Origin of the sequence: Blautia sp. NSJ-140, assembly GCF_022868965.1 — a bacterium.
In the GTDB taxonomy this organism is placed as follows: domain Bacteria; phylum Bacillota; class Clostridia; order Lachnospirales; family Lachnospiraceae; genus Blautia_A.
On record NZ_JALIFS010000011.1, the window covers coordinates 1 to 57,671 of the forward strand.

The following is a 57,671-nucleotide window of genomic DNA, read 5'->3' on the forward strand; positions in this document are numbered from 1 at the left end:
AAGTGTGGCAACACATGGAGCTGACTGTTACTAATCGGGTGAGGGCTTGACCAAGAAACGCAGGTTAAGAATTGATTCAAAGAGTTTGATTAACGATCAACAAGCATGTATGTAGTTTTTAAGGTACAAACCTTAAAATGGCCCAGTGGCTCAGTTGGTTAGAGCGCCGCCCTGTCACGGCGGAGGTCGAGAGTTCGAGTCTCTTCTGGGTCGTTACAGCTTAGCTGTAATGAATTAAATATGGGATCTTAGCTCAGCTGGGAGAGCATCTGCCTTACAAGCAGAGGGTCATAGGTTCGAGCCCTATAGGTCCCATAGATTATGGATGGATTCCCGAGTGGCCAAAGGGGGCAGACTGTAAATCTGTTGGCACCGCCTTCGAAGGTTCGAATCCTTCTCCATCCACTTAAATGCCGATGTGGCTCAATTGGCAGAGCAGCTGATTTGTAATCAGCAGGTTATCGGTTCGAGTCCGATCATCGGCTTTTAACATTTAATAACGCGGGGTGGAGCAGTCTGGAAGCTCGTCGGGCTCATAACCCGAAGGTCATAGGTTCAAATCCTGTCCCCGCTACTTATGCCCAGATAGCTCAGTTGGTAGAGCAGAGGACTGAAAATCCTCGTGTCGCTGGTTCGATTCCGGCTCTGGGCATGTTTTAATGTAAAACATACGAACGGCTGGTTAGAAAAAGCCTGAGCGTGTTTTAATGCAAAACATACGAATGGCTGGTTAGAAAAAGCCTGAGCGTGTTTTAATGTAAAACACACGAATGGTTGGTTAGAAAAAGCCTGAGCGTGTTTTGATGCAAAACATACGAATGGCTAGTTGGAAAAAGCCTGAGCGTGTTTTAGTATAAAATATGGGGTATTAGCTCAGTCGGTAGAGCACTTGACTTTTAATCAAGTTGTCCGGGGTTCGAATCCCCGATGCCTCACTTTTTAATTGGATCAGATAAATTCCCGTTTGTTGCTCAAGGCAGCAGGCGGGAATTTTGTTTTATATCTGTGCGAATGTAGCATAGAGGATAGTGAGAGTACGGAGAAACTGCCGGTGGAAGATATTTATGAGGGATCAGAGGAATTAGGTCTGGCAGGATAAAAATGTACTGTGATCGAGCAGATCTCACTGTTTGTGGCAGTACGCATATTCGGGCCCCATATGCCGGCGCCGGAAGTAACGATGTTGTGCATAGTCCCTTTTTTCAGGTAACCGCAGGAATTTTCCCAGATCAGGCCGGTGATGATGTTCAGAGGGAACAGCTGACCGTCATGAGTATGACCGCAGAGATCAAGATCTGCGCCTGCGGCTGCCACTTCATCCAGCTGACCGGGCTGATGATCCATAAAAATAATCGGGAGTGTTTTGTCAAGGCAGGCTGTAAGCTCGTCAGGATCCTTACGGGTGTCGGACATTTTTCGGCAGCGTGAAGGATCCTTACGGCCTGTCAGAGAAAACCGTTTATCTATGAGGACGGTTTCGTCATCGAGAAGCCGAATGTTGGCAGATTCCAGAAAATTCCGCATTCTGGGATCATCATAATCTTTTTTTGCATTGCGGAAGGTAAAACCGGCCAGAATCGGTTCGCTGAGATCATGGTTGCCCCAGCAGGCATAAACGCCGTATCTGGATTTCAGTGAACGGAGAATGGCCGCTGTTTTTTTGGGGTTTTTGATCCCCTCATATTCGTTATCAAAAATATCGCCGGCAATACAGATCAGATCCGGATCTTCGGCATTGATCTTTTTTACAAGAAGCCCGGCATGTTTTTCTCCGATGCTGTAACCGAAATGAATGTCTGCGAGCAGGACGATCTTTAGAGAGTCCATTCCCTTCACCTGCTTGTCTATTTTCACATCATAAGTTTTTGTCTTAATATTCCACTGGTTAAAAATCCCATAGAGACTGACACCGATGATCAGAAGGGTGCAGACAGCGCCTGTGACTACGAAGGCTTTCCGGGAATACATCCAGGCCGGATGAAGCGTATGCTTCAGGATCAGTCTGCAGAGATCTGTAGTTACGATTACGATCAGGATGTAAAGAAATGTTCCCTGAAAATAATTTGCCGTATTTTTCAGGAAGCGATGGAGCGCAGGGGGCTTCCGGATGAGAAAACAGGTCAGAAGAGAAGTGGACAGAAAAATATAAACACCTGCAAAGCATGCCCGGAACGCAAAGATCTGGAAAAAATGAGTGCAGGCACCCATCCACAAAATCATCCAACGGACGATATAAATATTAATGAGAATATATAATGGTGCGAGAAAGATGGCAAGCATGGTGTGTGATACCTCCATTCGTGGAAAGCAATAAGCTGTGAGCAGGATTGATCACTGCAGATACTTTTTGAATTGATATATAGTATTTCCATAAATTACTGCAGCATGTTCGGAATAACTTTTTTTGATGCATTGATTCATGGAACTGCTATAGTATACAGCAAATAATAATTTTTGGCAAAAGAACATATATTAGGAAAAAGAACGCTTATGGTGTTTTTATGAAAAAATATGCGCTTCTTCGATATTGTCTGGTGTTTCTGGCAATTGTTCTTCCTTATTTTTCGGCGGCAGCCATTAATGGACCTGAGATGGTTCTGGCAGAGAGAGTGCCGGATATGGAAGAATATCTCCCGGTCATTGTTTTTTCGCAGATTTCCCCGGAAATGAAAAAAGAAACCATAAAAGCGCAGACTGTGATCGCACGGTCGAATATTCAAAGGTGGCTGGGCGAGGGGAAAAATCTCGCAGAGATCCTGAGGGAAAACGGAAATACAGAGGAAGTCTGGAGATATTTTTTTGCAGAAAAAAGGCAGATCTATGAGCAGACAGCAAAAGAGACGGGTGGGCAGGTACTTACATATGAAGGAAAAGTGAGACTGACTCCCTGGCATAAGAGAAGTGCCGGGAAAACCCGCAGCGGGGAAGAAGTTTTTCATGATGAGGCGTATACATATCTGAAATCGGCAGATAGCAGTGAGGACAAAAAATCTCCGGATCATATAAAAATCGTGGAAATTCCTGCGGGGCAGCTTTCCGGGGAGCTGAAGATCAAAAAGCGGGACAGTGCCGGTTATGTGACAGAGCTTACGATTGGGGAAACACTTTTGGAGGGAGAAAGCTTTGCAGCGGGAATGGGACTGGAATCAGCGAATTTCAGTTTGAAGAAAAAGGATGATATTTATTATCTGAGAGTGCGTGGCAGCGGTCATGGTGTGGGATTTTCCCAATTTGGTGGAAATGAGATGGCAAAAAACGGAAGCAGTGCAGAGGAGATCCTGAAAAGATATTTTCCGGAGATGGAGTTGAAAGCTGAGGATTAAAGAAGGTCAGGCATCAGAAGCAACGTCTGATAAAAAAAATATTCAGAAAATGAATAGACAGCCATATTCTGGACACTCTATAGATATAGAAATGGTGACCGAAACGGCAGCAGCGGGAAAAAAAGATGTCCGTTTTACTGTTTTTTCTGTTACTGAAAATGAACATATCAGACAGAGGTGGAAAGAATATGAAAAGTAAAATCGTGAGAGGTATTATCAACGGAGGAGTTTTGGCAGCAGTAGCGGCACTTGGAATTACTGTTTATCAGTTTGGAACAAAGCCCATCGCAGAAAATCCCCAGGAGGAAAATTCTGCACAGGCAGAAGAGACCGGGCTGGAGGAGGAGCTTTCGGACGGAGAAAACGCAGAAGATGCTGCAGCTGCGGGAGATGGCTGGCAGGATGCAGTACAGGATGAGATTTCTGATGGAGAAAACGGAGATGAAGCAGGTTTGTCAGGAGCTTCAGAAGCCGGAGCAGATGCAGACGGAGTGACCGGAAGCATCCGTGAGACTGCAGGAAGTGGTACAGCCGAAAATGCAGCGGCATATGCAGATAATGGAAGTGGTACGGAGGATAGGAGCGTGTCTGCGGCAGCAGGTGCAGAAGGTGCTGGAAATACAGCAGATAATGCCGGAAATGCAGCGGCAGAGGGAGCGGTGAATAACGGAGCTGGAGCTTCCACAGATACCGCGGAGACCTCAGCTGTCGGAATTGCGGCACAGGCCTTGGATTTTACGGAGGATTCCATTATGGAATGGCCGGTCAGAGGAACGGTTCTTGTGGATTACAATATGGATGAAACCGTATATTATCCGACTTTGGATCAGTATCGTGTAAGCCCTGCCATTGCTTTGCAGGCAGTGGAGGATGCGCCGGTGTATGCAGCGGCAGATGGTCAGGTGCTTTCTATTGTACAGGATGCCTGTACGGGAACGACTGTGACTATGGAGCTGGGAAATGGTTATCAGGCAGTATATGGGCAGCTGAAGGACCTTACTGTGGCAGAAGGTGATACAGTAAAGGAGGGTGAAGTGATCGGAAATATCAGTGCACCTACAAAATATTATTCTGTAGAAGGCCCGAATCTTTATTTTGCAATGAAAAAGGATGGCGTACCGGTAGATCCGTTTGAATATCTGGAATGACAGGGAAAACCGAAAAACAGATCTATCGGGGAAATTTCTGGAAACAGAGGATACGGGATGGGAGGTATATGCATCCCGTATCCTCTGCCTTGTGAATCATGCTGCCGGTTACTGAGAACGGAGTGAGCAGTAACCAAAAATTTCCATTTATGTAGGAAAAGAATCTTTTTTACCGGAAAGAAACCGTGTATAATCTATATTATAAATATGCATACAAGGACAGATATAACAGGATAAAAGAAGAGGTACATAAGTTATGAACATTAATGAAATAGCCAGGCTTGCCGGAGTTTCCAGAGCTACGGTATCCAGATATCTGAATAATGGATATGTCAGCAGTGAAAAAAAAGAAGTCATCCGCAGGGTGATCCAGGAGACAGGATATCAGCCATCCTCCCAGGCACAGACACTGCGGACTAAAAAAACCAGTCTCATCGGTGTCATCCTTCCAAAGATCAATTCAGATACTATAAGCCGTGAGGTGGAAGGGATCAGTGATATTCTTACACGGAGAGGATATCAGCTTATCCTTGCTAATACCAATAATGATGTGGAAGAAGAACTGAAATACCTTTCTCTGTTTAAAGAACGCCAGGTGGACGGAGTGGTTCTTATTGCTACCATGTTTACTAGAAAGCATAAACAGATGCTGAAGGATTACAAGGTGCCGATCGTGATCCTGGGACAGCATCTGGACGGATATCCTTGTATTTATCAGGACGATCATAAAGCAGCTTTTCAGGTCACGGAGAAGCTGTCAGAGAAGGGAAAAAAGTTTGCCTATATCGGCGTTACAGATAAGGACGAGGCAGTTGGTGCCTGCCGGAAAAAAGGTTTTATGGATGCTATCCATAAAGCTAAGCTGGAGGTCGTGCCGGAGAGGATGAAGATAGGAAATTTCACCATGGATTCCGGTTATGAGATGGCGAAGGAGCTTTTTGAAGAGGAGCCTTCCATAGATTCTCTTGTGTGTGCTACGGATACTATGGCGGTGGGAGCCATGACTTATTTGAAGGAGATCGGGCTTCGCATTCCCGAGGATGTTCAGATCGCAGGGATTGGGGATGGAGTTCCGGGTAAGATCGTGGAACCGAAGCTGACAACGGTACATTTTTATTATAAGACCAGCGGAATGGAGGCAGCAGCCATGCTGGCTGATCTCATTGAGAACGATACCGGGATCAGCAAGGAAATAAAAATGGGATGTGAGCTTGTGGAACGGGAATCTCACAGGTAACAGAGAATATCCTCGCAGACAGGGGGAAGAAATTATAAGTTATTGTGGAACAGGAGCAGATCTTTTGGGAGAAAAAGACCTGCTTCTTTTTGTGTGCTCATGTGTTATGGCTAGGCAAACACAAAAAAATGCCAGATTTTTTCTGTGATGTCCTGACTGGTTTGTCTGTCTTGCATCTGTTCTTATAGAATATTTACAATTTTGAACGAAGAAATTTGTGAGATGTTGCGGATTTACAAATAAGAATGCAGTGGTTATAATACAAGCAAGATATGAGAACGATTCCATATAAGAACGCAAGCAACAACATAAAACAAACCATTGAAAAGTGTTAAAATCATCAAAAAACTTAAAAAAATGGAAAAATCATCGTTCTTTGTATGAATATGTATATGAAATCAATCTCATAAATAAATGAAAAATAATGGATCAGAGATAATAGATCCCGGGAAGCTGAAGAAAGAACAGACAGATCTGATCCGAAGAAAGAGATGACTGTCCGGGAACAGTAGCAGAAAAGGAGGAAGGACATGGATTACAGAAAGACAGCACAGGAAATCTATGATCATGTAGGAAAGAAAGAAAACATCATTTCCGCGGCGCACTGTGCAACAAGGCTTCGTCTGGTCATTGCGGATAATGACAAGGCGGATAAGGAATATGTGGAGAATATCGACGGTGTGAAGGGTGTGTTTTTCGCACAGGGACAGATGCAGATCATCCTGGGAACAGGAGTTGTAAACAAGGTTTATGATGAATTTATCCAGATCGCCGGAATATCAGAGAGCAGTAAGGATGAACTTAAGAAGGTGGCAGCATCCAAGGCCAATCCGGTACAGAGGCTGATCAAGACACTGGGAGATATTTTTGTCCCGATCATCCCGGCTATCGTAGCCAGCGGATTCCTGATGGGAATCATGGAAGCCCTGAACTTCATGGTAAACAACGGCTTTCTGAATATTAACACAAATGGTTCCATTTATGTATTTGCACAGCTTTTCAGCAACACAGCGTATACATTTCTGCCGATCCTTATCGCTTACAGTGGTGCGAAGGTATTCGGTGCCAACCCTTATCTGGGTGCGGTTATCGGTATGATCATGATCCATCCAAATCTGCAGAATGCCTGGACTGTTGCAACAGAGGGTGTGCAGGCAACGCAGAAGGTATGGTTTGGACTTTATTCCATTGACATGGTGGGATATCAGGGACATGTGATCCCGGTTATCATTGCAGTATGGGTACTGGCACAGATCGAGAAAAGACTTCATAAGGTCGTACCTGCAATGTTCGATCTTTTTGTAACACCACTTGTCAGTGTTTTTGTAACCGGTTATCTTACACTTTCCATTATCGGACCGATTTTCGTAGCTGTTGAGAACGGACTTCTGGATGGGATTCAGTGGCTGATCGCACTGCCATTTGGAATCGGAAGCTTTATCATGGGTGCCTTTTATGCACCGACTGTTGTTGCTGGTGTTCATCACATGTACACCATCATTGACCTTGGACAGCTGGCCAAATTCGGCGTTACCTACTGGCTGCCACTTGCATCTGCAGCTAACGTTGCACAGGGTGGTGCAGCTCTTGCTGTAGGCCTGAAATCCAGAAATCAGAAGATCAAATCCATGGCTGTTCCTTCTGCTTTAAGCGCATGCATGGGAATCACAGAGCCGGCAATCTTCGGTGTAAACCTCCGCTTCGGAAAGCCGTTTATCATGGGCTGCCTGGGTGGTGCATGCGGAGCACTTTTTGCCTCCATCACCAGTCTTGGTGCCACAGGAACAGGTGTTACCGGTATCTTTGGAATACTGCTGTGCCTGAATAATCCAGTTGGTTATATCCTGATGTTTGTCATCGCATTCGGTGTGGCTTTTGTGCTTACCTGGATGTTCGGATATAAGGATGAGGTACAGGAAACAGCTGAAAAAAATATTGAAGCAGAGAAAAAATCAGATGCTCCGGCAGAAATTGCCCGGAAGGAAACTTCAGAGACAGGCGTACAGACCCTCTACAGCCCGCTTGAGGGAATTGCGATCCCGCTTTCAGAAGTAAAGGATGCAACCTTTGCATCCGAAGTCCTTGGAAAGGGTGTGGCAGTGATTCCGTCCAAAGGTGAAGTAAAAGCACCCTGTGATGCTACGGTTTCTACAATTTTTGACACAAAGCATGCCATCGGGCTTGCAACAGAAAGTGGTCTGGAGCTGCTGATCCATATCGGAGTTGACACCGTTGAGCTTGGCGGTAAATTCTACACCGCTCATGTAAAGGACGGTGACGTGGTCAAAAAAGGCCAGACACTGATCACCTTTGATATGGATGCTATTAAGGCAGCCGGCTATGATGTGACCACACCGCTGATCGTAACTAATACCGATGATTATGAAGAAGTAAAAATGCTTGCAGAAGGAACAGTAAATAATGGTTCTGAAGTACTGGAGGTTAAATAAATGAGTTCTTTGACCAAGGTCCTTGCGGAGGAAGTTCGAAAAACCGAGGAAACGGCAGCAGTTGCCAGGACGATGCAGACAAACCGTCTGACACATCATCTGATGCCGCCTGTGGGATGGCTCAATGACCCGAACGGTTTATGCTGGTACAAGGGAAGATATCACGTGTTTTTCCAGTATTCTCCGTTTGAGGCCAACGGTGGACTGAAATTCTGGGGACATTACTCCAGTGAAGATATGATCAGCTGGAGATATGAAGGGGTTCCGCTTCTGCCGGACAGCATTTATGACTGTCATGGTGTTTACTCAGGCTCTGCCATTGCGGAGAAAGATAAGCTTCATCTTTTCTACACAGGAAATATCAAGATGGATGGAGATTATGATTATATTAATAACGGAAGGCAGTCCAGCACTCTTCATGTGGAGAGTGCGGACGGCCTTCATTTCGGAACAAAGGAAGTTGCGGTTTCCTGTGAGGATTATCCGGAGAATTACACCTGCCATATTCGTGACCCGAAGGTCTGGAAGGAAGGTGAAGAGTACCGGATGATCCTTGGCGGCCGTCAGAAAAGCGACCAGGGTGCCGTACTTTTTTACAACTCCGAAGATCTGAAAAACTGGAAATTTGACTGTGAGCTTACTACGGAGAAGGCATTCGGATACATGTGGGAGTGCCCTGATTTTTTTACTCTTGAGGGACAGGAAGTGCTTTCGGTATCTCCCCAGGGACTGACCAGAGAAGAATTCCGTTTTCAGAACATCTATCAGTCGGGATACTTTATCCTGAAAGATGGAAAGCCGGAGGAAAAAGCTTTCCGGGAATGGGATCACGGCTTTGATTTCTATGCACCCCAGACATTCCAGGATGGAAAGGGCAGACGGATCCTGATCGGCTGGATGGGAATGCCGGATGCAGATGAGGAATATGTGAATCCTACAGCAGAGAGCGAAGGCTGGCAGCATTGCCTGACTGTTCCGCGAGAAGTTACGTATAAAAACGGAATGCTTTATCAGTATCCGGTGGAAGAACTGAACGGGCTGAGAAAGGCTGGCGTTTCTATCAGCGGTTCCGACGTGGAGATTCCGGTAAATGGACCGTTTGATCTGGATGTTCAGGTAAGGGGGGATCAGGGCAAGGTAAGCCTTGGGGAAAACCTCTTCTTGGAGTATCAGGACGGAGATGTGAGCTTAACTCTCTCCGAGAAGGCCGGTGCCGGACGAAAAGTACGTAAGGCGCATGTTCCGTCCGGTAGGCTCGAAAGCATCAGAGCTCTTGTTGATACTACAGCTGTGGAAATCTATGTGAATGGCGGAGAGGTTGTTTTCTCTTCCAGATATTATCCGGAAACGCAGGAGCAGGCTGTGAAGGTGGAGACTGCGGAGGCTGATGGAAGGCTTTATGCGTTGAAGAATTATGTGATGGAGTAGGCTGGGCTCATTGATCGGGAAATACAGCAAAATCAGAATACGGATACCTATAGAGCAGCTATTAAGTGAATTCCATATTCACAGAAATAAGAAATAACCGTATAATAAAGCAGGTGGGAAAATCCGCAGCCGGAATCCCGACCTGCTTTATTTTTTGATGTAAGTGAAATACATGAATTGTGCCGGCTGCTTGAGGATAGAAGGACGGCTGCTGAAGAAATGCCGGTGGCTGTCTTTACATAGAAGGAAGGATATCAGTCTTACAGGACGACAACGATCTGTGTGGATACTGCCGGAAATATACTGGTGTACTGGTATTACATTGCCGAAATTTTTTACAGAAGAGGAAACGGACATGAACTATACATACATCGTACAGTGTGCGGACGGCACGCTCTACACCGGCTGGACAAACTGCCTTGCCAGGCGGATGAAAGCCCATAATGAAGGCAAAGCAGGCGCCAAATATACCCGGGCCAAAAGGCCGGTGAAGCTGGTGTATTACGAAGGCTTTGCCACAAAGGAGGAGGCCATGAGCCGGGAGTACCGGATCAAGCAGCTGACCAGGGAGAAGAAGCTGGAGCTGATGAGGTTTTGAATGACGATAAAGGTCATAACCGGAAACTGATGGAAACCTGCAGGATCCTTGAAGACTATGCGGAATACACCTTCCGTGTGAGAGAATATGCAGCAGAGATGCCACTGGATGAAGCGGTAGAGCGGGCGATCACAGAATGCATCAGCGAAGGAATCCTGGCAGATTTTTTGAGAAAAAACCGAGCGGAGGCGAAGAAAGTGAGTATATATGAGTATGATGAAGAACGGCATATGAGACAGACTCGTGAGGAAGGCATGGAAGAGGGGTATGCCAATGGGCTTAGTCAGGGAATTATCCAAACCGCAGTTAATATGCTGAAGCTCAAAGAATTTACGGATACTCAAATTCGAGAAGTTACAGGACTTGCTCAGGAGCAGTTGGATGAACTGAAGAAAAATATAAATAAAAATCAGATCGGCTAAAAGTTTATAGAGTAGTTCAATAAGAGCGAAAAGTTCTGCACGATACCAATACCAGAGCTTTTTGCTCTTTTTTTGTATATAAGGCAGATGAACAGCTGCAACAGAGGCAGAAAATGACGCTTTATGATAATAAAAATCAAATGTTTGGAATTGTGCGAATATTGTGAATATGGTAGAATGAACACAAAAATCAAAGAACTCAGTCAGCTGAGAAGAGGAAAGGAAAGAGGATGAAAAAGACAAAAGATTTTTGTCTCCGGCTTATGTGCTGTTTTTTGTTTTTGGGGTTATTTTGCGGAACAGATGTTTTTGCAGCAGTTCAGGAGGGGAAGCCAGGAGAAACATTTTCCGGGGAATATGCAGTTATCATTAACACAGATACCACAAATCCCGGAAATACGGGAACCTTGCAGTTTGACGAGACATCGGCACAGGCGGCAGACTCTGAAGCAGAAGATTATGCAGTCGTGCAGAGTGGAAGCGATGCATCGGCGCAGGCGGCAGCTGCAGAGGAAACTGCGGGAGAGGCAGCAGATGTGGGACAGGTACAGATCCTGGAGGATGAGCAGCTGCAGGCATACATGCAGGATGACCAGCCAATGCTGACTGCTGTACAGGCTGCGGCGACCACCTATCAGGTAGGTGAAAAAAAGTACATTTATAGAACTAACGGCCATGATACATATGGAAAAACATATGTCTGCATCGGGGTTGGTGAACACTGCTATGTGTGGATGGATGAGAACATGAAGGCAGATTACGATACTGCAAGGAAAACATCTCTGATCGCCGCGGATATGGCAGCTGTCTACGATGGTCAGCCTTACCGTATCCTTAACCAGCTCTGTGCAGGTGATTTTCCGGCACAGGATGGCTCCGGCAAGCTGTCGATCCTGCTGGAGTCTTTAAGCAGTGCCAGCGGTATGTATATGTATGATGAGGGGATCACAGCGATCCATATCAACACACCGTCAGCATCCTCTTATGTTTCGGGGGAAATGTCAAAGAGAAACGGCCTTCTTGTTCATGAGGGACAGCATGCAATCCTCTGGCTGAAAACCGGATTTATGAGTACCGGCAGATATTCGTGGCTGAATGAGGGTCTTGCAGTGGCTGTCATGGACTATCTCTGGGGAGGAACGGACAGCAGCGGCTGGCTGAATGGTATTGGAAGTAATACGACCATCCGCTCAGGAGCTTCGCTGATCTATGAGAATTACCGGGATGACAATGCACAAGACTATGGAATGCCGTATCTTTTTGTAAGATATGTTATCGACCGGATGGCAGGAAGCTATCAGCCTATGAAGGTGCTTCCAAAGTTTTATACGATCAATGCTTCTTCACTCAGCTGTGAGCAATATCTGGAGAAAGTAACCGGAGTTTCGTTTAAGGAGCTTATGGCGGATTTTTATACGGCAGTTGCAGCCGGTGAGAGTTCCGGTAAATACAGCTTTTACGGGGATACCATTGCTGCAGCAAAGGCTGCGACATTCCCGGTTTATGCAGGAGACAGTAATGAAAATCATACATTGCCGGCAGCATCGGCAATCCTGGTGAAGCTGTCGAATGGCAAGTTTACCGTTCCGACGGATGGCTCAGCAGGGATTGTTTATCGTATCATTGGAAGCAGAAGCTCTTCCCTTGCACCGGCAGAGGGAGATGGTACGTCTGCAAATCCATATAAGATATCTTCAGTCGATGATCTTAATCTGATCCAGGCGAACCAGGGAGCATGCTATCGTCTGACAAAAAATATCAGTACAGACGGAAGGACAAATTTTTCGGCATCGTATTTCAGTGGAACGCTGGACGGAGCAGGTTTCACAATAACCGGTCTCCAAAAGCCTCTGATCCAGCAGAATGCAGGAACGATAAAGGATTTGAATATTGTTGCGGATTTTGATTATGACAGTCATGACATCCATGGTGTTGTGGCACAGTATAATACCGGTAAGATCCAGGATTGCAAGGTGACCGGAACAATAACAGGACATATGGGTTCTACCAGTTCCATGAGCCACCCGGCTTTTGGCGGGATTGTCGGAGAGAACGAGGTGGCCGGTACTATCAGCGGCTGTTCGTCCGGAGTAGATATTTCCATATCCATGACAGCTACAGACAGCTATGTTGGTGGTATCGCAGGAGTAAACATTGGTACTATTGAAAAATGTGTTGCAGGAGGAAATCTTTCTGTCACACAGGCCAATGGAAATTCTTATCAGGTTTACCTTGGCGGCATTGCCGGCCGGATCGAACAGTTTGGAAAAATGGGCGGATATGTGAAACAGTGTGCTTTTACAGGTACGCTTCGCGTGACTGGCGGAACAGCAGTTACAGGTCAGATCTGTGCACAGGTAAATGCAAATGTACTCAATTCTGCTAGCGGTCTGAATGGACATGTTTCTAACTGTTATGGTAAAAACGGCCAGGGAGCGCTTATTGGGACAAACACGGAACAGACACTTACAACAGGCGGTGTTCTTACAGCAGAGCAGATGAAGGATCCGAACTCATATAAAGGCTGGAGCTTCGACGGAGACTGGCAGATTTCCCAGGATGGATTGCCGGAACGTGCAGATGCATCGGCGATCAGATCGCTTTCTGTTTCCGGTGTACCGAAAGAATGTTACGTGGGAGAAGTTCCGGCGTACTGGGGAAAGCTTATTGTTAATAATTCTACATCAGTAACGATCACGAAGGATATGATCACCGGATTTGAAAATTCGGAAACGGGGACAAGGGAACTGACGATCAATTATAAGGGAAAACAGACCGGCTGGTCGATGACAGTCAAAGAACCATCTGCCAGTGATATTACAAAGATTGAGCTTTCCGGGCGTCCGAAGACGACATACAGTGAAAATCAGAAGTTTGATCCTTCAGGCGCCAGCTTTTTTGCCACGATAGGTGGACGTTATGTATATATTTACAGTGGTTTCTCCTATGATAAAACAGGTCCGCTGAAGTCTGAGGATACCTCTGTGATATTCAATTATTTTGGAAAAGAAATTCCGGTAAGTATTACGGTAACAGCCAGAAAAGCAACGAGGCTTTCCGTGCTTACAGCACCGGCAAAAACTCAGTTTACAGTTGGGAATACGCTGGATCTGTCCGGTGTGAAACTGCAGATCACATATAATGATGGGACGCAGACTCCGATATTTAAAGCGAATGAGCTGGAGAAATATGGCGTTCATGTTGCTTTTGGAAAGAATGGATCTTTTACAACGGTTGCAGCAGATAAGGTTCTGGAAAGTGATGACAGCGGAAGTATGATCGTATTTTATGCGACGGATAAACTGCCGTCAGAGTATGGCTCGGTAGTTGCGGCATCATCGATGATCACGGTGCGGAGTCCGCTGACTGTACCGGCGTTGGATTTGTATGTCAGTGCAGGAAAAAGTGCGGCGCAGTATCCGTGCACAGATAATGTGACTGGTGGAAGTGGAACGTATGCGACTACAGTGATTGAGGAAAAGCTGCCGGCAGGATTGAAACGCACGAATCTGCCTGGAGAAAAATATAATGCTTTTGGCTACACAGGTGTTGTTACGGCGTCAGCCGGAGATTACAGTTCGCAGTATAAGATCAGCGACACAGAGACACAGGAGAGTATTCAGGTGACTGTGACGATCCATGTGGTTCCTTCTGATCAGGCAGCATTTTACAGCTTTGTGCTTAAGAAGGTGGAAAATCCTGGACTGAAGCAGGATGTTATCGGTGTGATCGGGGAGGATACGATCGTTCTTCGGGTGCCGAATGGGACGAATGTTACGGCGCTGCAGCCTTCGGTCGAGTTTGGCATGGGCATGGGAACTGAACTTCCCCAAGAATTCTGGAATAATACGAAGCATGATTTTACCAACCCGGTTGTATATACGCTTACAGCACCGGATGGGGTTACAAAGAAGTCTTATACGGTAAGTGTGGAATTTTATGATGATACTTCGGAGGAAGTACAGTCTGGTGATGAGATCCTTTCACCGGCTGATAATACGAAGATCAGCTGTAAGGACAGTGATGCGGTTATCCTTAAAGGATGGGCCGGAGACAGTTCAAAAGAGATTTCACTTTTTAAATATGTGGTAAATGGAATCAGTTATACTACATCCGCGAATGCCACTACACAGACTATCCCGAATGCCAGGGCATATGAAGTGAAGATTTCCGGAAGCAGCTTGAAGGAAGGAAATAATACTCTGGAAATATGGGTGATGTATGCTGATAATTCGGGCACCGGAAGCGGTGGTACTTTAAAGAAACTCGGCACAAGAACCGTTGTTAAGGAAGGCCACAAAGCAGTAAAAGATGCGGCGGTAGCAGCAACTTGCGAAACAGCAGGAAAAACCGAAGGAAGCCACTGCAGCGTCTGCAACACAGTAATAAAAGCCCAGACCATAACAGCAGCACTAGGCCACAGCTGGGATAACGGAAAAGTAACAAAAGCAGCAACCTGCACCACAGCCGGAACGAAGACCTACACCTGCACCCACTGCAAGAAAACACGCACAGAAACGATCGCAGCCACAGGCCATAAAGCAGTAAAAGACGCAGCAGTAGCAGCAACCTGTGAAACCACAGGAAAGACCGAAGGAAGCCACTGCAGTGTCTGCAACACGGTAATTAAGGCCCAGACCACAGTGGCGGCATTAGGTCACAGCTGGGATGGCGGAAAAGTAACAAAAGTAGCAACCTGCACCACAGCCGGAACGAAGACTTACACCTGCACCCGCTGCAAGAAAACACGCACAGAAACGATCGCAGCCACAGGCCATAAAGCAGTAAAAGACGCAGCGGTAGCAGCCACCTGTGAAACCGCAGGAAAGACCGAAGGAAGCCATTGTAGCGTCTGCGGAACCGTGATCAAAGCCCAGACCACAACAGCAGCGCTTGGACACAGTTGGGATAACGGAAAAGTAACAAAAGCAGCGACCTGCACCACAGCCGGAACGAAGACCTACACCTGTACCCGCTGCAAGAAAACACGCACAGAAACAATCGCAGCCACAGGCCACAAAGCAGTAAAAGACGCAGCGGTAGCAGCCACCTGTGAGACCGCAGGAAAGACAGAAGGAAGCCATTGCAGCGTCTGCGGAACCGTGCTCAAGGCCCAGACCACAACAGCAGCACTTGGACACAGCTGGGATAACGGAAAAGTAACAAAAGCAGCGACCTGCACCACAGCCGGAACGAAGACCTACACCTGTACCCGCTGCAAGAAAACACGTACAGAGACAATCGCAGCCACAGGCCACAAAGCAGTGAAAGACGCGGCGGTAGCAGCCACCTGTGAGACCGCAGGAAAGACCGAAGGAAGTCACTGCAGCGTCTGCGGAACCGTACTCAAAGCTCAGACCACAACAGCAGCGCTTGGTCACAGCTGGGACGGCGGAAAGGTGACAAAAGCAGCAACCTGCACCACAGCCGGAACGAAGACCTACACCTGCACCCACTGCAAGAAAACACGCACAGAAACGATCGCAGCCACAGGCCATAAAGCAGTAAAAGACGCAGCAGTAGCAGCAACCTGTGAAACCACAGGAAAGACCGAAGGAAGCCACTGCAGTGTCTGCAACACGGTAATTAAGGCCCAGACCACAACAGCAGCACTAGGTCACAATTGGGACGGCGGAAAAGTAACAACAGCAGCGACCTGCACCACAGCCGGAACGAAGACCTACACCTGTACTCGCTGCAAAAAGACACGCACAGAGACAATCGCAGCCACAGGTCACAAGGCAGTAAAAGACGCAGCGGTAGCAGCTACCTGTGAGACTGCAGGAAAGACAGAAGGAAGTCATTGCAGCGTCTGCGGAACCGTACTCAAAGCCCAGACCACAGTGGCAGCATTAGGTCACAGCTGGGATGGCGGAAAAGTAACAAAAGCAACAACCTGCACCACAGCCGGAACGAAGACCTACACCTGTACCCGCTGCAAGAAAACACGCACAGAAACAATCGCAGCCACAGGCCATAAAGCAGTAAAAGACGCGGCGGTAGCAGCCACCTGCGAAACAGCGGGAAAGACAGAAGGAAGCCATTGCAGCGTCTGCGGAACCGTACTCAAAGCCCAGACCACAACAGCAGCGTTAGGTCATGATTACGGAGAGTGGAAAACAATAAAGGCTGCAACTTATACAGAACCGGGACAGGCAGAAAGAGTTTGCAGAAGAAATGCATCACACAAAGAATACCGCCAGCTTCCGATATTGGAAAAAGCGAAGATCGCTCTGTCAGCCTGCAGCATTCAGCTGTCAGAACAGACCTATGTATACGATGGAACTGAAAAAGCACCAACAGTAACCATCACTTACAACGAAAAAACATTGACAGAAGGAAAAGACTATCAGGTATATTTTGCAGATAATGTAAATCCGGGAACAGCAAAGATCACCGTGATCGCCAAAACCGACAGCGATTATACAGGAACAGCAACAAAAACCTTTGAGATCCGAAAAGCACTTCAGGAAAATGCAACGGTGATCGAACCGGGCGCATTCAGCAACTGTACAAACCTGGTGAATCTGAATATCAAAGAAAACGTAACAGAAATAGGCGACAACGCATTTGCAGACAGCAAAAATCTGCAGAATATCTATTTCTACGGCAACAGCCCGAAACTCGGAAATAACATCTTCAAAAATGTAACTGCAACCGTATACTATCCATACACAGACAAAACCTGGTCCCTGGATATCCTCCGGGATTACGGTGGAAATATTACCTGGGTACCATGGGATCCAAAAACAGGCAGTCCGGCAAAACGAAGCCTTGCATTGTGTGATATCAGGATCGCAGAGCAGAAATACACCTATGACGGAACCGAAAAAACACCGGAAATGATCATCATGGATGGAAACCATACACTGCGGAAAAACACAGATTACACTGTAAAATGCAGCAATAACATCAATGCGGGAAATGCAGAGCTGGAGATCACAGGAGCCGGAAATTACAGCGGAACCTACAAAGCAGGATTTCTTATCGAACAGACAGAGCCGAGCCTGAAATTTGACAGAAAAACAATAACTGTAAAATACGGCACAAAACCATTCCTCTGTGCACTGTCTGAAAAAACAACAGACGGAACCATAACCTACAGCTCCAGTAACCCCAAAGCTGCCGTTGTAGATCCAGCCACCGGTAAAGTAACCATCAAAGGCGGAGGAACCGCGGCGATCATGGCATACGCTGCAAAGGGAACCAATTATACCTCCGGCTCCACCTTCTGCACCATCAAAGTAACAAAACGCAGCAATACCATCAAAGCCTCCAATATCCGGCGGACCTGGTATGTAAAAGCCCGGAATATCAGCATCAATGCAAAAGTTTATGGGAAAGCTCCGCTGAAATATTCTTCCAGCAGTAAATCTGTAAAGGTAGACAAACAAGGAAGGATCACGATTGCGGCAAAATTCACCGGCAGTGCAAGGATCACGATCCGTTCTTCCGCCACAGCAGGATATAATGCCGCCACAAAGCACATTACAGTCACAGTCAACCCGGCAGGAACTACTCTGACGACGGCAAAGAACCTGTCAGGCAGAAAAGCGCAGATCACATGGAAGAAAAACGGATATGTGACCGGATATGAGATCCAGTATTCCGTAAACAAAAATTTCAGATCCGGAAGCAAAAAAACAGTGTCCGGAGCATCCAAAACGAAATACACGCTGACAAAGCTTCAGAAAAACAAAACGTATTACGTAAGGATCCGCACATACAAAAAATCAGGAACAAAGAAATATTATTCTTCCTGGAGCAAGGTAAAAGCAGTAAGGATCAGAAAGTAGAGGCATGGAAATGAGGATAAATAAAAAAATACTCGCAGGGCTTACAGCTGTCAGTATGCTGACCTGCGGGATATGGATGGAAAGTGTTTTTGCAGCGGATACATTCAGTGCGGAGGAGACAGAAGAAGCTGTATCGGATACTGTGACGGATCTGTCGGCAGAATCCATTACAGGGACTGAAACGGAAGATGTCCCGGTAATGGACACAGCAGAACCGGAAAATAAATCTGAGATTTCAGAAACTCCAGAGATGTCAGATGAGCCGGCAGAACCGGATAATCCAGAGACACAAGATACATCAGAAACACCGGAAGAAACAGAGCTTCCGGAAAATGAAGAAGCGGATATTCCGCAGGAAATGCTCCCGGATGATCAGGGAGATCAGCCGGAAGCAGCATTTGAGGAGAACGCAGCATCGGAAGATATGGAAACAGAAACCGATCAGGCAGAAGAAAAGAGCGGTTTTTGCGGAGCGGAGGAGAATACCATATCCTGGAGCCTTGATGAAAGCGGAGTTCTCGAGATCGCAGGACAGGGAGCCATGAATGAATGGCAAAATGAGGAAGAAGTTCCCTGGAACGGATACCGTGACCAGATAACAGAGGTCCGGATCAAGGAGGGCATTACCAGCATCGGAGCCTATGCATTTGCAGACTGCGAAAAGCTTGTAAAGCTTGACATTGCGGACAGTGTTCAGACTATAGGAGCATTTGCATATTTTAACTGCAGTGGTCTTTCCACACTGACCATCGGCTGAGATCATCGGGATTACAGGCTGGATCAGACATAATAAGAAGCCCCGGAACATGAGGAAGCTTCAGAGAAGTCATAACTTCGACTTCCTGAGGTCTGTCCGTGTTCTGGGGCTTTAAGTTTTTTTGGTATCCAAAAGGTGAGATTGTTATCTATCTGATTACAGAGCAACTCAGTGGATCGCCATACCGGCTACAAAGAAATACATTACAACAAAATGGCACACACTTCCCAGCATCACAAAAACATGAAATACTTCGTGGGAGCCGAAATTCTTATGCTTCGCATTGAAGATCGGAAGTTTCAGGGCATAGATCACACCGCCGATGGTATAGATGATGCCGCCGGCAAGGAGCCATCCGAAGCCTGCGCGGGGCAGACTATGGAAGATCGGAACAAAAGCAAGTACACACAGCCAGCCCATTCCAATGTAGATCACAGAGGAAAGCCATTTCGGGCAGTTGATCCAGCAGCCCTTGAGGATCATTCCGATGATGGCAACAGTCCATACGAGGGCACAGAGGATATAGCCGGTGCGTCCGTGGAGAACGATCAGGCATACAGGAGTGTAGCTGCCGGCAATCATCACGAAGATCATCATGTGATCCATTTTTTTCAGACGGCGGTTCACCTTGGCTGTGGAGTTTACGGAATGGTAAAGTGTGCTTGCCAGGTAAAGAAGAATCATGGTAAGGATAAAAACACTTACCGCAAAAACATGAAGAACATCTGCGCTTCTGGCCGCCTTCACGATCAGCGGAGTGGCTCCGGCCACGGCAAGAAGCATGCCGATTCCGTGGGTTATGGCGCTTCCCGGATCTTTTAATTTAAATTTCATATAAAAACACCTCCTGCAAAAAATCTGCTGTTTATATCATATGGACAACTTCATGATCGGTTCATCAATGATGGATCATTGTGACAGTTTATGACACAACAATGTAGAAATTGATAAAATAACATGTAGTATTCAAAACTACATATCAAGTATACGAATACTATACCACTATTATTCAAAAATGCAACCCCTATTTTCAAAAAAACTTTATCGGGATTTATTTCTGCAGCAGGCATACGACAATGCGGCTCCTGCGACGGATAAATAAGAGATTTTTATGCATATTTCTCCCAGTTTTTCGCATAATAACCATATGAAAAACAAATAGTTGACATAACATTGACGTACGATAAACAGAAAATACAGGAGGAATTCAGGAAGATGAAAGCAACGGGAATTGTTCGCAGGATTGATGATCTGGGCAGGGTTGTGATTCCAAAAGAGATACGAAAGACACTGCGGATCAAAGAAGGAACGCCACTGGAGATTTTTACAGACAGGGAAGGACAGATCATTCTGAAAAAATATTCGCCCATTGGAGAGCTGAATACGTTTGCTGCGGAATATGCGGAAGCATTGGTACAGACCACCGGACTGACTGCCTGTATTACAGATCGTGATCAGGTCGTGGCGGCATGTGGCAGCGGAAGCCGGGAACTGGAAGGCAAAGAGATCAGTTCTGATCTGGATGCAGTCATTGCCGGCAGAGAATGCAGACTGGTCAGTCGGAGCAGCAGGGAAAATATTCCGATCATTGTTGATGACAGTGATTCTTTTGAACGAAAAATGATACAGCCTGTCCTGTGTGCCAGCGATGCGATCGGGGCTGTGATCCTTCTGGCCAGAAGTGAAAAAGCGGAAATGGGTGACACGGAGCGTGCACTTGTCCGCACAGCAGCCGGTTTTCTTGGCAGACAGATGGAGCAGTAGGGCGTGCATAGAAAGTAGGAAAAATATCCGCAGAGCTGTATATAAATATCAGATACCGGAAGCAGCAGATCAGGGAGGGTGCGGACACCGTGAAGGAAAGCAGTGGTATTCTTCCAGAGTCAGATTTGTGATAGTGAGCCAGGAAGCCAGAGGTTTGGTCACATAGCGGATGTGCCATGGCTCGTAAGGGATGCCGGTGATCTCCTCTTTGTTTTTGGGGTACCGGAGGATAAAACCATAGAGCGGAGCGTTCTTTTTCAGCCAGCGGCCTTCACCTGTTGCGGAAAACCTTTCGGAGAGCTCCATATGGATGGAAGGGCAGGAGACATCCAGAGCAAGTCCGCTCTGGTGCTCACTTGTTCCAGGCTCTGCAACGAAAGGACTTCCCGTAAAAAGCTCCTTCTGTCGCTGGTAGGAACGATATCCGGAAACTGCCCACAGGTTCAGACCGCATCTGTGACAGGCATGGAAAAGCTGGGAAGCGGCTTTTGCAGCCTGATACTCCAGAAGCCGCTTCGGATCTCCCGGCGCTGCTTCAAATGGAAGTCCGATATCGATGAGATGTTCCGGCACAAAGGCTTCCGGCAGAGGATGCTCCCTGCTGATCAGCCGGGTATAAAATTCTCTGTGCAATAAAAACCCCCCTTTCCTTATCCATAAGCTTATGATAAGAAAGGAGGGTTTATGAATGCTTATTTCTGTTTATCAGAGCTCTTTTTCACTCATTTCTTCCAGGAGAGCCTTCTTCATGTCATAGAGTGACTGGGAGAGATCTACATAAACCTTCTGCGGATTTACAAAACGTCTGGATTCATCCCACAGTGTGTTTTGCTCCTGTTTGCAGTAGTCGCGGAGTTCCATGACAGATGGAGACTGGTAAACGCTCTTACCACCTTTAATTACCGGAACAAGGAGCTCACGGAGTTCGTAGGTTCCGCCAAGAACCTTGGTCTTTTTCCAGGTGTCAACCGGGTCGAAGATCACCATAGTTTCTTCCAGATCGAATTTCTCATCTGCAAGGCAGATCAGATCGGCCTTGATCTTGCCGGTCTTTTTGCTGTAGATACGGTATACAGTCTTGTTGCCCGGGTTGGTAACCTTTTCTGTGTTTTCGGAAAGCTTGATCTTCGGCTGGAAGGTATCGCTGTCAGCGTCCTTTACAGCGGCAAGTTTGTATACGCCGCCGAATGCCGGATTGTTATCGGCTGTGATCAGTTTGGTTCCGACGCCCCAGGAATTGATCTTGGCATCCTGGGCCTTCAGGCTTTCGATAAGATATTCATCAAGATCGCTGGAGGCAGAGATGGTAGCATCATCGAAACCGGCAGCAGCCAGCATCTTGTAAGCTTTTTTGGAAAGATATGCAAGATCACCGCTGTCGATACGGATTCCATAGTTCTTCAGCTGGATACCTTCCTCACGCATCTCCTCAAATACACGGATCGCATTGGGAACACCGGATTTCAGGACATCGTAGGTGTCAACCAGAAGAGTACAGGAATTCGGGTAAAGTCTCGCATAGGTCTTAAAGGCAGTGTACTCATCCGGGAAACTCATGATCCAGGAATGAGCATGTGTTCCGAGAACCGGAACGTTAAACATCTGGCCGGTCAGTACGTTGGAAGTACCTGCACATCCGCCGATCACTGCCGCTCTGGCACCAAAGATTCCGGCGTCCGGACCCTGGGCACGGCGAAGACCGAATTCCATGATTGGATCGCCCTTGGCTGCGTGGCATACACGTGCTGCCTTAGTGGCAATAAGACTCTGATGGTTCATAATGTTCAGGATGGCGGTCTCTACAAGCTGAGCTTCCATGATCGGTGCGATAACCTTGACCATCGGCTCTCGTGGGAAGATCACGGTCCCCTCCGGAATTGCGTAGATATCACCGGTGAATCTGAAGTTGCTCAAATACTCAAGGAAATCATCCTCAAAGATGCCAAGACTTCTCAGATAGGTAATGTCTTCTTCTGAGAAACGGAGATTTTCGATGTATTCGATCATCTGCTCCAGTCCTGCGCAGATGGCAAAACCGCCATCGCATGGATTGTTGCGGTAGAACATATCAAAGACAACGGTCTGGTTGGTAGGATTTTTGAAATATCCCTGCATCATGGTAAGCTCATAGAGGTCCGTGAGCAGAGTAAGGTTATTTGCTCGCATAGCGTTCTCCTTTAGATGCCTCCGGATATTGTGACCGGAGGGAAATACACGGTTGTTTCCGCTCTTTTTATTATACGGCTTATTATAACACAAAGGAGTGGATTGTAAAATTTTTTTTACTGCGTAAACCCGCATATAATAGGGAGTTTTAACAGCAGTTTAAGAAATTTTGAAAAAAAATAAAAAAAATTAAAAAAAGGGGTTGCAATTTCAAAAAAGCTGTTATATAATAACATCCGTCGCAAGCGATAAGGCAAGCGAAAAACAAAACACATAGGGCTATCGCCAAACGGTAAGGCAACGGACTCTGACTCCGTCAGTTCAAGGTTCGAATCCTTGTAGCCCTGCTTCTTAAGTACCTCGGTTGAGAGGTACTTTTTTTGTGCTCAAAAATAAGAAGATATTTGCAAGTTGCTGTTCACTGATAATATTCGCAATCCGCTGCGCCAAAAAAACAAGTGCGTTTCTTTCTGCCAAGTGTTACAATAAAGTATAGACAGTATGACAGGAGGCATGAATGAGTTACAGTTTTGAGAGTCGAGTAAGATTCAGTGAGATCGGAGAAGATGGCTGCCTGACGTTGCCGGGAGTTCTGGATTATTTTCAGGATTGCTGTACCTTTGAATCCGAGCAGACAGGAGTCGGTATGGAAGTATTAAAGGAACAGAAAAGAGCCTGGGTACTTTCTGCATGGCAGGTGATCGTGAAGCGGTATCCAAAGCTTGGTGAAAATATAAAAGTAACAACAATTCCTTATGGATTCCGTGGATTTATCGGAATGCGTAATTTTATTCTTGAGACAATGGATGGTGAGAAGCTGGCATGGGCCAATTCCTACTGGTCCTTTATCAATACAGAAACCGGTCTTCCGGAAAAGCTGACACCGGCAGATACAGATCCCTATGATCTGGGCGAAAAAATAGAGATGGATTATGCACCAAGAAAGATCGCGCTTCCGAAGGAACGGGAAATGCAGAATGCTTTTTCCGTACAGAAGCATCATCTGGACACCAATCATCATGTGAATAACTGTCAGTATATCCGGATGGCAGCGGATCATCTGCCTGAGGATTTTAAAGTTGGTCAGCTTCGTGCTGAATATAAACGTCAGGCAGTACTGGATAATGTTATCATTCCGGAAGTATATATGACAGAAAATAAAGAAGCTGTAGTTCTCAACGCGGAGGATAAAGAACCTTACGCAGTAGTTGAGTTTACAAAATAAATATAGGCGGTAGAGATTAGTACATCGTTTTTGAAACAACTATACCGTAAAAGGAGGGCGCGCTATGCTTGAAAAATTAAAAGAAGAAGTTTACAGAGCAAATATGGATCTGCCAAAATATGGTCTTGTTACCTTTACATGGGGAAATGTCAGCGGGATCGACAGGGAGCAGGGACTTTTTGTGATCAAGCCAAGTGGTGTGGATTATGACAAGCTGACACCGGAAGACATGGTAGTGGTAGATATTGATGGAAATAAAGTAGAAGGAAGATACAATCCATCCTCTGATACACCGACACATGCAGTTCTTTACAGAGCATTTCCGAATATCGGCGGTATCGTACATACCCACTCATCCTGGGCAACAAGCTGGGCACAGGCAGGCAGATCGATCCCGTGTTATGGAACCACACATGCAGATTACATTTACGGAGAAGTACCATGTGTGCGTAATCTGACCAAAAGAGAGATCGAAGAGGCATATGAGAAGAACACAGGAGTTCTTATTGCTGATTATTTTAAAAACAAAGATTATGAAGCAGTGCCGGCCGTGCTGTGCAAGAACCACGGACCTTTTACCTGGGGTAAGGATGCTCATGAGGCAGTTCATAACGCAGTTGTTCTTGAGGAGGTTGCCAAGATGGCATCTCGCTGCGAGCTGATCAATCCGGATGTAAAACCGGCACCGCAGGAGCTTCAGGATAAGCATTACTACAGAAAACATGGTGCAAATGCGTATTATGGTCAGGTAGACCTGGAAGACTGATCAGAAGAAAAAACAGTTTGACCCGATGGTGGGTCGTCAATATCCGCCTGAGTGGAAATGCCGCGGAACAGTACCGCGGCATTTTTTGTCGAAAAATGCAGAAAATGTCAGATTTGCTGACCTTTAACACAGATGCCGCCGAAATATGTGCTAATGTCAAGAAAAATGCAGAACATTAACACATTTATTAAAATAGGTGGCAGGATGAAAATATACGCTTATCAAGGAAAAAAGAATGTTTCCGGAGAAAAAATACGCCAGATGAGGAATATGAAACGGATGTCGCAATCTGCGTTGGCCGCAAAAATGCAGGTGGAAGGAGTGATGCTGGAGCGTGACAGTATCAGCCGGATCGAAGGAGGAGAACGTTTTGTAGCAGATTATGAACTGCGGGTGTTTGCCAAGGTACTGGGAGTGGATGTGAAGTGGCTTCTGAACGAGCAGTAAATAAGGCAATATTGGATTATAGTTCACTGGTAATATTCCGCTGAGAACGGAGTGAAAAGTAGCACAATATTGGTCTGACTGGCAGGAATCTGTGTAAACTACTTGATATTTATGTCGGAAACTGCTACAGTATAAAGAAAAAAAGACGGCCGGGAAGCCCTGTGGAGGGCAAACGGTCACGGATAAGAAGATAGAGGCGCGGATTTTATCAGTATTTATGGATGCAAGGCCCTGGCAGGCTGTTCATAAAGAAAGGAAAATCTGCCGAAGTGCTCTGGAAGGCCAGATGACAGGGTGCTGGGATAACGTAGAATATGCGTTGTACTGTCACGGATGTGGAGCGCTATCGGTAGCACTTCGGGAAATCTGCATTTAATATGCTGAATGGAGATTTTCTGACAGGCTATAAGTTAAATAAGGATTATTTAACCGGAGGTGTTCTTAAGAAGAGACAGCCTCCGTTTTTTTGTCCCCGAAAAAGGGAGGAGAAAAATGAGTAAAAAAGCAGGAACAGCATTGTCTGTTATGGCAATGATATTCATGGGCGCACTGGCAAGTCCTTTGACTGTGCTGGCTGCGGATGCGGAGGAGACTTACCAGCCTGCTCTGTATGCAACGATCTGGGCACTGCTTCCACCTCTTGTAGCGATCATCCTTGCGCTGATCACGAAAGAAGTATACAGTTCTCTGTTTGTGGGAATTGTAGTAGGAGCACTGATCTATTCCGGATTTAAATTTGAAGGAACGGTAACACAGATTTTTGAGGGAGGAATCATCAAGGTTCTTTCTGACAGCTATAACGTAGGAATCCTGATCTTCCTTGTTATCCTGGGATCTGTGGTATGTATGATGAACAAGGCCGGCGGCTCTGCCGCATTCGGACGATGGGCCAGCAAAAAGATCCATACACGTGTGGGTGCAGAGCTTGCATCGATCATCCTTGGAATTCTGATCTTCATTGACGATTATTTTAACTGTCTGACAGTAGGAAGTGTTATGCGTCCGGTAACAGACAGACATCATGTATCCAGAGCAAAATTTGCATACCTGATCGATGCGACAGCCGCTCCGGTATGTATCATCGCACCAATCTCATCCTGGGCTGCCGCAGTCAGCGGATTTGTAGAGGGACAGGATGGACTTGCGATTTTTGTAAGAACCATCCCGTATAACTTTTACGCGATCCTTACTATTGTAATGATGGTTGGCATGGTACTGATGAAAACCGAGTTTGGTGCCATGAAAACACATGAGATCAATGCTCTGAACGGAGATCTTTATACAACATCTGCAAGACCGTATGAGAATGCAACGGATGATGCGACACCGAATCCGAGAGGAAAGGTGATCGATCTTGTGATCCCGATCGTTGTGCTTGTTATCTGCTGTGTCATCAGTATGATCTACACAGGAGGATTTTTCAGCGGAACAGATTTTGTTACCGCATTTTCACAGAGTGATGCCTCTACAGGCCTTGCAATGGGAAGTGCTTTTGGTCTGGTATTTGCCATTATTTTCTATATGATCCGCCGTGTGGTCAATTTCAGAGACTGTATGGGATGCATCCCGGAAGGCTTCAAGGCTATGGTACCGGCGATCATGATCCTGACCTTTGCATGGACACTGAAGGCTATGACAGACTCACTTGGTGCAGCGGTATTCGTAGAAGAAGCAATGCGTTCTGTTGCCGGTGGTATTGAAGTTATCCTTCCAGCCATTATTTTCCTGGTTGGATGTGGACTTGCATTTGCTACAGGTACTTCCTGGGGAACCTTTGGTATCCTGATCCCGATCGTTGTTGCGGTATTTGAGAAATCCAGTCCTGAGATGATGATCATTTCCATGTCTGCCTGCATGGCAGGTGCAGTTTGCGGAGACCACTGCTCACCGATCTCCGATACAACGATCATGGCTTCCGCAGGAGCACAGTGTGATCATGTGACTCACGTTTCCACACAGCTTCCGTATGCGATCCTGGCTGCGGCAGTATCCTTTGTAACTTATATTGTTGCAGGTTTTGTAAAAACAGCATGGATCGCTCTTCCGGTGGGAATCGTGCTGATGCTGATCGTACTTTTTGTCATTAAAAAGATGAACCCGATGCCGATTGAGAAACCAACAGAATAACAGACTAACCCAATGTGGGGGCAGATTTCCCCATGAATGGCAAATAAAAGGCAGTGACGGAAAGAAATTTCCGAAGCTGCCTTTTTTGTGCTTTCTATAATAATTCTCTTATGTTATAATGCAGGACAGACAGCAAATAGTAAATGATCATATATAGTTTTAAGGAACAGGAGTAAGAATGATAGAATTAGGTAAAAAACAGAAATTACTGGTTGTAAAAACCGTGGATTTCGGAATATATCTTGGAGAGGACCGAAACGCACCTCAGAATGAGAGGGTGCTTCTTCCGTCCAAACAGGTACCGGAAGGAACCAAAGCAGGTGATGAGATCGAAGTATTCATCTATAAGGATTCCCAGGACAGACTGATCGCAACGACCCGTGAGCCGATGCTTCAGGTGGGACAGACAGCAGTCCTTAAGGTAAAACAGGTCACCAGGATCGGTGCTTTTCTTGACTGGGGACTGGAGAAGGATCTTCTTCTTCCGTATCATGAGCAGACCAACCGGGTCCGTGAAGGCGAGGAGTGTCTGGTAGCTCTTTATGTAGATAAGAGCAGCAGACTCTGTGCAACCATGAAGGTGTATCATTATCTTTCCACCAGAACTCCTTATGTACCGGGAGATTCGGTAAAGGGGCGTGTCTATGAGATCAGCGGGAATTTCGGCGTTTTTGTTGCGGTAGATGATAAATATTCCGCTCTGATCCCGGCACGGGAGGCAACAGGCAAGTACAGACCGGGAGCTATTCTTGATCTTCGTGTCACAGAGGTGAAAGAGGATGGCAAGATGAATGTCAGTGACCGCCAGAAGGCTTACATCCAGATCAATGAGGATGCAGAGAGCGTATTCAGCGTGATCGAGGAATTTGCAGGGGTGCTGCCATTTGATGATCATGCTTCACCGGAAGTCATCAAGAGAGAGTTTGGCCTCAGTAAGAACGCATTCAAGCGTGCAGTCGGTCATCTGATGAAGGAAGGAAAAGTAGAGATCCGTGACAAGAGGATCTACATTAAAAAATAACAAGGTGTTGACCGGCTCCGGATCAGACACGCTCCGGCACGTTCAGAGAAAAGTGCAGAGCGGGGAGGATCCGGAGCCCTGTTTTTTACGATAAGGAGAATAAATTTGGGGTTTACACATTTACATGTCCATACAGAATACAGCCTTCTGGATGGCTCCAATAAGATCAAAGAATATGTAGCCAGAGTAAAAGAGCTGGGTATGGACAGTGCGGCGATCACCGATCATGGCGTTATGTATGGTGTCATTGATTTTTACAGGGCTGCAAGAGAAGCCGGGATCAATCCGATCCTCGGATGTGAGGTTTATGTGGCTCCGGGCTCCCGTTTTGACAGAGAAGTGGGAAGTGGGGATGACCGTTATTATCATCTGGTCCTGCTGGCTGAGAATAATCAGGGATACAGCAACCTGATGAAAATTGTATCCAAGGCATTTGTGGAAGGGTTTTATTACAAGCCACGTGTGGATCTGGAGCTTCTGGAAAAATATCACGAGGGTATCATTGCCTTAAGTGCCTGCCTGGCAGGAGAGGTCGCCAGATATCTTGCACGTGGAATGTATGAGGATGCCAAGATCGTGGCATTACGTTATCAGGATATTTTCGGAAAAGGAAATTTCTTTCTGGAGCTTCAGGATCATGGGATTCCGGAGCAGCAGACAGTAAATCAGCAGCTTCTCCGTATGCACAGAGAGACGGGGATCGATCTGGTTGCCACCAATGATGTGCATTACACTATGGCAGAGGATGCGGAACCACATGATGTTCTTCTTTGTCTGCAGACTCAGAAAAAGCTCAGCGATGAGAACAGAATGCGCTATGAGGGCGGCCAGTATTATGTGAAATCGCCGGAAGAGATGGCGAGGCTTTTTCCATATGCGCTGGAAGCGCTGGAAAACACGCATAAGATCGCGGAGAGATGTCATGTGGAGATTGAATTTGGTGTGACCAAGCTGCCGAAATATGATGTGCCGGACGGACTTACCTCATGGGAATATCTGAACAAGCTTTGCTATGAGGGACTTGAGCAGCGTTATCATCCGGTAACAGAGGAGCTGAAAAAGCGCCTGGATTATGAGCTGTCTACTATCAAAAATATGGGATATGTAGATTACTTTCTCATCGTATGGGATTTTATCAAATATGCCAGGGACAACGATATCATGGTTGGTCCGGGACGAGGTTCTGCCGCAGGAAGCCTGGTCGCCTATACACTTGGGATCACCCAGCTGGACCCGATCCGCTATGATCTGCTCTTTGAACGTTTCCTGAATCCGGAGCGAGTATCCATGCCGGATATCGATGTGGATTTCTGCTTCGAACGGAGACAGGAAGTTATTGATTATGTAAGAAGAAAATATGGTGATGACTGCGTGGTTCAGATCGTTACCTTCGGTACGCTGGCAGCCCGCGGTGTCATCCGTGATGTGGGCCGTGTTCTGGATATGCCTTATGCCCAGGTGGATACCATCGCCAAGATGATCCCACAGGAGCTGAATATCACCATTGACAAGGCACTGGGAATGAATCCGGAGCTTCGCAAGGCCTACGAGGAACAGGACGATATCCATCGTCTGATCGATCTGGCAAAACGTCTGGAGGGGCTTCCGAGGCATACCTCCATGCATGCGGCAGGTGTTGTGATCAGCCAGAAGGATGTATCGGAATACGTACCCCTTTCCAGAGCACAGGATGGTTCCATTGTCACGCAGTTTACCATGACAACACTGGAAGAGCTGGGACTTCTGAAAATGGATTTCCTGGGCCTCCGTACCCTGACGGTTATTCAGAATGCTGTGAAAATGGTGGAAAAAAGTACCGGTATGCTTCTGGATATGCAAAAGATCGACTACAACGATAAAAAGGTACTGGATTCCCTCGGAACAGGACGTACTGACGGCGTGTTCCAGCTGGAGAGCGCCGGAATGAAAAGCTTCATGAAGGAGCTGAAGCCGCAAAGTCTTGAGGACGTGATCGCGGGAATTTCGCTTTACCGTCCGGGCCCCATGGATTTCATTCCGCAGTACATCCGCGGAAAAAACCGTCCGGATACCATCCGTTATGATTGTCCGCAGATGGAGCCGATCCTGAAGCCGACCTATGGCTGTATCGTATACCAGGAGCAGGTTATGCAGATAGTCCGTGAGCTTGCAGGCTATACCCTTGGACGAAGTGACCTGGTACGCCGTGCCATGTCCAAGAAAAAAGCTTCTGTTATGGCAAAAGAACGCCAGAATTTCGTTTACGGAAATGCCGAGGAGGGAGTACCGGGATGTATCGCCAATGGTATTTCCGAGGAGATCGCAAACAAGATCTACGATGAGATGACAGATTTTGCAAAGTATGCCTTCAATAAGTCTCATGCTGCCGCTTATGCGGTGGTCTCCTACCAGACGGCATATCTCAAATATTACTATCCGGTAGAGTTTATGGCTGCACTGATGACATCCGTTGTGGAAATGCCAAACAAGGTTGCCGAGTATATTTCTGTATGCCGCCAGATGGGGATCCGGATCCTTCCGCCGGATATCAATCATGGTTTTTATGGCTTTTCTGTTGACAATGGTGCCATTCGTTATGCACTTTCTGCCATCAAGAGTATCGGCCGTCCGGTAATCGAGGGGATCGTGAGGGAGCGTGAGGAGCACGGAGAATATACCTCCCTGAAAACATTTATTGAGCGAAATATCGACCAGATCAACAAGAGGGTTGTGGAAAATCTGATCAAGGCCGGAGCGCTGGATTGCCTGGAGGGAAACCGGAATCAGAAAATGACGGTTTATACGCAGATCATAGACAGTATCAACCAGGATAAGAAGCATACCATGGCGGGACAGCTGAGCCTTTTTGATATTGCGCCTGAAGAAGATAAAAACGAATTTGAGATCCGTATGCCGCAGGCAGCAGAATATCCGAAGGAGACGATACTGACCTTTGAGAAGGAAGTTCTCGGCATCTATCTCAGCGGTCATCCGCTGGAGCGTTACCGGAATATGATGGAAAAAATGATCTCTGCAAAAACTTCTGATTTTCAGCCGGATGATGAAACAGGGATACCGGAGGTTTACGATAATCAGAAAGTGATCGTGGGCGGAATGATCACGGATAAAACCATAAAATATACAAAGAATAATAAGGTAATGGCGTTTCTTACAGTGGAGGATCTGGTAGGCACCGTGGAGGTTGTGGTATTTCCACGTGATTACGAAAAATGCCAGATGTTCCTGAATGAAGATGCCCGGCTCTTTATTCAGGGAAGAGTATCCGCAGAAGACGACAAAGCCAGTAAGCTGATCCTGGAAAAGGTCCGTCTTTTTGATGATATGCCAAGAGAACTGTGGCTCCAGTTTGAAAGCCGGGAAGAGTACGCAAAAGCCGAAACCGGTCTGGTAGACGATCTGATGGAATCCAGAGGAAACAGCACGGTGGTTATTTATCTCAAAGATGTCAAGGCAATGAAGAAACTTCCCCCTGCTTATCAGGTCCATATCGAGGACTCCTGGCTGGAACGCATGTGTGAAAAATATGGAAGTTCCAATGTTAAAATTGTGGAGAGAGTATTGAAAAACTTATAAAAATGCTATAAACTATACCCGAATATGTGTATTACAATAGGTTGTTTCATAAGATGGAGGATAACAATATGGCAGAGAACAAAATCAAAACGATCGGCGTTTTGACCAGTGGCGGTGACGCACCTGGAATGAATGCTGCAATCCGTGCTGTTGTCAGAAGAGGATTAAGCAGCGGACTGAACGTAAAGGGAATCTATAAAGGATACAGCGGTCTCTTAAATGAAGAGATCAGAGATATGACAGCAAAGGACGTTTCCGATACGATTGAGCGAGGCGGAACAATTCTTTATACTGCCAGATGTGCAGAGATGAGAACAGAGGAAGGACAGCAGCAGGCTGCAGAGATCTGCAGAAAGCATGGGATCGACGGCCTTGTTGTTATCGGTGGAGACGGTTCCTTCGCAGGTGCGCAGAAGCTTGCGAACCTTGGAATCAACACCATTGGCCTGCCGGGAACTATTGACCTTGATATCGCATGTACCGAGTACACCATCGGTTTTGATACTGCTGTAAATACAGCTATGGAAGCTATTGACAAGGTACGTGATACATCCACATCCCATGAGAGATGCAGTATCATCGAGGTTATGGGACGTAACGCCGGATACCTTGCAGTATGGTGCGGTATCGCAAACGGTGCTGAGGACATCCTGATCCCGGAGAAATATGATTATGACGAGCAGAAGCTTATTGACAATATTGTAGAGAGCCGTAAGAAAGGCAAGAAACACCATATCATCGTAAATGCTGAGGGCATCGGCCATTCAGAGGCTATGGCGAAACGTATCGAGGCTGCGACAGGCATCGAGACACGTGCAACTATCCTTGGTCACATGCAGCGTGGTGGAAGCCCTACATGTAAGGACCGTGTATATGCGTCCATGATGGGTGCTCTCGCAGTAGATCTTCTTGTTGCCGGAAAACGCAGCCGTGTGGTTGGATACCGTCATGGTGAGTTTGTTGATTTCGACATCAATGAGGCTCTTGCAATGCAGAAGAATGTAGATTCCTACATGTGGGAGGTCTGCAATTCTCTTTCTCATAATTACAGAAAATAAAAATATTTATGAACTTAAAAAAAGTTTCAGACGGATTGCATAAACTGAATACGTCACAAATAATTGCCCTCGGCTTTGCGGGGGTGATTTTTGTAGGTGGACTTATTTTATGGCTGCCGTTCTGCAGCGCACCCGGGCAGGCTGTTACCTTCCCGGATGCTGTTTTTACAGCGGCGACCAGCGTATGTGTGACAGGACTTTCCACAGTTGTCATGGCAGTCCAGTGGAGCCCCATTGGAAAAGCGGTTATCCTGTGCCTGATACAGATCGGCGGGATCGGACTGATCGCACTGGCAAATATGATATTTATCAGCCTCCGGCGGAAAATCTCCCTGAAAAACCGGCGGATCATCAAGGAATCCTATAACCTGGATGAAATGGGTGGAGTCGTGGCTGTAGTCCGCAGTGTGGTGAAATGCGTGTTTCTTGCAGAAGGAATCGGTGCGGTCCTGTATGCGTTTTGCTTTGTACCGGAATTTGGAATAAAAAAAGGTCTGGTGCATGCCATATTTCTGGCGGTATCTGCATTCTGCAACGCAGGGATCGATCTTTTCGGGGAAACAAGCCTTTCGGTATATGTGAGCAATCCGCTGGTCAATATCACTACGATTGGCCTGATCATTGTGTCAGGTCTTGGATTTATCGTCTGGTGGGATCTGTGGGATAAATTCCGCAAGGTTCTGAGAAAAGATCTTTCTCCATCCAGAGTTTTTCGTGTATTGCGGCTTCAGAGCAAGCTGGTCCTTACGATGACCGGGATCCTGGTATTTTCAGGGGCATTTCTGGTATTTATTTTTGAATCCGGAAACCCTGCCACGCTGAAGGGGGCACCACTGGGAACAAAGATCATGGCATCCTTTTTCCAGTCAGTGACAACACGTACGGCGGGCTTTTATACCATGGATCAGGCGCTTTTGTCCACACCTACAGTGATCATTTCCCTGCTGTGGATGTTTATCGGAGGATCACCCATGGGCACTGCCGGTGGTGTGAAGACTACTACCATTGCGGTTCTGATCCTTTCCATTGCAGCATATCTTCAGGGAAAAAAGGATGTAGAGGTATACGGCCGCAGGATCCGTGAGAGCTATCTCCGTTCGGCCATGGTTGTTGCAGGAACCAGTGTACTGATCCTTTTTACCATGACGGTGCTTCTGTCCGCAGCAATGCCGGGAGTGGATCTGGCAGATGTTTTATATGAGATCACTTCTGCGGGGGCTACAGTAGGACTTTCCAGAGGACTGACACCTCAGCTGAATGTGGCAGGCAAGTGGATCGTGATCCTTACCATGTATCTGGGACGTATCGGACCGCTGACACTTGGAACAGCAGTTGTGATGCGTGTACGCAACAGGCCGGGAAGCACCACGCATCTCGGTGAAGAAGATATCATGATCGGTTAAACAGGAGAATAGAATGAAAAATAAATCTTTTGCCGTGATCGGGCTTGGACAGTTTGGAATGACTCTGGCGGTGACGCTGGCAGAGTCAGACTGTGATGTCCTTGCCATTGATGACAAAGAAGAAAATATCGAAGAGATTTCCGAAAAAGTAACCTATGCGGTAAAAGCAGATGTCCGTGAACCGGGAATCCTGAAGGCTCTGGGAGTTCAGAATGTGGATGTAGCCATTATCGCAGTTGCCGAAAATCTGGAAGCCAGTATTTCCGCAACCATGCAGGCTAAGGATCTGGGAGTGCCCTTTGTAGTTGCAAAAAGTATGAATTCTCTTCATGGACGTATACTCGACAAAATTGGTGCAGATAAGATCATTTATCCGGAACAGTCCATGGGACTGAGAGTTGCCAGAAATCTTATGTCCGGCGGGTATCTGGATGTGTTTGAGCTTTCGGCGGAGTTCAGTATGGCGGAGTTTTCCATGCCGGTATCCTGGATCGGAAAAAATCTGGTAGATCTGAATATACGGGAGCGTTTTCACATTAATATCATTGGCATCAAGCAAGGTGAAAATGTCACGGTAGATCTGGATCCTTCCGAACCGCTTCCGGACAACTGTTCCATAATCGCCATCGGAAAAAACAAAGATCTGAATGCAAGTCGTGAGGAATTACGTTAACCGAATACGGATTGCCGGAAGGAGAGAAATAAAAGTATGATAACCAGTGTATCAAATGCAAAAATAAAAAATGTCATGCAGCTGAACCAGAAGGCAAAAGCCAGAAGAGAGCAGGGACTTTTTGTGGCAGAGGGCCGGAAAATGTTTCTGGAAGCACCGGAAAGCTGGGTTTCCCAGGTGTTTGTCTCCGAGACAGTTTCCCGGGATGGAGAGCTGATGTCTCAGGCAGAAAAATATCCCTGTGAGATCGTGAAGGATTCTGTATTCCGTCAGATGTGTGATACCAAAACTCCCCAGGGAATCCTGACAGTTCTGAAGCTGCCTTCCTGGAGCGAGGAGGAGGTACTGGCAGGAGAAAATCCTCTGGTCATGGTTTTGGAGGATCTTCAGGATCCGGGAAATGCGGGAACCATTCTCAGGACCGGTGAGGGCGCCGGCGTAAGCGGAGTTTTCCTCACAAAAACCTGCGTGGATATCACAAATCCCAAGGTGATCCGTTCTACCATGGGCTCCATTTACAGAATGCCTTTTCTATATGTGGAAGATGTGGTATCATTAGAGAAGAAGCTGAAAGAAAAGGAAATCCGCAGTTTTGCAGCTCATCTGAAGGGCGAGAATTCCTATGATCAGGAATCCTATAAGGGCGGTACCGCATTTTTCATTGGAAACGAGGGAAAGGGCCTGACTGATCAGGCGGCGGAGGCAGCAGACTGTCTGATCCGCATTCCCATGTGCGGAAAGGTAGAATCGCTGAATGCTGCCATGGCATCAGGAATTCTGATGTACGAAGCTGCAAGACAGAGAAGAGAATAAGAGAGGAGGGGTTTTATGACACCTTTGGCCTGGCTTGGAATACTGGCAATTTTACTGGTAATTGAAGCGATCACGGTAGGACTTACCACTGTCTGGTTTGCAGGCGGTGCATTTGTGGCGTGCATTGCCTCGTGGCTTGGAGGGGGAATTGTTGTACAGCTCCTTTTATTTTTCGGAGTTTCCGTGGTGCTTCTGATCTTTACCAGACCTCTGGCGGTCCGCTACATGAACAAGGGCGTGGAAAAGACCAATGCAGAGAGTCTTCTGGGAAAAAGAGCCGTAGTGATACAGACGGTCAACAACCTGGCCCAGACCGGGCAGGTGAGGATCAATGACATCGAGTGGACTGCACGGACCGTAGATGACGGGGAAGAAATTCCAACAGGTGCAGTGGTTGAGATCGAAGAGATCCGCGGAGTGAAGCTGATCGTAAAAGAACTTAGCAAGGAGGGCTAAATTATGGGTGGAGTTGTTGTTTTGCTTGTAGTCATTGTTCTTGTGCTGTGGGTGCTTGCATCCTGCATCCGCATTGTACCACAGGCCTATGCAGTGGTACTGGAACGTCTTGGTGCTTACAAGGCTACCTGGAGTACAGGAATCCATTTCAAGGTTCCGTTCATTGAGCGTGTTGCAAGAAGAGTAAACCTGAAAGAACAGGTTGTGGATTTTCCACCGCAGCCGGTAATTACCAAAGATAATGTAACCATGCAGATCGATACGGTTGTATTTTTCCAGATCACAGATCCGAAGCTTTACGCATATGGCGTTGAGAATCCGATCATGGCTATCGAGAATCTTTCTGCTACAACACTTCGTAACATCATCGGTGATATGGAGCTGGATGAGACACTGACATCCCGAGAGGTTATCAATACCAAGATGCGTGCGTCCCTTGATGTGGCTACAGATCCATGGGGAATCAAGGTTAACCGTGTGGAGCTTAAGAACATCATTCCTCCGGCAGCCATTCAGGATGCCATGGAGAAACAGATGAAGGCCGAGCGTGAGAGACGAGAAGCTATTCTGAAAGCAGAAGGAGAGAAACGTTCCACAATCCTTGTTGCAGAGGGTAAAAAACAGTCCGCTATCCTGGATGCTGAGGCTGAGAAGCAGGCGGCGATCCTTCATGCTGAGGCTCAGAAGGAGCGTATGATCAAAGAGGCTGAAGGACAGGCACAGGCAGTTCTTAAGGTACAGCAGGCAACTGCAGAAGGACTTCGTATGATCAAGGAAGCAGGAGCAGATGAATCTGTTCTTACGCTGAAGAGCCTGGAGGCTCTTACAAAGGTTGCTGACGGCAAGGCAACGAAGATCATCATTCCGTCCGAGATACAGGGCATCGCAGGGCTGGCAACATCCCTGAAGGAAATCATGACAGATAAAACGGCAGAGCAGAAATAGATCTGCAGCCGTGAGGAGGACATATTATGAATCTTAAAGGAAGAAATTTCCTGACATTGAAAGACTTTACACCGGAAGAGATTACTTACATGATCGACCTTGCAGCAGATCTGAAGGCCAAGAAAAAAGTAGGAGAGCTTCATGAGTACTACAGAGGCAAGAATATTGCTCTGATCTTTGAAAAAACAAGCACAAGAACACGCTGTTCCTTCGAAGCGGCAGCTCATGATCTGGGAATGGGTTCTACCTATCTGGATCCCACAGGCTCCCAGATCGGAAAGAAGGAGAGCATTGCAGATACTGCAAGAGTTCTCGGAAGAATGTATGAGGGAATCGAGTACCGTGGCTTCGGTCAGGATATTGTTGAGGAGCTTGCGAAGCATGCAGGTGTACCGGTATGGAATGGTCTGACAAACGAGTATCATCCGACACAGATGCTTGCAGATATGCTGACAGTACGTGAGCATTTCGGCAGACTGAAAGGTCTGAAGCTTGTATACATGGGTGATGCCCGTTACAACATGGGTAACTCCCTGATGGTTGTATGCTCCAAGCTTGGTCTTGATTTCGTAGCCTGCACCAATAAGAAATATTTCCCGAATGATGAGCTTGTAGCACAGTGTCAGCAGTGGGCAGAAGAGGCAGGTTCCACCATCACTCTCACAGAGGATGTGGAGGCAGGAACAAAAGATGCGGATATCATCTACACAGATGTATGGGTATCCATGGGCGAACCTGACGAAGTATGGACAGAGCGTATCCACGACCTGACACCATACAAGGTTACCAGACATGTAATGGAGAACGCCGGTGAAAAGGCGATCTTCCTTCACTGTCTGCCGGCATTTCATGACCTTAAGACAAAGATCGGAAAAGAGATGGGCGAGCGTTTCAACCTTACAGATATGGAGGTTACAGACGAGGTATTCGAGTCTCCGCAGTCCAAGGTATTCGACGAAGCTGAGAACCGTATGCACACCATTAAGGCTGTGATCGTTGCAACATTAGGAGAGCCGGAGAAATAATGTCAGATTTATTTAATGAAGAAATAATTTCACAGGCAACACATACAAAATGGGCGGGCAAAACCGTCCATTTTGCAAGAGAAACAGATTCCACCAACCTCTGGGGAAAACGTGCCTGGAGGGAAGAAGGCGCAGGACACGGAGAGCTGTTTGTGGCAGAATATCAGTCCGCAGGACGCGGACGTTTTACAAGACGATGGAGTGCGCCGCCGGACAGTGCCATTACTATGAGTATCCTTATCTGCCCGAAATTTTCCCCGCAGAAGGCGCCGATGCTGACACTTGTTATGGGACTTTCAGTTGCACAGGCAGTAGCAGAGATCGGACTCGATGTAGGGATCAAATGGCCTAACGATGTAGTTGTTTCCCGCAAAAAGATCTGCGGTATCTTAACCGAAATGACCATGAAGCAGGATAAGATCGGCTGTGCAGTTATCGGAGTGGGAATTAACGTAAATATGAAAAGCTTTCCGGAAGAAATGGCAGACAAGGCCACCTCTCTGTATCTGGAAAGCGGACATCCCTTTGACAGGGCACAGGTAGTCGGGCTTGTGATGAAGCATTTTGAGGAAAATTATGAGAGATTTGTACAGACAGAGGATCTCAGCGGCCTGAAGCCGGATTATGAGAAAATGCTGGCGAATCTGAACCAGCCGGTACGTGTACTGGATCAGAATGATCCATATGAGGGGATCGCAAGAGGGATCAATGCCGGCGGAGAGCTTCTGGTAGAGCGTGCAGACGGTACAGTCGAGGAAGTAAATTCCGGAGAGGTTTCTGTACGTGGTTTATACAGCTATGTGTAAAACATGCAGCACAGACCGGATAAAATTTCCGGCAGCGGTTTTCCGGTGATGTTTTATTGCAGTAGTGGAAGAAACAAGAATCTCCCTGCTTTAGCTGTGGGGAGTGTCAAGTTATAAATAAAGGAGATTTTATGTATCAGGATAACATTGTGCTCTGCGGAGCAAGCTCTTATGAGCAGAAATATTATTTTAACCAGGATTTTGCGTCTCTTCCTGAGACGGTAAAGCAGGAGCTGCAGATCATGTGTGTGCTTTTCACAGAGGATGTAGGAGGAATCCTGACACTGGAATTTGATGAGGATGGAAGTCTGCAGTTTAAGACTGAGGCCCTGGAGGCAGATGCCCGTTTTGACGAGATCGGAAGTGCACTGAAGATCAAGGAGCTCCAGCGGGACAAAAGAGAGCTTCTGGAATCTCTGGAAATGTATTACAAGGTATTTTTCCTGGGAGATATCCCGGATGAGGAACTGCAGAAAAAAGCAGATGCCGTTGAGGACTGATCCATGAAGATGCAGTGGAAGATCAGAAATGTGGAGATACCGAACCCCTTTGTGCTTGCACCGATGGCAGGTGTTACGGATCTGGCATTTCGAAGACTTTGCAAGGAGCAGGGGGCAGGCCTGATCTGTATGGAGATGGTCAGTGCCAAGGCGATCTCTTTTCATAATAAGAATACTGAGGCATTGATGGAGATCGATCCCGGGGAGCATCCGGTGTCCATGCAGCTTTTCGGCAGCGAGCCGGATCTTATGGCAGAGGTGGCAAAAAGCATCGAGGAGCGTCCTTTTGACATTCTTGATATCAATATGGGATGTCCGGTTCCCAAGGTGGTAAATAACGGCGAGGGCTCCGCGCTTCTGAAAAATCCGAAGCTGATCGAAGAGATCGTACGGAGCGTTTCCGGGGCGGTTTCCAAGCCGGTAACGGTAAAAGTACGCATCGGATTTGATGAAAACACACCGGTGGATGTGGTGGAGATCGCAAAACGGACGGAGGATGCAGGCGCAGCAGCTATTGCTGTGCATGGAAGGACCAGACAGCAGTATTATTCCGGTCAGGCGGACTGGGATGCTATCCGCAGGGTGAAGGAAGCGGTGACTATTCCGGTGATAGGAAACGGAGATATCGTTTCTCCGGAAACTGCAGAAGCCATGTTTAAAGAAACTGGCTGTGACGCTGTGATGATCGGTCGTGCAGTACGTGGGAACCCGTGGATCTTCCGGGAACTGAACCACTATTTCCGCACCGGGGAAAAGCTTCCCAGGCCAACCGCAGAGGAAGTATGCGAGATGATCCTGCGCCATGCCGAAGATCAGATCGCGATCAAGGGTGAGTATACCGGAATCCGTGAAATGCGGAAGCATGTAGCCTGGTATACAGCCGGTATGCGCCACAGTGCGGGAATCCGGAGAGAATCTAATAATATTTCAAGCTATGAAGAGCTGAAAAAGCTTACAGACATGGTACTGGAGCGATAAAAGAGAAAAGTATGTCGGAGAAAACGAAACGTTCTATTGACAAGGAACGGGGCGCGTGCTACAGTCAGTTAGCGGGAATCCGCAGAAAGTTTTTTGTTTTACAGGAGAAAAATAATGGCAGATAAAATAGCAGTTTTAATTCCTTGCTACAACGAAAGCAAGACGGTAGCAAAGGTTATCCGCGATATGAAAAAAGCACTTCCGGAAGCTGTGATCTACGTATATGATAATAACTCTACAGATGGAACAGACGAGATCGCCAGAAAAGAAGGGGCAGTTGTCCGTTATGAGCATCAGCAGGGAAAAGGAAACGTGATCCGCAGTATGTTTCGGGATATCGATGCGCAGTGTTATCTTATGGTAGATGGTGACGATACTTATCCGGCAGAGTTTGCAGCTGAAATGTGCAGCAAGGTTCTGGAGAAAGGCACAGACATGGTAGTTGGTGATCGCCTTTCCTCTACATATTTTACAGAGAACAAGAGACCTTTCCACAACTTTGGAAACAGCATCGTAAGAGGTTCCATTAACCGTCTTTTCAAAAGCAACATCAAGGATATCATGACAGGTTACCGTGCCATGAGTTACCGCTTTGTAAAAACATTCCCGGTACTTTCCAGGAATTTTGAGATCGAGACAGAGATGACGATCCACGCCATCGATAAGAACATGCAGGTTGAGAATGTAGTCATTGAATATCGTGACAGACCGGAGGGAAGTGAGTCCAAGCTGAATACTTATGCAGATGGATTTAAGGTTCTGAAGACTATTGTGAAAATGTTCAAGAATTACAAGCCGCTGGAGTTCTTCTCCCTTATCGCAGCAGTGCTGTTTGTGGTGGGAATGGCCTTCTTTATTCCGGTGCTGGTACATTTTCTGGAGGTTGGGACAGTGGAAAAGATCCCGACACTGATCGTTAGCGGGTTTGTGATCCTGACAGCTATCATCTGCTGGTTTTCCGGGATCATCCTTTCTACACTGGTCAATCAGCATAAGCAGGATTTTGAGTATCAGACACAGATGGTGACTAATCGTTATAAAGACCTTTTTCCGGAGAAGAAATAAGGAATCAGACCGGGCAGGATAATACAGAAAAGCCGTGTTGAAATCTGGGATTTCGCGCGGCTTTTTTTACATATTTCAGGGACCCTTTTTCGACGTGGAATGCTTGACAATACTGGGGCTTTTCGGTATAATACAGGAATTGTGAATATCCTGAGATTTTTACGCCCTTTTTTAGAAAAAAGAGCTCTTGGGAATGGTAGCAACAGAAATATCCGAAGCTGTATTTTTTTCAGAAAAAACAGCGCGGTTTTGAAAGGAAGTAAGGCAAAATGGAAGAAGCAAAGAAGAACTTACTCACATATGCAGGACTTAGAAAACTGGAAGACGAGCTGCACGATCTGAAAGTTGTTAAGAGAAAAGAAGTAGCAGGAAAGATCAAAGAGGCCAGAGAGCAAGGAGACCTTTCCGAGAACGCTGAGTACGATGCAGCAAAGGATGAGCAGAGAGATATCGAGGCACGTATCGAGGAGATCGAGAAGATCCTCAAGAACGCTGAGGTTGTAGTAGAGGACGAAGTCGATCTTGACAGAATCAGCGTAGGCTGCAAGGTTAAGGTTCATGATTATGAGTTTGAGGAAGACATGGAGCTGAAGATCGTAGGTTCCACAGAGGCTAACAGCCTTGAGGGAAAGATCTCCAATGAGTCTCCGGTAGGTAAAGCGCTGATCGGTGCACACACCAACGATATCGTTGAGGTTGAGATGCCGTCCGGAATCATGAAATACAAGGTTCTTGAGATTCAGAGAAACGTATAAAGCAGACAACGGAGCGGATCGCAGAGATCCGCTTGAACGACAGATAGATTAAGGAGGCCAACAAGTGGCAGAGCAGAAGAAGCAGGATGTAAACCAGCTGCTGAAGGTACGTCGTGACAAACTGGCAGACCTTCAGGCAAATGGCAGGGACCCGTTTCAGATCACAAAATTTGATCAGACACATCATTCCCTTGAGGTAAAGAATCTCTATGAAGCACATGAGGCAGAGCTTCTCAAAGATCGCAAGGAGCTTGATGTAACAGGTCTTGATGAAGAGCAGGCAAAAGAGGCTCAGAAGAAGGATTATGAAGAAAGAAGAAGCATCATGGACGCAAGCCCGATCCACGTATCGATCGCAGGACGTATGATGTTCAAGCGTGTAATGGGAAAAGCTTCTTTCTGTAATATCCAGGATTTACAGGGTAACATTCAGGTTTATGTGGCAAGAGATGCCATTGGAACCGATTCCTATGCAGATTTCAAGAAATCTGATATCGGTGATATTTTTGGCCTGGAGGGATTTGCTTTCAGAACAAGAACAGGTGAGATCTCCATTCATGCGGAGAAGATGACTCTTCTTTCCAAGAGCTTACAGATTCTTCCTGAGAAATTCCACGGACTGACAGATACAGATACCCGTTATCGTCAGAGATATGTGGATCTTATCATGAACCAGGACAGCAAGAATGTATTCATCAAACGTTCCCAGATCCTTAAGGAGATCCGTAACTTCCTTGCAGGACGTGACTTCATGGAAGTAGAGACACCAATGCTGGTTTCCAACGCAGGCGGTGCAGCTGCAAGACCATTTGAGACACATTACAACGCACTGAACGAAGACGTTAAGCTTCGTATTTCCCTGGAGCTTTATCTTAAGAGACTGATCGTGGGCGGACTTGAGAGAGTTTACGAGATCGGCCGTGTATTCCGTAATGAGGGTGTTGATACCCGTCACAATCCGGAATTCACTCTGATGGAGCTTTATCAGGCATATACTGATTATGAGGGAATGATGGAGCTGACAGAGTCCATGTTCCGTTACCTCGCAGAGAAGGTCTGCGGTTCCACAAAGATTTCCTATAATGGTATCGAGATCGATCTTGGAAAGCCTTTCGCACGTCTGACCATGAACGATGCCATCAAGAAATATGCAGGAATCGACTTTGATGAAGTAGCAGATGATGAGGCAGCCAAGAAGCTTGCTGACGAGCATCATATCGAGTATGAGGATCGTCATAAGAAGGGTGATATCATCAACCTCTTCTTCGAGGAGTACTGTGAGAAAGAACTGATCCAGCCGACATTTATCATGGATCATCCGATCGAGATCTCTCCGCTGACCAAGAAGAAACCTTCTGATCCGAACAAAGTAGAGCGTTTCGAGCTCTTTATCAATACATGGGAAATGTGTAACGCATATTCCGAGCTCAACGACCCGATCGATCAGAGAGAACGTTTCAAAGCACAGGATGCCCTTGCAGACGCAGGTGATGAGGAAGCCAACCACACAGATGAAGACTTCCTGAATGCACTGGAGATCGGTATGCCGCCAACAGGTGGTATCGGATACGGAATCGACCGTCTCGTTATGCTCCTGACAGACAGCCAGGCTATTCGTGACGTACTTCTGTTCCCGACAATGAAATCACAGGGTTCTGCAAAAAATGAAGCAAATAATGTAGCTCAGACAGCTGCAGCTGCTCCAGCAGAGACAGCAAAAGTTGACTTCTCCAACGTAAAGGTTGAGCCTTTATTTGAAGAAGAGGTTGATTTTGATACATTCAGCAAATCTGATTTCCGTGCCGTAAAGGTTAAAGAGTGTGTAGCAGTTCCGAAGAGCAAGAAGCTCCTTCAGTTCACACTGGATGACGGAACAGGTACAGACCGCACGATCTTAAGCGGAATCCACTCTTACTATGAGCCGGAAGAATTAGTTGGTAAGACACTGATTGCAATCACCAACCTTCCGCCAAGAAAGATGATGGGAATCGAGTCTTGCGGTATGCTGCTTTCAGCAGTGAATAACCTGAAGGATTCAGAGGATGAAGAACTGCATCTTCTGATGGTTGATAACCATATTCCGGCAGGTGCTAAGCTGTACTAATCCAGAAAAAAGAGTTCGGTTTGGTAGTCATAGACGTCCAATCAGGAAAAGTGGTTCCACGGATTGACATGGAGCTACATGAAACGGCCTGGAGCTGTATAGATTGAAATAATGATGTATGGATTATAAGGAAACAGAATAAGGAGCTCTATGGATTCTTAACTGTTTGACTTATTTGTTTACAAGTAAAATATTGATTATTTTTGAGGAGCATTTTTCAAAAATAAGGTGTATAAAAGGACACTTCTCTTTTGGTAGAAATACCAATGGAAGGTGTCCTTTTTTTGTTGTCAGGCATAGCAATTGTTCATTTTGATGATATGCAGAAAACATATCCTTTCACGTACCTGCCAAATAAATTTCTGGAAACAAGGAGGAAGCCATGAAAAAACGAAAAACACCTGACTTGGAAAAATATCTGGAAGGAAAGAAACGCAGATTTGTAAATTACACACAAAGGATCATGTCTTTGAAAAAGCTGACAGATTCACAGAACGTCAGAAAGAAAAAGAAGCACAGGCTGCAAAAACGGAGAAAGCCGGAAAAGAACAGCCGGATAAGAAACCGAAAGCAAAGAAACATGATATGGAACTTTAATACCAAGCATGAAAAACGTTAAATGAGCAAACGCCCTGCGGCATAAAGAAATGTCGTAGGGCGTTTTTGGAAAGGAGTATTATGACAGAACAAAATAAAACTACTACTATTCCACTGCCTGTTCAGGGAAAAGATATGGACAGCATTATGCAGTCACTGGAATCCGGTGTGGAAGAACTTTTTACAAGTAACCGCTATCAGGAATTTCTTAAAACCATGGCAAAGTTTCACAATTATTCCTTTAACAATACAATGCTGATTGCTATGCAGCGACCGGATGCCACACTTGTTACCAGCTACAAAAACTGGCAGTCCATGGGTAGACAGGTCATGAAAGGCGAAAAAGGAATTACGATCATCGCACCAGCACCATATAAGAAAATGAAGGAAAAAGAGGTCCTGGATAAAAATCAGCGACCAATCATGGGAACCGATGGAAAACCTAAGACTGAAAAAGTGGAAGTTACGGTTCCACATTTTAAAGCAGTTACCGTCTTTGATATTGCTCAGACATCCGGGGAACCAATCCAGACACTAGCACCGGAATTATTGACTGCAGCTGTGCAGGATTTTGATTCTTTCATGCAGGCTATTCAGAAAATATCCCCAGTGCCGATACGATTCGATGAGATCAATGGCAATGCCAATGGATATTATCACAATGTAGATAAGGAAATCGTGATCAAAAAAGGACTCAGTGAAAGCCAGACCTTAAAGACTGCTATTCATGAAACCGCCCATGCAAAACTGCATGACAGGGAGATCATGGAAAGTCTTGGAGTAGAAAAAGACCGACTGACAAAAGAGGTTGAAGCAGAATCCGTTGCTTATTGTGTGTGTTCTTCCTTTGGTTTGGATACATCGGATTATAGTTTTCCTTACATTGCAGGTTGGAGTAGCAGCCGGGAAATGAAGGAAATGAAAGCATCTATGGATGCAATCCGCAAGACAGCCGGTGAAATGATCGATCAGCTTACAGAAGAGCTGGAAATCATTCTTGAAGAAAAACAGAAAACAGAATTACATGAAAAATACGGCATTCTAGTAGATGCACTGGAAGCAGCCGGATACCGCTATGATTATCGGGAAAGCGAACCGGGACATATTGTACTGGCACCGGATGGGACACATGAAATTGCTGGGTATTTGCAGTTTAAATCATGGGGAGATATCAAAGATTGGCTGGAAGATACGATTGCAGAAGGAACGGATATTTCGGAAAGAGTTGATCGGGCTTTGTATCCATTTAAGTTTGATTATACCCTAGAGGAAGAAATGTTCAGAGGTAATGGTGATCGATATGCGATTTACCATGTGGATGAAGGCACACCGGGAAAACAACATTTATTTATGAATATGGCAATGGTCAAAGAAGATGGCATTACAATCGATGCAGCAAATTATAAATGTGTCTATTCTGGCAGATTACATGAAAATGAAAAGCTGGATGATTTGTATGCCGTATTCAACGATAATCCACCGGCAGATTATAAAGCACATTCTATGTCGGTCAGTGATGTTATCATTACAAACCGTGGTGGGGATATGCAGGCATATTACGTGGATCGATTTGGTTATGAAGAACTTCCAGACTTTGCAGCACAAAGAGAAAAAATACTCGATATTGTCCCGGAAATAGAAAATGTGGATTATGAAAATGATCTTACATGTATCAGCTTTTATGCGGCTGAATGTGCTGAATTTCCTGTAATGGGTGAAGTACATTATGACCTGACATTACCAGAAGCCTTGGAAGCTTATGAGAAAATCCCATCAGAACGTATGCATGGACTGAAATGTGTTGGCTTTGATCTGAAAGACGGAAGTGATTATGAAGGAATGCAGAGTCTGATGATCGAAGGAAAAATACAGAAAGAATTTTTGAATTCGATTCCTGGATTTAGAGAAAATTCTTATGTGCAAAATGCAATCAGTCGTGTGGAAAAGTACTTGGAAAAAAGACATCCAAATGTGGAAAATCCTCTGAAATCCAATAAGAAAGTGGATAACGAAAAAAATATAAGCGAAGAAAAAAACGAGAAGGAGCTGAATATACAGATGAAACCAATACCGAAAAAGAAAAGGGGGGAAATGAGCCTATGAGAAATGTAAACCTGGAAGAAAACGAACTGACTATTACTGCTATCTTCCAGCAGCACACAAAGGAAGAAACAATCCAAACACTGAAAGAAGCTTTGGAAGTTTTGGAACAGGAAGAAAGTGATACTGAGAATGATGAAATGATGGAGATCATCAATTCTACAGTTGGAAAATTACAGCAGATCGAAGACAAATACTACTATTCTCTGGATCTGAATTATTATCTGAATAACTTGGAGGACGATGCCTATGAAGCTTAATCAATTTGCAGTCTACCGAGTAGATCAGCAGACAGCAGGAAAAGCACTGTGGCATCTGCCATATCAAGAAGCAAGACAGCAGAATGTGTCGATTACTGTCGAAAATTACCGAGTAATCTCGATTCATGAAATGCAGGAAGAAGAAAAAGTCGCTGACATCTGGAAACGAATGAAAAAGCAATGCGAAGTCAGTGACGTACTTGTACTGAACAGGGATGGAGAAATCAACTGCTACTATGTAGATGAGAACTATCCACAGTATCTGGCCGGATTCATTCGTATCAATACATCGGGCGCACTGATCACTATGGAGACTGAGAATTATCAAATTGACGGAAAAAAAGGGAACTGGATTGCAACAGACACCATCATCATCGACGGGAAACAGTTTTATCTGATGGAACATCAAGTATACCGGGATCAGGCTCAAGGTGTTATCCTGGATGCCTATGGAAAAATGGTTGTCGAAGAATGTAAGAAATTCGACGAAAAAACAAAACAAAAGATCCATAATTACATTCAACAGCAGGCACCGCTAAATTCAGTCGAACAGTTAAAACAAGATGGTAAAATCCGTCTGGAACATTACCAGAAGTTCTACCAGAACGGCACTTATGAACGAAGCAGAGAATCCGGTACCGAAGCCAATTATGATATGGTGGACGGTCTGGTAAATAATCAGAAGAAGAATCCAGAAAAGATCTCTAATGCCCGCAGCAACAAACAGACTCCCAGAAATCAACAGGATGGCAAACCTAAGAAACGAAGATCCGTGATTAAACGACTGCATCAGAAACAGATTGCTATTGCTCGTCGGTCCGGAAAGCCGATACCAAAGTACCTGGATCAGGAAATGGAAAGAAAGCGGGGGTAGAATATGCGAAGGTTAAAGTGTGAAAAAGAAACGATTATTCTGACCAATGAAGATGACGGATTCTATGATGTGTATACCTTCAATCAGAGCTTGCAGAAACGGTTGAGATCTTTTGCTGAGAAGTATCCGGATGATTGCTGGTTGAAAGGAGCTTCGGAAGATGGCAGTGAAACGTATATGATCAGAAAGGGACGGTTATCATTGAATTTAAGACCACCCTATTCCAAGGATAGGATTCATAAAGCAACCGAACGAATTATTGAAGAACAGAAAGAACAATCAAAGGATTCATAGAATGCGATTTAAGAGAAAAAAGCCTCATGACCATGAGGAAAAATGAAAGCAAAATACGTTAGTTGATAAAGTGTATAGGCTCAAAAGGGAAAGTGCCCTTTTGGGCCTTTTTAATTTAAAATAGTTCTAAAGAACAAGTTAACAATCTGTAGATTCTGTATGTTTTAAAGATCAATCGTTATACTAGTTTTAGACCGAATTATCGTTCTAAAGGAGGTGTCACAATGGATTTAAAGGCGGTTGGTCAGAGAATAAAAGCTGCAAGGGAAGCTAAGAATCTTACACAAGAAGAATTGGCAGCACTGGTAAGCTTAAGTCCAACTCATGTAAGTGTTATAGAGAGAGGACTGAAAGTAACAAAACTTGATACCTTTATTGCGATTGCAAATGCATTAGATGTTTCAGCAGATACACTATTGATTGATGTTGTGACACATTCGGTTACTGGCGTTACGAATGAATTATCTGAAATGATAGAGAAACTACCTAAAGAAAAGCAACAGAGAATTATCAATGCGGTGAGGGCATTGGTGGAATAAATACATGAATAAGAAGATGGAAGGGCTTATTGCTCTTCTTTTTTATATTTCAGTCCATCCCGGGAAGGCTGGAAAATCTGTTGGACAGAAAATGTAAGTAGGGTGACTGAAAAAATGGCTAAAAGCCACTTATAATAATTACCAGTTTAAAATAAAAATAGAATTTATAGATATAGCAGGAAAGAAAACGAAAGTTGTATTTCCTGCTATTTTACTACATGAAAGGATATTTATTGTCCACTGTGGCAAATAAAAAAAGTAATGTATACAGATGGGAGATGAGGCAAAAAAATAAATTGAAAATGAATTCGAACATGATGATATAAAGATAATAAAGTAATAATGCACAAAAAAATATCAATAAATTCGTGAAAAAAAACTGTTTTTTTATTTTTGAGGAACAAGCATTGACAAAATAAGATGTATACTTTAATGTATACAACATAAGAAAGAGAAAATGAAAAGAAGTATAGGAGGACTTGACTATGATTATGAAATTTTTACAAAAAGTTCCTGCGGGATTGATGCTGGTTCCGTTGCTTATCGGTGCGGTCATACATACATTGTTTCCGCAGGCATTGGAAATCGGTGGATTGACGACTGCTGCATTTTCTAATGCAGGGGCTGCCACATGTATGGGACTACAGTTGTTCTGCCTGGGAACCACATTACAATTGAAGGATATGCCGGCGGTTCTGAAAAGAGGGGGTACATTACTGTTATCTAAATTTTTAATCGGCGCAATCCTTGGAATTGTTGTAGGAAAAGTGTTTGGACAGGCCGGATTCTGGGGCCTTACGGCATTATCGATTGTCGCCGGAGTTACGAACAGTAATGGTTCTTTGTATTTATCACTTGTAAAGACATATGGAGATGAAGCAGATGCTGCGACAGTGGCGCTGCTGGCATTGAATGATGGTCCGTTTTTTACCTTGCTGGCATTGGGAGCTTCTGGAATGGCAAGTATTCCTATGATGTCTCTTGTAGCAGTAATTGTACCGATGATTTTAGGGATGATTATTGGAAATGTAGATAAATCAATGATGAAATTCTTCGCTCCTATGGCAGACATTCTGATACCATTTGTTGGATTGACACTTGGAGCAGGCATTAACTTAAAAGACGTGGTGAAAGGTGGACCACAGGGGATTCTGTTAGGTTTGATTACAGTGTTTGTCGGCGGATTTTTCACATTGTTTTTCGACAGACTTATATGCAAACAGCCGGGATATGCAGCATTTGCAGTTGCGTCTACGGCGGGAAATTCTGTTGCGGTACCAGCGGCGGTTGTGTTGATTGATAAGACGTGGGCTCCATATCAGGCGGTTGCGACAACACAGTTGGCGGCATCTGTCGTAGTCACAGCTATACTGGTACCAATCGTGACAAGTATCTGGGCAAAGAAATATGGATGTCCGCAATTATCTTCGAAATAAAGGAACATAGAAAAAGTGCAGGAAAGCGGTAAAGTCCGAGTCTGCACTTTTTAACATATTTAAATTTATTATATAGTCATAGAATCTGCGTGAAAAGCAGCCTCGAAAGAAGCTTCTTTCGAATGATAGAGATGTTCTTCCATTGCTTTTGAAGCGAGTGCCCAATCTTGCTTCAGGCAGTATTCCACGATTTTCAGGTGCTCCTGTTGGGAAGCTAACAGACGATTCCGGCTTTTTCTTCCAGAATAGATACGAAGTCGTGTATTCTGTTGGGCTATCCGTTCGTAAGTACTGATTAGATAGTCATTGCTGGTTGCATCGATGAACATTTGGTGGAATTGTTTGTCTGTCTCATAATACTCGTTAAGATCGGAAACATTCGCAGTGTCACGTTGAAAGATGCGGAAATAATTCTGGTAGATTTCATCTGAAATTTTATTTCCATAATGCAAGATTGCAAAAGGTTCGATCAGAGTGCGTGCTTCGTGAACCATATTGATCTCACGGATGGTCAATGGAGCGACCATGATGCCTTTTTTGGGAAGGATTGTCACCAACCCTTCCTGTTCCAGGCGGCCAAGGGCGTCTCTGATAGGAGTCCGGCTTGCCTGGACATCTTTTTTGAGCATTTCTTCATTGAGTAGTGCACTCGGAGCGTACTCGCAATTGATAATCTTGTCCTTGATAATATTATAAGCGTGTTGCTTTAACGTTTCTTTTTTCATAATCAGTCTACTTTCTTTTTTATTATTGAGAATATTATTGTATTCGACATTGTATATTATAACTTATTATTGTGTGCCAGTCTATCAAAATATTACAGATACATAAAATAGAATGGAGAAAGTTTGTTGTTATTATTAATAAAAACCCAAAGGGGAATTTGAGCATAATAGACAAAAAAAAGTGAAAGAATAAATATATCTTGACAAAGAATATTGCGAATGCTATGTTGTATACAACAAATAATACAACATAAAATACAACAAATAACGGAGGAAGAGAAAATGAAAACAATTTTAATCGAAGAGCCAGGAAAAGTTGTAATTAAAGAACAGGAAAAGCCAATCCGCAAACCGGGAGAGGTACTTTTGAAAATTTTGTATGGTGGAATTTGCGGAAGTGACCTTGGTACATACAGAGGAACCTTCGCATATGCATCATATCCAAGAGTTCCGGGACATGAGTTTTCGGGAGAGATTGTAGAAATTGATGAAAATGACAGAGGATTAAAGCCGGGCATGATTGTTACCGTTAATCCATACTTTAATGATGGTACCTGTTATTCCTGCCAGAGAGGCCTTCTGAATTGTTGTGAACATAATGAGACAATGGGAGCACAGAGAGATGGCGCATTTTCAGAGTATGTCAGCGTTCCGATCGAGCGTGTATATGATGGAAAAGGTCTGCCGGCAAAAACACTTGCACTGATCGAACCATTCTGTATTAGCTGGCACGGGGTATCAAGAGCAAACGTAAAAGAAGGAGATAAGGTTCTGGTCGTAGGCGCCGGTACAATCGGCGTACTTGCAGCAAATGCAGCAAAAGCAAGAGGTGCCGAGGTTTATATAGCAGATATAGCAAAAGAGAAACTGGATTATGCGGTAAATACATTTCAGTTAAAAGGTTCGATTTTGAATACTTCAAAAGAAAAACTGGAAGAAGAAGTCCGGAGGATTACGAATGGGAATGGATTCGATGTGACAATTGAAGCAGTAGGACTTCCATCTACATTCCAGAACTGTATTGATTGTGCGGCATATGGCGGAAGAGTGGTTCTGATCGGTGTGGGTAAGAAGAATCTGGACTTTAACTTCACGATCATCCAGAAAAAGGAATTGAATATTTTTGGATCAAGAAATGCTTTAAAGAAAGATTTCCTGGAACTGATTGATCTGGTGAAAGCAGGAAAAGTCGATCTGGAGAAGATTGTGACAAATACTTATAAACTGGACGAAGCAGACAAAGCATTTAAAGAATTTTCAGAAAATGCGGGATCTATGTTAAAGGTTGTGATCGATTTTACAAAATAAAAAGGTAAGGGGGGACGAAAGAATGTCCAGAAAGAAAGAATATATAAGAATAAATCCGGCAGATTCCGTTGCAGTGGCTTTGCAGCCACTTGCAAAAGGAACTGATATCATCCTGAATGATGTTCGTCTTACACTTCTGGAAGATATTCCGCAGGGACATAAATTTGCATTACATACGATAGGAGAAGGAGAGGCTGTTATAAAATACGGGAATCCGATCGGTAATGCCAAAGTGAATATTTCGAAAGGAAGCTGGGTTCATGTACATAATATGAAAACGGGACTTGGAGATCTGGTTGACTATAGCTATCGACCAGAAAAAAAGGATATTCAAGAAAGAAAACCGGATGAATTCATGGGATTTCGAAGGGCAGACGGAAGTGTAGGGGTGAGAAATGAGATATGGGTCATCCCGACAGTAGGATGCGTCAATAGTGTTGCAGAAAAAATAGCAGAATTATCCAGACAATATTGTCAGGGAACCGTTGATGCGATAGTTGCATTTCCGCATCCATATGGGTGTTCACAGATGGGAGAAGACCAGGAAAATTCCAGAAAAATTCTGGCCGACCTGATCAATCATCCGAATGCAGGAGGTGTACTGGTCCTGGGACTTGGATGTGAAAACAGTGGCATAGATATTCTGAAACAATATGTCGGTGACTACGATGGAGAACGCATAAAATTCTTAAATGCACAGGATTGTGATAACGAATTGGAAGAAGGTGTCCATGCCGTAAGAGAATTACTGGCGTATGCCGGAACATTTAAGAGAGAGCCGATCTCATGTAGTGAATTGATCATTGGTATGAAGTGCGGAGGCTCGGATGGATTATCAGGCATTACGGCAAATCCTACGGTTGGAGGTTTCTCAGATCTGCTGATATCCAGAGGAGGAACAACGATTCTTACAGAGGTGCCGGAAATGTTTGGAGCGGAGACGCTGCTTATGAACCGTTGTGCAAATGAACAGTTATTTGAACAGACGGTACATCTGATCAATGACTTTAAGAATTATTTTACCTCACATAATCAGACGATATATGAGAATCCGTCGCCGGGAAATAAAAAGGGAGGCATCTCAACGCTGGAAGACAAGTCACTGGGATGTGTGCAGAAATCGGGAACCGCACCGGTAAAAGGTGTCCTTGCTTATGGAGAACGTGTGAAAAATAAAGGATTGAATCTTTTAAGTGCACCGGGAAATGACCTGGTTGCTTCCACTGCGTGTGCTGCATCGGGAGCACATATTGTTCTTTTTACCACAGGGCGTGGAACACCATTTGCGTCTCCGGTACCGACAGTTAAGATATCATCGAATGATCGGTTGTATAACAAAAAAAATAATTGGATTGATTTTAACTGTGGAGAACTGGTAAAGGAAAAAAGTGTAGAGGAATTATCACAAAGGCTTTATGAATATGTTCTGAAGGTTGCAAGTGGGGAAAAAGTAAAAGCTGAGGAAGCCGGATTCCATGATATGGCAATCTTCAAACAGGGAGTAACGCTCTAAATTGCCATGCATTCGGAAGAAGCTGCGAGTGGCAGGTTCAGGAGATTACGGAAAGAAAGGAACGGATATTTATAATGAAGAAATTAAACTATGAAGTATTAAAAGAAAACGGTTATAAAGGATATGTGTTAAAAGATGCACCGGAAAAAGTGCTGCAGTTCGGAGAAGGCAATTTCATGCGCGCATTTGTGGATTATTTTGTCGATGTAATGAATGAAAAGGCAGGATTTAACGGAAAAGTCGTCCTGGTTCAGCCGATCCGGAATGTGGAAGGAGGATTCCGACTGAATGACAGAATTAACGAGCAGGAAGGACTTTATACATTATTCCTTCGTGGATTTCAGGATGGAAAGAAAGTGAATGACAAGAGAGTAATCTCCAGTGTAAGCAGATGTCTGAATGCTTATGAAGACTATGAAGAGGTCATGAGATGCGCAGAAAATCCAGAACTTAGATTTATCTTGTGTAATACAACAGAAGCGGGAATCCGTTATGACGCAGAATGTAAATTTGAAGACAAACCAGGAGAATCTTATCCGGCAAAACTGACACAGTTTATGTATCACAGATTTGAAACATTTGGAAAAGAGGAAGGAAAAGGATTTATCATACTTTCCTGCGAGCTTATTGATGATAACGGAAAAGAACTGGAAAAATGTGTGCTGAAATATGCAAAACAGTGGAATCTTGGAGAAGAATTTATTGCATGGATTCAGAAAGAAAATGTATTCTGTTCTACACTTGTCGACAGAATTGTTACAGGATATCCAAGAAATGAGGCATCTGCAATCTGTGAAGAACTTGGATATGAAGATAATGTTCTGGATACAGGAGAAATCTTTGGATTCTGGGTAATTGAAGGACCACAGTCTATCAAAAAAGAATTTCCAATCGAAGAAGCAGGTCTTCCGATCCTTATCACAGATAATCATAAACCATATAAACAACGTAAAGTCCGCATCCTGAATGGTGCACATACATCCTTTGTACTGGGAGCATATCTTGCCGGAAAAGATATCGTAAGAGATTGTATGAATGATGAGGTTATCTGTGGATTCATGAATAAGACAATCTATGATGAGATTATTCCAACACTTGATTTGCCGAAAGAGGAATTACTTGATTTTGCGGCTGCGGTGACAGAACGTTTTAAAAATCCTTTTATCGACCATGCATTGCTGGCAATTTCTCTCAATTCGACATCAAAATGGAAGGCAAGGGTTATGCCGTCTCTGAAAGAATATGTAAAGCGTAAAGGAGCACTTCCGAAATGTATTACAGCTTCCTTTGCATTCTACATCGCATTCTTTAGCGGACACACACTGACAGATGAGGGACTTATTGCAGAGAGAGAAGGAAACACATATACTGTAAAGGATGATAAAGCAGTGCTTCAGTTCTATTATAAACACAGAGAAGATTCAGCAGAGAAAATGGTACACGCAGTATGTAAGAATACAGAATTCTGGGGAGAAGATCTTACGGAAATCGAAGGATTTGAAGCAGCAGTATGCGGATATCTGGAGCAGATTCAGAAAGAAGGAAGTTATTCTGTTATGAAATCTCTTATTTCGATTGACTAAGGAGCTATGAAATGAATAAAGTATTGAAAAAATTAGAGCAATTTGGAATTGTGCCGGTGGTTGTGCTGGAGGACGCCAAAGATGCTGCTTTGCTGGCGAAAGCTTTGTGCGACGGTGGACTGGCATGTGCGGAGGTGACATTCCGCACAGCTGCCGCCGAAGAATCTATTCGTATTATGTCCCAGAAGTTTCCGGAGATGGTCGTAGGGGCCGGAACCGTTCTGACAGTAGAACAGGTTGACCGTGCGGTGAAAGCCGGAGCGCAGTTTATTGTAAGCCCGGGATTCAACCCTGTTGTAGTAAAATATTGTATCGATCATGAGATTCCGATTACTCCGGGTGTTGTCACACCGAGTGAAATGGAACAGGCAATTGCGATGGGACTTGAAGTTGTCAAGTTCTTCCCGGCAGAACCATCAGGTGGTCTTGGTATGATAAAAGCAGTTGCGGCACCATATACGACACTGAAATTCATGCCGACTGGCGGAATCAACCCTGAAAACATTGTACCGTATCTTCAATATGACAAAATACTTGCATGTGGCGGAAGCTGGATGGTAAAGGGAAATCTTGTGGCAAGAGGTGCTTTTGATCAGATTACAGAGCTGACCCGCGAAGCGGTTTCACTGGTTCATTCTGCCAGGGAGGTGAAGTAATGGCTAAGGTTGTTACAATGGGCGAGATTATGCTCAGATTATCACCGCCGGGTTATCAACGTTTTGCACAGGCCTCGGAGTTTGAAATCAATTATGGTGGTGCCGAGGCCAATGTGGCTGTCTCTCTAGCCCAATTAGGCCATGATGTGACATATATCTCCAAAATTCCTTCTAACGCAATTGGAGAGGCAGCCATTGCAACTTTAAAAAAATCAGGCGTAGATTGCCGTTATATTGCACGGGGCGGGAAAAGGCTTGGAATTTACTTTCTGGAAAACGGGGCCTCGGTGCGTCCTTCGAGCGTTGTCTATGACAGAGCGGATTCGTCTATTACTCAGGCATCAGCAGAAGAATTTGATTTTGATCAGATCTTTGATGGCGCAGAGCTCTTTCATGTATCCGGAATTACGCCGGTGTTAAGTGAAGAGACGGCAAGACTTACCAGGATTGCTTTGCAAAAGGCAAAGGAACACGATGTGACAACATCGTTCGACTTAAACTACCGTGCGAAATTGTGGACAGAAGATGTGAAAGGAAAGCAGAAGATGCTTTCAGAGCTGATGCCGTATGTAGATATCTGTTTCGGAAATGCAAGAGATGCTGCAAAGTGCCTGGGATATGCAGAAAAAGATAAGAATTTTATCGATGGGGACTACAGTATCTGTGTAGATGAAAAACATATGGAAAATGTAAGAGAGCGATATGGATTTACTAACCTTATCACAACACTTAGAAAAAGCATCAGTGCTTCGGATAATGGCTGGTCAGGTGCTGTATGCAGTGAATCTGGATTATATCAGGGAAGTGGGTACAATCTGCATATTGTAGACCGTGTTGGAGGAGGAGATTCTTTTGCGGCAGGGTTCTTACACGGAATTTTAACACACATGGAACCGGACCGGGCACTGGAATTTGCCCTTGCAGCGGCCGCCATCAAACATACAATACCGGGCGATC

General features: G+C 45.3%; 46 protein-coding genes, 8 tRNA genes and 1 riboswitch (1 of these 55 running past the window's edge). Of the genes, 49 read left to right on the plus strand and 5 right to left on the minus strand.

Annotated features, from left to right (window positions below; translation table 11 throughout):
• The first annotated feature begins 139 nt into the window (after positions 1-139).
• The 7 genes from MUB50_RS12570 (at position 140) to MUB50_RS12600 (ending at position 935) form a co-directional block, all read left to right on the plus strand.
• Positions 140-213: transfer RNA gene (locus MUB50_RS12570), tRNA-Asp, on the plus strand.
• A gap of 29 nt (positions 214-242) precedes the next feature.
• Positions 243-315: transfer RNA gene (locus MUB50_RS12575), tRNA-Val, on the plus strand.
• Between the two features lie 8 nt (positions 316-323).
• Positions 324-405: transfer RNA gene (locus tag MUB50_RS12580), tRNA-Tyr, on the plus strand.
• Between the two features lie 7 nt (positions 406-412).
• Positions 413-485 (plus strand) — tRNA-Thr (locus tag MUB50_RS12585).
• 15 nt (positions 486-500) lie between these two features.
• Positions 501-574, plus strand: a tRNA-Met gene (locus MUB50_RS12590).
• Positions 575-579: 5 nt separating this feature from the next.
• Positions 580-652 (plus strand) — tRNA-Phe (locus MUB50_RS12595).
• 210 nt (positions 653-862) lie between these two features.
• Positions 863-935, plus strand: a tRNA-Lys gene (locus MUB50_RS12600).
• Positions 936-1,062: 127 nt separating this feature from the next.
• Here MUB50_RS12600 and MUB50_RS12605 read toward each other — a convergent pair.
• The gene (locus tag MUB50_RS12605) at positions 1,063-2,208 is read right to left on the minus strand and encodes a metallophosphoesterase (protein WP_330637530.1); all 1,146 of its coding nucleotides are present in this window, start codon (positions 2,206-2,208) and stop codon (positions 1,063-1,065) included.
• 293 nt (positions 2,209-2,501) lie between these two features.
• On the opposite strand from MUB50_RS12605, the gene MUB50_RS12610 reads away from it, so the two are divergent.
• The 9 genes from MUB50_RS12610 (at position 2,502) to MUB50_RS12650 (ending at position 19,159) form a co-directional block, all read left to right on the plus strand.
• On the plus strand, positions 2,502-3,323 hold the full coding sequence (locus MUB50_RS12610; protein WP_118626565.1) for a SpoIID/LytB domain-containing protein: 822 nt from the start codon (positions 2,502-2,504) through the stop codon (positions 3,321-3,323).
• Between the two features lie 188 nt (positions 3,324-3,511).
• Positions 3,512-4,471: a M23 family metallopeptidase gene (locus tag MUB50_RS12615; RefSeq protein ID WP_118626567.1), complete on the plus strand. Its 960-nt coding sequence runs from the start codon at positions 3,512-3,514 to the stop codon at positions 4,469-4,471.
• Between the two features lie 256 nt (positions 4,472-4,727).
• Entirely contained in the window at positions 4,728-5,708 is a 981-nt protein-coding gene (locus tag MUB50_RS12620) for a LacI family DNA-binding transcriptional regulator (RefSeq protein ID WP_118516213.1), read from the plus strand.
• 530 nt (positions 5,709-6,238) lie between these two features.
• Positions 6,239-8,158, plus strand: coding sequence for a PTS beta-glucoside transporter subunit IIBCA (locus tag MUB50_RS12625; RefSeq protein WP_118626569.1), 1,920 nt, complete (start codon positions 6,239-6,241; stop codon positions 8,156-8,158).
• Positions 8,159-9,586: a glycoside hydrolase family 32 protein gene (locus MUB50_RS12630; RefSeq protein WP_118626571.1), complete on the plus strand. Its 1,428-nt coding sequence runs from the start codon at positions 8,159-8,161 to the stop codon at positions 9,584-9,586.
• A 355-nt stretch (positions 9,587-9,941) separates the two neighbouring features.
• Entirely contained in the window at positions 9,942-10,184 is a 243-nt protein-coding gene (locus MUB50_RS12635; RefSeq protein ID WP_118626573.1) for a GIY-YIG nuclease family protein, read from the plus strand.
• Positions 10,181-10,606 (plus strand): hypothetical protein, encoded by a 426-nt coding sequence (locus MUB50_RS12640; protein ID WP_118626575.1) that lies wholly within the window; start codon positions 10,181-10,183, stop codon positions 10,604-10,606. The genes MUB50_RS12635 and MUB50_RS12640 overlap by 4 nt, the downstream gene beginning before the upstream one ends.
• A 230-nt stretch (positions 10,607-10,836) precedes the next feature.
• Complete coding sequence (locus tag MUB50_RS12645; protein ID WP_244791266.1) at positions 10,837-18,402, plus strand: leucine-rich repeat protein; 7,566 nt, start codon at positions 10,837-10,839, stop codon at positions 18,400-18,402.
• A gap of 10 nt (positions 18,403-18,412) precedes the next feature.
• Positions 18,413-19,159 carry a leucine-rich repeat protein gene (locus tag MUB50_RS12650; protein WP_182434043.1) on the plus strand — a complete coding sequence of 249 codons (747 nt, stop codon included), beginning with the start codon at positions 18,413-18,415 and terminating at the stop codon, positions 19,157-19,159.
• A 168-nt stretch (positions 19,160-19,327) separates the two neighbouring features.
• Here the strand turns inward: MUB50_RS12650 and trhA are convergent, their stop codons facing one another.
• Positions 19,328-19,993, minus strand: a complete 666-nt coding sequence (gene trhA / locus MUB50_RS12655) for a PAQR family membrane homeostasis protein TrhA (RefSeq protein ID WP_118626581.1) — start codon at positions 19,991-19,993, stop codon at positions 19,328-19,330.
• A 381-nt stretch (positions 19,994-20,374) separates the two neighbouring features.
• Here trhA and MUB50_RS12660 point away from each other — a divergent pair, with 381 nt between their 5' ends.
• Positions 20,375-20,923 carry a stage V sporulation T C-terminal domain-containing protein gene (locus MUB50_RS12660; protein ID WP_118626583.1) on the plus strand — a complete coding sequence of 183 codons (549 nt, stop codon included), beginning with the start codon at positions 20,375-20,377 and terminating at the stop codon, positions 20,921-20,923.
• A 69-nt stretch (positions 20,924-20,992) separates the two neighbouring features.
• On the opposite strand, the gene MUB50_RS12665 is transcribed toward MUB50_RS12660, so the two are convergent.
• Both MUB50_RS12665 and MUB50_RS12670 read right to left on the minus strand, forming a co-directional pair.
• Positions 20,993-21,556 (minus strand): M15 family metallopeptidase, encoded by a 564-nt coding sequence (locus MUB50_RS12665; protein ID WP_059086458.1) that lies wholly within the window; start codon positions 21,554-21,556, stop codon positions 20,993-20,995.
• Between the two features lie 72 nt (positions 21,557-21,628).
• On the minus strand, positions 21,629-23,089 hold the full coding sequence (locus MUB50_RS12670) for a nicotinate phosphoribosyltransferase (protein WP_118626585.1): 1,461 nt from the start codon (positions 23,087-23,089) through the stop codon (positions 21,629-21,631).
• A gap of 275 nt (positions 23,090-23,364) precedes the next feature.
• On the opposite strand from MUB50_RS12670, the gene MUB50_RS12675 reads away from it, so the two are divergent.
• From MUB50_RS12675 to MUB50_RS12805, 27 genes are all read left to right on the plus strand, one after another.
• Positions 23,365-23,436, plus strand: a tRNA-Gln gene (locus tag MUB50_RS12675).
• Positions 23,437-23,606: 170 nt separating this feature from the next.
• The gene (locus tag MUB50_RS12680; RefSeq protein ID WP_118626587.1) at positions 23,607-24,314 is read left to right on the plus strand and encodes an acyl-[acyl-carrier-protein] thioesterase; all 708 of its coding nucleotides are present in this window, start codon (positions 23,607-23,609) and stop codon (positions 24,312-24,314) included.
• A 64-nt stretch (positions 24,315-24,378) separates the two neighbouring features.
• On the plus strand, positions 24,379-25,080 hold the full coding sequence (araD, locus tag MUB50_RS12685; RefSeq protein WP_118515168.1) for an L-ribulose-5-phosphate 4-epimerase: 702 nt from the start codon (positions 24,379-24,381) through the stop codon (positions 25,078-25,080).
• 204 nt (positions 25,081-25,284) lie between these two features.
• Complete coding sequence (locus MUB50_RS12690; RefSeq protein WP_118515166.1) at positions 25,285-25,527, plus strand: helix-turn-helix domain-containing protein; 243 nt, start codon at positions 25,285-25,287, stop codon at positions 25,525-25,527.
• 183 nt (positions 25,528-25,710) lie between these two features.
• Positions 25,711-25,881: riboswitch (Lysine riboswitch) on the plus strand.
• Positions 25,882-26,067: 186 nt separating this feature from the next.
• The gene (locus tag MUB50_RS12695; RefSeq protein WP_420314646.1) at positions 26,068-27,654 is read left to right on the plus strand and encodes a Na+/H+ antiporter NhaC family protein; all 1,587 of its coding nucleotides are present in this window, start codon (positions 26,068-26,070) and stop codon (positions 27,652-27,654) included.
• A 178-nt stretch (positions 27,655-27,832) separates the two neighbouring features.
• Positions 27,833-28,675: a CvfB family protein gene (locus tag MUB50_RS12700; RefSeq protein ID WP_021652585.1), complete on the plus strand. Its 843-nt coding sequence runs from the start codon at positions 27,833-27,835 to the stop codon at positions 28,673-28,675.
• Between the two features lie 105 nt (positions 28,676-28,780).
• Positions 28,781-32,248 carry a DNA polymerase III subunit alpha gene (locus MUB50_RS12705; protein ID WP_118626591.1) on the plus strand — a complete coding sequence of 1,156 codons (3,468 nt, stop codon included), beginning with the start codon at positions 28,781-28,783 and terminating at the stop codon, positions 32,246-32,248.
• 68 nt (positions 32,249-32,316) lie between these two features.
• Entirely contained in the window at positions 32,317-33,306 is a 990-nt protein-coding gene (gene pfkA / locus MUB50_RS12710; protein ID WP_059086454.1) for a 6-phosphofructokinase, read from the plus strand.
• Positions 33,307-33,314: 8 nt separating this feature from the next.
• On the plus strand, positions 33,315-34,709 hold the full coding sequence (locus MUB50_RS12715; protein ID WP_244791268.1) for a TrkH family potassium uptake protein: 1,395 nt from the start codon (positions 33,315-33,317) through the stop codon (positions 34,707-34,709).
• Between the two features lie 13 nt (positions 34,710-34,722).
• Complete coding sequence (locus tag MUB50_RS12720) at positions 34,723-35,382, plus strand: potassium channel family protein (protein ID WP_118515158.1); 660 nt, start codon at positions 34,723-34,725, stop codon at positions 35,380-35,382.
• Positions 35,383-35,418: 36 nt separating this feature from the next.
• Positions 35,419-36,195 (plus strand): TrmH family RNA methyltransferase, encoded by a 777-nt coding sequence (locus MUB50_RS12725; RefSeq protein ID WP_244791270.1) that lies wholly within the window; start codon positions 35,419-35,421, stop codon positions 36,193-36,195.
• Positions 36,196-36,210: 15 nt separating this feature from the next.
• Complete coding sequence (locus MUB50_RS12730) at positions 36,211-36,651, plus strand: NfeD family protein (protein WP_244791272.1); 441 nt, start codon at positions 36,211-36,213, stop codon at positions 36,649-36,651.
• Positions 36,652-36,654: 3 nt separating this feature from the next.
• Positions 36,655-37,596: an SPFH domain-containing protein gene (locus tag MUB50_RS12735; RefSeq protein WP_118515152.1), complete on the plus strand. Its 942-nt coding sequence runs from the start codon at positions 36,655-36,657 to the stop codon at positions 37,594-37,596.
• 26 nt (positions 37,597-37,622) lie between these two features.
• Complete coding sequence (gene argF / locus MUB50_RS12740; protein WP_244791274.1) at positions 37,623-38,621, plus strand: ornithine carbamoyltransferase; 999 nt, start codon at positions 37,623-37,625, stop codon at positions 38,619-38,621.
• Positions 38,621-39,427, plus strand: coding sequence for a biotin--[acetyl-CoA-carboxylase] ligase (locus MUB50_RS12745; RefSeq protein ID WP_118626597.1), 807 nt, complete (start codon positions 38,621-38,623; stop codon positions 39,425-39,427). Before argF ends, MUB50_RS12745 begins: the two co-directional genes overlap by 1 nt.
• 131 nt (positions 39,428-39,558) lie before the next feature.
• A complete protein-coding gene (locus MUB50_RS12750; protein WP_118515146.1) occupies positions 39,559-39,927 on the plus strand; it encodes a DUF6145 family protein in 369 nt (122 codons plus the stop codon).
• A 9-nt stretch (positions 39,928-39,936) separates the two neighbouring features.
• Positions 39,937-40,905 carry a tRNA dihydrouridine synthase DusB gene (gene dusB, locus MUB50_RS12755; protein WP_442863188.1) on the plus strand — a complete coding sequence of 323 codons (969 nt, stop codon included), beginning with the start codon at positions 39,937-39,939 and terminating at the stop codon, positions 40,903-40,905.
• A gap of 114 nt (positions 40,906-41,019) precedes the next feature.
• Positions 41,020-41,970, plus strand: coding sequence for a glycosyltransferase family 2 protein (locus MUB50_RS12760; RefSeq protein ID WP_118515144.1), 951 nt, complete (start codon positions 41,020-41,022; stop codon positions 41,968-41,970).
• Between the two features lie 269 nt (positions 41,971-42,239).
• Positions 42,240-42,725 (plus strand): transcription elongation factor GreA, encoded by a 486-nt coding sequence (gene greA, locus MUB50_RS12765; RefSeq protein ID WP_015526720.1) that lies wholly within the window; start codon positions 42,240-42,242, stop codon positions 42,723-42,725.
• A 325-nt stretch (positions 42,726-43,050) separates the two neighbouring features.
• Positions 43,051-44,829, plus strand: coding sequence for a lysine--tRNA ligase (lysS, locus tag MUB50_RS12770; RefSeq protein ID WP_420314372.1), 1,779 nt, complete (start codon positions 43,051-43,053; stop codon positions 44,827-44,829).
• 382 nt (positions 44,830-45,211) lie between these two features.
• Positions 45,212-45,448, plus strand: coding sequence for a hypothetical protein (locus tag MUB50_RS12775; RefSeq protein ID WP_118515140.1), 237 nt, complete (start codon positions 45,212-45,214; stop codon positions 45,446-45,448).
• 59 nt (positions 45,449-45,507) lie between these two features.
• Positions 45,508-47,529 carry a YodL domain-containing protein gene (locus MUB50_RS12780; protein ID WP_244791278.1) on the plus strand — a complete coding sequence of 674 codons (2,022 nt, stop codon included), beginning with the start codon at positions 45,508-45,510 and terminating at the stop codon, positions 47,527-47,529.
• Positions 47,526-47,786 (plus strand): transposon-transfer assisting family protein, encoded by a 261-nt coding sequence (locus MUB50_RS12785; protein ID WP_055055570.1) that lies wholly within the window; start codon positions 47,526-47,528, stop codon positions 47,784-47,786. The genes MUB50_RS12780 and MUB50_RS12785 overlap by 4 nt, the downstream gene beginning before the upstream one ends.
• Positions 47,776-48,660 (plus strand): DUF4316 domain-containing protein, encoded by an 885-nt coding sequence (locus MUB50_RS12790; protein WP_117499797.1) that lies wholly within the window; start codon positions 47,776-47,778, stop codon positions 48,658-48,660. The genes MUB50_RS12785 and MUB50_RS12790 overlap by 11 nt, the downstream gene beginning before the upstream one ends.
• 3 nt (positions 48,661-48,663) lie before the next feature.
• Entirely contained in the window at positions 48,664-48,954 is a 291-nt protein-coding gene (locus tag MUB50_RS12795) for a hypothetical protein (protein WP_003864551.1), read from the plus strand.
• A 224-nt stretch (positions 48,955-49,178) separates the two neighbouring features.
• Positions 49,179-49,493 (plus strand): helix-turn-helix domain-containing protein, encoded by a 315-nt coding sequence (locus MUB50_RS12800; RefSeq protein WP_029471614.1) that lies wholly within the window; start codon positions 49,179-49,181, stop codon positions 49,491-49,493.
• Positions 49,494-49,978: 485 nt separating this feature from the next.
• Positions 49,979-50,929 (plus strand): 2-keto-3-deoxygluconate permease, encoded by a 951-nt coding sequence (locus MUB50_RS12805; RefSeq protein ID WP_117827553.1) that lies wholly within the window; start codon positions 49,979-49,981, stop codon positions 50,927-50,929.
• Positions 50,930-50,997: 68 nt separating this feature from the next.
• On the opposite strand, the gene MUB50_RS12810 is transcribed toward MUB50_RS12805, so the two are convergent.
• Positions 50,998-51,654 (minus strand): GntR family transcriptional regulator, encoded by a 657-nt coding sequence (locus MUB50_RS12810; RefSeq protein ID WP_244791280.1) that lies wholly within the window; start codon positions 51,652-51,654, stop codon positions 50,998-51,000.
• 282 nt (positions 51,655-51,936) lie between these two features.
• Here MUB50_RS12810 and MUB50_RS12815 point away from each other — a divergent pair, with 282 nt between their 5' ends.
• The 5 genes from MUB50_RS12815 to MUB50_RS12835 form a co-directional block, all read left to right on the plus strand.
• Entirely contained in the window at positions 51,937-52,962 is a 1,026-nt protein-coding gene (locus MUB50_RS12815) for a zinc-binding alcohol dehydrogenase family protein (protein ID WP_117827481.1), read from the plus strand.
• Positions 52,963-52,984: 22 nt separating this feature from the next.
• Positions 52,985-54,475 (plus strand): UxaA family hydrolase, encoded by a 1,491-nt coding sequence (locus tag MUB50_RS12820; protein ID WP_118198868.1) that lies wholly within the window; start codon positions 52,985-52,987, stop codon positions 54,473-54,475.
• A gap of 74 nt (positions 54,476-54,549) precedes the next feature.
• Positions 54,550-56,058 carry a tagaturonate reductase gene (locus MUB50_RS12825; protein ID WP_117827482.1) on the plus strand — a complete coding sequence of 503 codons (1,509 nt, stop codon included), beginning with the start codon at positions 54,550-54,552 and terminating at the stop codon, positions 56,056-56,058.
• A gap of 11 nt (positions 56,059-56,069) precedes the next feature.
• Positions 56,070-56,714, plus strand: coding sequence for a bifunctional 4-hydroxy-2-oxoglutarate aldolase/2-dehydro-3-deoxy-phosphogluconate aldolase (gene eda, locus MUB50_RS12830; RefSeq protein ID WP_118198867.1), 645 nt, complete (start codon positions 56,070-56,072; stop codon positions 56,712-56,714).
• Positions 56,714-57,671, plus strand: the 5' portion of a protein-coding gene (locus tag MUB50_RS12835; protein ID WP_117827484.1) for a sugar kinase. The gene runs 71 nt beyond the window's last position; only the first 958 of its 1,029 coding nucleotides appear in the window; the start codon lies at positions 56,714-56,716; its stop codon lies off the right edge, out of view. The genes eda and MUB50_RS12835 overlap by 1 nt, the downstream gene beginning before the upstream one ends.

What these genes read in the sequence shown, in the direction of transcription:
- MUB50_RS12605 (WP_330637530.1), bottom strand. Translation starts at nt 2,208, where the DNA reads ATGGGTGCCTGCACTCATTTTTTCCAGATCTTTGCGTTCCGGGCATGC.
- MUB50_RS12610 (WP_118626565.1), top strand. Translation starts at nt 2,502, where the DNA reads ATGAAAAAATATGCGCTTCTTCGATATTGTCTGGTGTTTCTGGCAATT.
- MUB50_RS12615 (WP_118626567.1), top strand. Translation starts at nt 3,512, where the DNA reads ATGAAAAGTAAAATCGTGAGAGGTATTATCAACGGAGGAGTTTTGGCA.
- MUB50_RS12620 (WP_118516213.1), top strand. Translation starts at nt 4,728, where the DNA reads ATGAACATTAATGAAATAGCCAGGCTTGCCGGAGTTTCCAGAGCTACG.
- MUB50_RS12625 (WP_118626569.1), top strand. Translation starts at nt 6,239, where the DNA reads ATGGATTACAGAAAGACAGCACAGGAAATCTATGATCATGTAGGAAAG.
- MUB50_RS12630 (WP_118626571.1), top strand. Translation starts at nt 8,159, where the DNA reads ATGAGTTCTTTGACCAAGGTCCTTGCGGAGGAAGTTCGAAAAACCGAG.
- MUB50_RS12635 (WP_118626573.1), top strand. Translation starts at nt 9,942, where the DNA reads ATGAACTATACATACATCGTACAGTGTGCGGACGGCACGCTCTACACC.
- MUB50_RS12645 (WP_244791266.1), top strand. Translation starts at nt 10,837, where the DNA reads ATGAAAAAGACAAAAGATTTTTGTCTCCGGCTTATGTGCTGTTTTTTG.
- MUB50_RS12650 (WP_182434043.1), top strand. Translation starts at nt 18,413, where the DNA reads ATGAGGATAAATAAAAAAATACTCGCAGGGCTTACAGCTGTCAGTATG.
- trhA (WP_118626581.1), bottom strand. Translation starts at nt 19,993, where the DNA reads ATGAAATTTAAATTAAAAGATCCGGGAAGCGCCATAACCCACGGAATC.
- MUB50_RS12660 (WP_118626583.1), top strand. Translation starts at nt 20,375, where the DNA reads ATGAAAGCAACGGGAATTGTTCGCAGGATTGATGATCTGGGCAGGGTT.
- MUB50_RS12670 (WP_118626585.1), bottom strand. Translation starts at nt 23,089, where the DNA reads ATGCGAGCAAATAACCTTACTCTGCTCACGGACCTCTATGAGCTTACC.
- MUB50_RS12680 (WP_118626587.1), top strand. Translation starts at nt 23,607, where the DNA reads ATGAGTTACAGTTTTGAGAGTCGAGTAAGATTCAGTGAGATCGGAGAA.
- araD (WP_118515168.1), top strand. Translation starts at nt 24,379, where the DNA reads ATGCTTGAAAAATTAAAAGAAGAAGTTTACAGAGCAAATATGGATCTG.
- MUB50_RS12690 (WP_118515166.1), top strand. Translation starts at nt 25,285, where the DNA reads ATGAAAATATACGCTTATCAAGGAAAAAAGAATGTTTCCGGAGAAAAA.
- MUB50_RS12695 (WP_420314646.1), top strand. Translation starts at nt 26,068, where the DNA reads ATGGGCGCACTGGCAAGTCCTTTGACTGTGCTGGCTGCGGATGCGGAG.
- MUB50_RS12700 (WP_021652585.1), top strand. Translation starts at nt 27,833, where the DNA reads ATGATAGAATTAGGTAAAAAACAGAAATTACTGGTTGTAAAAACCGTG.
- pfkA (WP_059086454.1), top strand. Translation starts at nt 32,317, where the DNA reads ATGGCAGAGAACAAAATCAAAACGATCGGCGTTTTGACCAGTGGCGGT.
- MUB50_RS12715 (WP_244791268.1), top strand. Translation starts at nt 33,315, where the DNA reads ATGAACTTAAAAAAAGTTTCAGACGGATTGCATAAACTGAATACGTCA.
- MUB50_RS12720 (WP_118515158.1), top strand. Translation starts at nt 34,723, where the DNA reads ATGAAAAATAAATCTTTTGCCGTGATCGGGCTTGGACAGTTTGGAATG.
- MUB50_RS12725 (WP_244791270.1), top strand. Translation starts at nt 35,419, where the DNA reads ATGATAACCAGTGTATCAAATGCAAAAATAAAAAATGTCATGCAGCTG.
- MUB50_RS12730 (WP_244791272.1), top strand. Translation starts at nt 36,211, where the DNA reads ATGACACCTTTGGCCTGGCTTGGAATACTGGCAATTTTACTGGTAATT.
- MUB50_RS12735 (WP_118515152.1), top strand. Translation starts at nt 36,655, where the DNA reads ATGGGTGGAGTTGTTGTTTTGCTTGTAGTCATTGTTCTTGTGCTGTGG.
- argF (WP_244791274.1), top strand. Translation starts at nt 37,623, where the DNA reads ATGAATCTTAAAGGAAGAAATTTCCTGACATTGAAAGACTTTACACCG.
- MUB50_RS12745 (WP_118626597.1), top strand. Translation starts at nt 38,621, where the DNA reads ATGTCAGATTTATTTAATGAAGAAATAATTTCACAGGCAACACATACA.
- MUB50_RS12750 (WP_118515146.1), top strand. Translation starts at nt 39,559, where the DNA reads ATGTATCAGGATAACATTGTGCTCTGCGGAGCAAGCTCTTATGAGCAG.
- dusB (WP_442863188.1), top strand. Translation starts at nt 39,937, where the DNA reads ATGCAGTGGAAGATCAGAAATGTGGAGATACCGAACCCCTTTGTGCTT.
- MUB50_RS12760 (WP_118515144.1), top strand. Translation starts at nt 41,020, where the DNA reads ATGGCAGATAAAATAGCAGTTTTAATTCCTTGCTACAACGAAAGCAAG.
- greA (WP_015526720.1), top strand. Translation starts at nt 42,240, where the DNA reads ATGGAAGAAGCAAAGAAGAACTTACTCACATATGCAGGACTTAGAAAA.
- lysS (WP_420314372.1), top strand. Translation starts at nt 43,051, where the DNA reads ATGGACGCAAGCCCGATCCACGTATCGATCGCAGGACGTATGATGTTC.
- MUB50_RS12775 (WP_118515140.1), top strand. Translation starts at nt 45,212, where the DNA reads ATGAAAAAACGAAAAACACCTGACTTGGAAAAATATCTGGAAGGAAAG.
- MUB50_RS12780 (WP_244791278.1), top strand. Translation starts at nt 45,508, where the DNA reads ATGACAGAACAAAATAAAACTACTACTATTCCACTGCCTGTTCAGGGA.
- MUB50_RS12785 (WP_055055570.1), top strand. Translation starts at nt 47,526, where the DNA reads ATGAGAAATGTAAACCTGGAAGAAAACGAACTGACTATTACTGCTATC.
- MUB50_RS12790 (WP_117499797.1), top strand. Translation starts at nt 47,776, where the DNA reads ATGAAGCTTAATCAATTTGCAGTCTACCGAGTAGATCAGCAGACAGCA.
- MUB50_RS12795 (WP_003864551.1), top strand. Translation starts at nt 48,664, where the DNA reads ATGCGAAGGTTAAAGTGTGAAAAAGAAACGATTATTCTGACCAATGAA.
- MUB50_RS12800 (WP_029471614.1), top strand. Translation starts at nt 49,179, where the DNA reads ATGGATTTAAAGGCGGTTGGTCAGAGAATAAAAGCTGCAAGGGAAGCT.
- MUB50_RS12805 (WP_117827553.1), top strand. Translation starts at nt 49,979, where the DNA reads ATGATTATGAAATTTTTACAAAAAGTTCCTGCGGGATTGATGCTGGTT.
- MUB50_RS12810 (WP_244791280.1), bottom strand. Translation starts at nt 51,654, where the DNA reads ATGAAAAAAGAAACGTTAAAGCAACACGCTTATAATATTATCAAGGAC.
- MUB50_RS12815 (WP_117827481.1), top strand. Translation starts at nt 51,937, where the DNA reads ATGAAAACAATTTTAATCGAAGAGCCAGGAAAAGTTGTAATTAAAGAA.
- MUB50_RS12820 (WP_118198868.1), top strand. Translation starts at nt 52,985, where the DNA reads ATGTCCAGAAAGAAAGAATATATAAGAATAAATCCGGCAGATTCCGTT.
- MUB50_RS12825 (WP_117827482.1), top strand. Translation starts at nt 54,550, where the DNA reads ATGAAGAAATTAAACTATGAAGTATTAAAAGAAAACGGTTATAAAGGA.
- eda (WP_118198867.1), top strand. Translation starts at nt 56,070, where the DNA reads ATGAATAAAGTATTGAAAAAATTAGAGCAATTTGGAATTGTGCCGGTG.